Here is a 57,380-nt window from a genome sequence, read left to right on the forward strand (position 1 = left end):
CACCGCCCCGTCCACAGTCAGGCGACCTTCTTTGATCCAGGCGGAAAGGCGCGAGCGTGAGTGCTCAGCGAAGAGTTGGGCGGCGACTTGATCGAGGCGTTGGCCGCCCAATTCGGACGGCACCTCTGCGCGAAGTTCAATTTTATCGGACATGCTCGGACTGGGCGTCGGCACAGCCTTTGGTTTCGGCTGCGCGCTTGTGGTTAAATACGGCGTCTTTTGCCCCGAGGCTTTTCAACGGGGCGCTCATCATAACAGGACGGCCCCGCCCAAGACAGCGGCCGTCATAGGGACGCAAGCCGCCATGCAAGTGAAACACCTGCTGCTGATCGCCATCCTCGCATTGACCGCTGCTTGCTCATCGAAGGAAGTCGTAGACGAAAACCTCAGCGAAGCCGAGCTGTATCAGCAGGCTCAGACTGATCTGGACAACAACAGCTACACCAGCGCCACAGCCAAGCTGAAGGCTCTGGAGTCGCGTTATCCGTTCGGTCGCTACGCCGATCAGGCTCAGCTGGAGTTGATCTACGCCAACTACAAGAACGCCGAGCCGGAAGCTGCAAAGTCCGCCGCCGAGCGTTTCATTCGTTTGCATCCGCAGCATCCGAACGTGGATTACGCGTACTACCTCAAGGGTCTGACCTCGTTCGACCAGGACGTCGGCCTGCTGGCGCGCTTCCTGCCGCTGGACATGACCAAGCGTGACCCTGGCGCCGCCCGTGACTCGTACAACGAGTTCGCGCAGCTGACCAGCCGCTACCCGAACAGCCGCTACGCGCCGGACGCCAAGCAGCGCATGATCTATCTGCGCAACCTGCTGGCGGCCTACGAAATCCACGTTGCTGACTACTACCTGACCCGTCAGGCTTACGTAGCCGCTGCCAACCGTGGCAAGTATGTCGTGGAAAACTTCCAGGAAACCCCATCGGTCGGCGACGGCCTGGCGGTGATGACCGAGGCTTACCAGCGTCTGCATCTCGACGATCTGGCCGCCACCAGCCTGGAAACCCTGAAGCTCAACTACCCGGATCACCCGAGCCTGCAGGATGGCCAGTTCGTGCCACGCGTAGCCGAGGCCGACAACCGTTCGTTCCTGAGCAAGGCGACTCTGGGCCTGATCGAATCGCGTCCACCGCTGCCGCCGGGCGAAACCCGCGCCAACCAGGACGTGCAGAAGCAGTTCCAGGACGCGAAAGATGCGATTCCGAACGAGCTCAAGCCTAAAGACGAAAACGGCGACGTGATCGAAGAGCCAGAGCCGGAATCCAGCGACACCGATCGCTCGTGGTTCAGCTACATGACCTTCGGCGTGTTCGACTGAGCACACCGGCTGTACGAAAAAAGGGAGATCTGCGGATCTCCCTTTTTTATTGCCGCGCTTTAATAGGCTGTGCGCTGATCGGGTCCTTGGCTAAACTGCCGGATCATCAGTCGAAAAGCCGCTCATCATGCTTCGTTTATTGTTCTGGATTGTCCTGATCTTCGCCGCCATCTGGCTCTGGCGCAAATTCAAGGCCCCCGCCTCGTCCACCCGATCGCCGCGCGAACAGGATGCGCCGCCGATGGTGCGCTGCGCCCACTGCGGCGTGCACCTGCCGCGCGACCGCGCGCTGGGCAACCAGCAACTGTGGTATTGCAGCCAGGCTCATCTCGAGCAAGGCCCGGGCGCCAGTGGTCGCTGAGACCGACCAAAAACAGGCTCAGCGTCTGCTGCGCCTTTATCACCTGTACCGGTTAAGTGTCGGCATCACCCTGGTGCTGCTGATCTCCAGCAACATGGACAACAGCCTGCTGACGTCGGCCAACGACGATCTGCTGCGCGGCGGCAGCTGGCTGTACCTGATCATCAACATGCTGCTGGTGGTGTTCCTCGAAAACACCCGGCGCCCGGCGCAGTTGTTCTCCCTGGCGCTTGTCGATGTGCTGCTGTTGTGCGGCCTGTTCTACGCGGCCGGCGGCGTGGCCAGTGCGCTGGGCAATTTGCTGGTGGTCTCGGTGGCGATCAGCAACACCCTGCTGCGCCGACGCATCGGCCTGCTGATTGCCGCCATTGCGGCGATCGGCATTGTCGGCCTGAGCTTTCTGCTGGGGCTCAGCCGCCCTTTGAGCGCCAATGCCTACTTGCAAGCCGGCACCCTCGGCGCGCTGTGCTTTGCCGCCTCGCTGCTGGTACAAGGGTTGATTCGTCGCCTCGAAGTCAGCGAGACCCTGGCCGAACAGCGCGCCAGCGAGGTGGTCAGCCTGGAGGCGCTGAACGCGTTGATCCTGCAACGCATGCGCACGGGGATTCTGGTGCTCGACGAACTACGCCGGGTGCAACTGGCCAATCACAGTGCGCAGAGTCTGCTCGGCCATAGTCACCTGCAAGGTCATTTGATCGACGAATATTCGCCAGCACTGGTCGAGCGTCTGCAACTGTGGCGCAACAACCCGACCTTGCGCCCGCAGAGCCTGAAAATCCCCGGCAATGGCCTTGAGCTGCAACCCAGCTTCATCGCCCTTGAGCAGAGTCCGAACCAGCAGACGCTGGTGTTTCTCGAAGACCTGGCGCAAATCACCCAACAGGCGCAGCAACTCAAGCTCGCTGCGCTCGGGCGTTTGACCGCCGGCATCTCCCATGAAATTCGCAATCCACTGGGCGCGATCAGTCATGCCGCACAGCTGTTGGCCGAGTCCGAGGAACTCGATAGCGCAGATCGGCGTCTGACGCAGATTATTCAAGACCACTCCCAGCGCATGAACCGAGTCATCGAAAACGTCCTGCAACTGTCCCGCCGCCAGCAAAGCGCGCCGCAACGGCTGGACCTCAAGCCGTGGCTGGAAGACTTCGTCGGCGAAACCCGCGAGCAGGCCAACGAGCGCCAGCACATTCATCTGCGAATCAATTCCGGCGATTTCACCACGCTGATGGATCCCAACCAGCTGCGGCAGATTCTCGACAATCTGATACGCAACGCCTGGCGTCACAGTGCGCAACTGCACGAGCAGGCCGACGTCTGGCTGGCACTGTTTGTCGACCCCGAAAGCCAATTGGCAGTGCTCGAAGTGCAGGACAACGGCCCCGGCGTGTCGGCCGATGAACAGGCGCATCTGTTTGAGCCGTTCTTCACTACCAGCAGCCAGGGCACCGGCCTTGGCCTTTATCTGTCCCGTGAGCTGTGCGAAAGCAATCAGGCACGCCTAGACTTCAAATCACGCCAAGGCGGCGGCTGCTTTCGCATCACTTTTGCTCACGGACGGAAACAAAGTTGAATACAAGCCCACGGCAAAAAATTCTAATCGTCGACGACGAACCGGATATCCGCGAGCTCCTGGAAATCACCCTGGGACGGATGAAACTCGAGACCTTCAGCGCACGCAATCTGGGCGAAGCTCAGGCGCTGTTGCAGCGCGAGCACTTTGACCTGTGCCTGACCGACATGCGCCTGCCCGACGGCACCGGGCTGGAGCTGGTGCAACACATTCAGCAACGCGCTCCACACCTGCCGGTGGCGATGATCACGGCGTACGGAAGCCTGGAAACTGCGATCAATGCGCTGAAGGCCGGGGCGTTCGACTTCCTCACCAAACCGGTGGAACTGCCGCGCTTGCGCGAACTGGTCAGCTCGGCGCTGCGCCTGCCGACAGCGGGCGGCTTGAGCACGGCAATCGAGCGACGCTTGCTGGGCGACTCGCCGCCGATGGCCAATCTGCGCAGGCAGATCGACAAGCTCGCACGCAGTCAGGCGCCGGTGTACATCAGCGGTGAATCCGGCAGCGGCAAAGAACTGGTCGCACGCCTGATCCACGAACAAGGTCCGCGCGCCAGCCAGCCGTTTGTGCCGGTGAACTGCGGGGCGATTCCGTCAGAGCTGATGGAAAGCGAATTTTTCGGCCACCGCAAAGGCAGTTTCACTGGAGCCGTCGAAGACAAGCCGGGGCTGTTTCAAGCGGCCCATGGCGGCACCCTGTTTCTCGATGAAGTCGCCGACCTGCCACTGTCGATGCAGGTGAAGCTGCTGCGGGCGATTCAGGAAAAAGCCGTGCGCAGCGTCGGCGGCCAGCAGGAAACGGTGGTGGATGTGCGCATCCTTTGCGCCACCCACAAAGACCTTGAAGCCGAAGTTTCAGCCGAGCGTTTCCGCCAGGATCTGTATTACCGGCTCAACGTCATCGAACTGCGCGTACCGTCCCTGCGCGAACGCCGCGACGACATCGAGGCGCTTGCCATGCACGTGTTCAAGCGCCTGGCCAAAGACACCGGACAACCCGAAGCACGCCTGCATTCGCAAGCGCTGGAGGCGCTAAAGAACTATCGCTTCCCCGGCAATGTGCGCGAACTGGAGAACGTTCTCGAACGCGCGCACACCCTGTGTGAAAACCGCACGATCGAGGCGCAGGATCTGCGCTTGAGCGAAGGCAATTGCACGGCGGACGGGGCGATGGCCGATCTGACACAGATCGACAACCTCGAGGATTATCTGGAGAGCGTCGAGCGCAAACTGATTTTGCAGGCATTGGAGGAAACCCGCTGGAACCGCACGGCGGCGGCGCAGCGGTTGAGTCTTTCGTTCAGGTCGATGCGCTATCGACTGAAGAAGTTGGGCCTGGATTAAAGGCCCCTTCGCGAGCAGGCTCGCTCCCACATTTGGAATGAGTATTCCTGTGGGAGCGAGCCTGCTCGCGAAGGCGGTCTACCAGCCTCTGACTAAATACGGCCCTCAGGGGCATACGGCGCCGGATCAATAATCGGCGCCCGCCCCAGCATCACGTCGGCAAACAACTGACACGACGCCGGCGCCAGCACCAGCCCGTTGCGGTAATGCCCGCAGTTCAGCCACAACCCCTCGAACCCGGGCACCCGGCCAATAAACGGAATGCCTTCCGGCGACCCCGGCCGCAGCCCCGCCCAGTGTCCGACCACTTCGGCATCCGCCAGCGCCGGCAACAATTCGATCGCCGAGGCCTTGAGGCTTTGCAGCGCTATGTCGGTCGGGGTCTTGTCGTAACCTTCGTGCTCCAGCGTGCTGCCGATCAGAATGTGACCGTCGCGACGCGGGATCGCATAACGCCCTTTGGCCAGCACCATGCTCGGCAGGAAATCAGCCGCGCATTTGTAGAGAATCATCTGGCCTTTGACCGGCTCGACCGGCAGCGACAGGTTCAGCGTCTTGAGCAGATCACCGCTCCACGCCCCCGCTGTCAGCACAATCTGGTCGCCGTTGATCACGCCCGTCGGAGTCTGCACGCCGACCACGCGCTCGCCCTCGCGGACGAAGCCACTGACTTCGCATTGTTCATGAATCGTCACGTTCGGCAGCGCCAGCAGCGCGGCTTTCAGCGATTTGACCAGCCGTGGATTGCGCACGTTGGCGACATCGGCCATGTAGATCGCCCGGCTGAAACCGCTGCCGAGCACCGGCACCGCGTCATGCGCCGCCGAGATATCCACAGCCCGCAGCGGCCGGTTTTCCCGCTCGGCCCAGGCCAGCGCTTCGGCCTCATCGTCCAGATCGAGCCAATAAAGACCTGTGGTGTGTACCTCAGGATCAACCCCCGTGTCGGCAAACAAGCGCTCGCCGAGCTGTGGATAAAAATCCTGCGACCAATGCGCCAGCGCGGTGACTGCCGGACTGTAGCGCCACGGGTACAACGGCGAAACGATGCCGCCGCCAGCCCAGGATGACTCCCGGCCGACATTCGAGCGATCCAGCAGCACTACGCTGCGCACTTCGGAGGCAAGATTGTAGGCAGTGAGCAGGCCAATCACCCCGCCACCGACAATCACCACTTGCTGTTGCCTGGTCATGTTTGATCCAACCGTAAAAAAGACAGTGGGCGCAAAAGGCGCCCGAAAAAGAATGCGTCAGCGGCCCCAGCAATCCTTGGCGGTCACTCCGGTGGTCGCGTTGTTCATGCTTCGCACGCCAGTGTTGGTCAGGGTGAAATCCCCGCACTTGTCGGTCGCCATGGCCGAGCCGGTTTTACGCACCGCAGTCAGCACAAAGGTCTGGTCGGTCAGCGTCGGGGTGATGGTGTAGAAATCATTGCCCGTGCTCAGCCCGGTGACGCCGGTGTAGACATTGTTGCGGGTATAGAAGCGTTCGAGGGTCTGTGCCTGCTCCGAGAGCAGCGAGACTACTTCGGCGCGACGGCCCTTCTTCACGTATTCGTTGTAGCTGGGAATGCTGATGGTGAGGATGATCCCGATAATCGCGATGACGATCATGATCTCGATCAGGGTAAAGCCTCGGCTGGATCTGCGCATGCCTCAAATTCTCGCTTACTGGATTTGTCGCCACATGATACGACGGCTGCCGCCGCCACCCTTTTCCACAATGACCGTGACCGCGCCGCTGGTGTCAGTCGTGCCCTTGCGCTCGCCGTTAGCGGAGATGAAGTTCAGGGTCGGAATGCCGCCGGTAAAAATCACGCCGCTGGATATCGTATCGTTGCTGTCGACCAAACGGTCGCCGGTGGTGTCGATCACGGCGTAGTTGAGCATCTTACCGTTGAACGCATCGAGTTCGACCAGTCGGCCCGTACCAAAGCTCGAACACGGGTCGGTGGTATCGACGCTTGCGGTGGTAAAAACGACTCGCCCCAGCACGATGCTGGCCTGGTTGATCACTCGCTCGCCGGTCAGCACGTTGTTATACACCAGCGGCAGATACCAGCCTTTCTCTGCCGGATACGTCGTTTCATTCTGGCTGGTGGTCAGGAACTGCCCGGAACTTCCGGAGAACGAGCCGGTAATCGCCTGCGCTTGCAAACTGCTAACGGTGATTTGGCCGGCCCCACCCTCTGCATCCCAGATCGAATAGAACGCCTGCAGATCCTTGTTGCTCTTGTCGGCAGTCTCGTTGAACTTGCCGGTGCCAAAGAACACTTGCTTGCCGCCCTGCGGATTATCCGCCAGCAGCGGTTGCGCAGTAATCGGCTGCGTTGCCCCACCCGGGGCTGTAAACAAAGGCTTGCCGGCAAACGCCACGCCCCAGCTTTCTGCCCCGGGTGCGCTCAAGTCGAATTTCCACATACGCCCCTTCAGGTCACCAGCGTAGGCAGCCTGCACCACGTTCGAGGAATTGACCCTGAGTTTTACCGAAGACAGACCGTTGCTGGTTTCCGTGCTGTCGATGACGATTTTCCTGATCAGCGAACCATCCATTGCATCCAGTACATACAAAGCCGCAACCCCCGAATTGCTGCCGTAGCCGTTGGCGATGAATGTCGCCCAGCGACCATTGGCCAAGCGTGCCACTTCCGGACGGGCGTAGGCGTAACCCAGATCATTGAAAGCATTCGACGCATTGGCCGTGGCCGGCGCACTGACTTCCCACAGTGCCTTGATCACGTTACCTGCCGAGGCATCGAACAGCTGCAACCCATAGAAGGTTTTGCCACCCGCCCCCGTTCCGCCAATGGCCAGGGTTTTCCAGGTAGTGCCGGCCTGCGCATCGAACACGCCGACCTGACCGTCCACGAGAAACTTGTGGCTGACGCCGTTGACGTAGTTGGTATCCGCAATCAGCCGCAACGAAGGCAGCACGCTGGAGGGCATGTAGGCATAACGGCGAGTGCCGTTCGCCGAATTGATCACGTTGACGAAACCGTCGTTGGCGTTCACCACCAGGCTGGTATTCATGTTCGCAGCCTTGGTGGTCAGGTAGTTGGTGTAACTGCTGTCACCCGTCAGATCGGATGCGGTCTTGTCCGAAGGCGACGCGAGTACCAGCGGCGAATTGATGATGTCGCCGAGCAGCGCAGTGCGCACTTTGAGCCCGGCCTTGTTGGTCCCCTTGCTCCACTCCACCAGATCATTGCCGTTGATTCCGGTAGGCAATCCCTGATTCAGCGTAGTCTGCTGTGTCGGGGAAAAGTTGAGGAGTGCCAGGGCAATTGGCGTATTGCTCGCGGTGTTCCATGACTGAAAAGTCGGCGCGGTGGCAGAGGGCACGATAGTGGTGTCGGTCGACCATTGCGCCGCCGAGGTATTCACCGTGCCTGTCGAGGTAAAGCCGAACGACCTGATCGTGCCGCGCCAATCCTTGGGATCGTAAGTGGTCTGGTAAAAACTGCTGCCACTGGTCAAGGTGCTGCTGCTGGCGACGCCGGCTCCACCGGAGCCGGCCTTGGAAGTGATATCGCTCAGTGCTGACGATAACGCCGCATTGAGCCCGGAGCTGTCAGTCGCCTGGTAATACCTGCCCTGCCCGTAACTGGCGGCGTCGGACAACATGTCATTATCCGCAGCGAAGCCAACCGTATAGGTGTTCATGTACTGCCTGGGAAAATCCACTGCGTTCCAGCTTTTGCCGGCGGCGTCGGTGCCGGTCGAGCGCATGTCGATGTCGAAGGCGAATTTGGCAATGTCATCCAGATACAGCGTGTCACCTTCGCCGTCACCGTTGAGGTTGTCGCCATCGTTATTCACGCCATCCCAGTTCGGTAAGCGACTGCCTCCCAGCGGATCGTTGGTCGGGAAGGTACGGTCATAGGTCGGCAAGCCATCGGTAATCACCACGCCGTAGTTTTTCTGGCAGCGATATTGAATCGGGCTGCTATAGGTCGCCGGCGTGCCGTTGTAGTAAGGCGCCAGACCACGCATGTAGCGGGTGACTTCGTAATAGCTCTCGGCCAATGGCGTGTTGGCCACGGCGTTCAAGCCGTTGATCGATGAGATCAGCGCGTTGTAGTTGGTGTCTGCCTGGGCTTGGGTGACGTTGCCCGCGACGGGTGACAAATCGGTGATTGAGCGAGCGATGAAACCGCCGTTGCCCGGGTTGCTGCTGGTCGCCGGATTGAATGTCGACAGGCCCATGCGCAAGGTGCGGTTGCTGCTCACCAGTGCGGTGGAAACGTTGCGCGCCACGTTCATCCGGTAATCGTTGGGAATCGCCCCCGTGGTGAAGTCGCGGGTGCCGGTGCTGTTGGCGAGGCTGACTATGTAGGAAATGTAATCGGCGGAATACCGAGTGTTCTCGTTGCCTACCGGGTCTGGGAGCTTGAGGCACAACGGCGCCACGCTGTTGTTGTAGAACGCATAGGCGCCTCCCGAGCACCCGGAAGTCGGCAGGCTCGATAGAAACACCGTGTCGCCGGTAATCTGCGGCGCATTGAGTGCAGAGCACAAGCCGAGGAAGGCATTGCACTGCCGGGCGGGAGTGCGGTTGACGTTCGGGTCGAATCCGGCGGCGTAGATGATGCTGTTCATACTCCCCGAGTCGTCGATCAGCAGCATCACGTTCGGCGCCACCGCAGCCGCGCTCAGCAATGGCGAATCGGAAGGCGTGAAAGCCCAGGCCGGTGCCGCCAGGTAACAACTCAGCAGCATGCCGATCAGCAGCGACACGCCGCGCTCAATACTTCGCATAGACACTCTCCACCACGCTACGCGAATTGCCGGCGATGCCGACCGCAGTGACTCGATACAACGTCGCCGAAGTGTTACTCGGCACGTTCACCGCCGTCAGGGTCGTGCCGATGTTCTGCACGCCATAAAAGCCATTACCGGCGGCGATCCAGGTCACCCCGGAGGTCGAATTGAAACCTGCCGAGCTGACCACTGACGACTCCGCTGGCGGCAGGCATTGACTCGTGCCGCTGCACACCGCCAATGAGTAGCTGTCCAGTTGTACTGCACTTTCGCCGACACGCAATGCCGCTTCGGCCGCCTGAAACGATTGATTGCGCAAGCTGACGCTGCCGGCCATTTTCTCTTGCAGGTTGGCGCTCTGCATCGAGGACAAACCGATCAATGTGAGCAACAGCAGAAACACCAGACTGACCAACAAGACCATGCCGCGCTGGGCCTGACGTTGTTGCAAGGAAATCCTCATCGCCGCCCCCTCATGGCAAGCGGTTGCGCAATGCCGCAACCACGTTGAAGGTTTGATTGCGCACCCGATTGTTCGGGTCGGTGAGGGTCAGGCTCAGGCGCACGCTGCGGATGCGCGCGGGATCGCCAGGGTTGCTGCTGTAGGTCGAGGCTGCGACGTCGGTCGCCGAACTGGCCAGACCGAATGTGACGTTGAAGGCGCTGACATTGTTGACCAGCACTTGCTGCACCGGATTGCCGCTGCCAGTGCCCATGAGGATCTGGTTATTGCTGAAGCTGTAGATCAGGCGCCGGATCGGGAACGCAATCTGCCCCGTGGTCGGGCTGCGCAATCCGCTGTAGGCGACCGCGCTGTTGCGACAATCGGAAATCACCGTCCAGGTCGGCGTTCCCCCGCCGCTGCCGACATCGGCGGTGACCATGGTCAGCTTGAGACTGGCGTTATCCCAGCTGATCGGGATGAGTTGCGCAGTGTTGAAATCCCCTGCAGAACTGGAGTCGACGATGGTGCCGAGACAACCGAACATGCCGACCATGCGGATTTCCTGAATCATTTTGCTGAGGACGAAGCGCGCATCTTCCTGCATCGCTGCGGCGCTGTTCTGGCTGACGTAGGTGTTTTTCGCGGCGATGAAAATCTGCACCACACCGAGTACAACGATCAAACCCAAAGCCAGAGCAATCAGCAACTCGATCAGACCGAAACCACGGTTGGAACGCGTCATGGTGTGGCCACCGGATCGACCGCCGCCCGGCTGGTCAGGACGAAACTGCGCTGGGCACTTGCAGCGTTCGCCGCGCGCGCGTCGCTCCAGGTAATGGTGATTGTGTAGACCCGTTGATTGAGGGTGATGCTGCCTGTCGCGGTCGGGCCGCCGAAGTTGGCGATGTTGGTGGTGAAGTCGTAGAGGTCCTGGTCCCGCGCATTACTGAGATTGCCCGAGGTCGGTGGCGTGACGGTGTAGTTGGCGCCGGAATTGGCGCGGATGCGATCCATCATGTCATAGGCGATGAAGCTGGCCTGACTGGTCATCCGCGAACTGTCGGTGTACTTCAGCGCATTGAGCTGCACCGCCGCTGCGCCCAACAGCCCGACGGTCAGAATCAGCAGCGCGACCAGCACTTCGATCAGCGTCATGCCCTCCTGTGCGTTTTTGCTCCCTGCCCTCATCCGCAATTTCCACCCAGTTGAATGCGTCCGTTCAAACACACGTTCAGCGTCCTGCTTTGCGTGCCCAGCGTGTAACCGATGACCACCGCCGTCGACGGTGCCGCCAGACCGCCGAGGTTGTTGAAATCCAGTGCGGTCACTCCTGAGGGTAGTGTCAGAATCGCGCCGCTGCTCATCGCTGGAACAACCCGCAACACATTGGCCGGATTGCCAGTGCTGTCGTAGACCGCCAGCTCACCGGTCCAGACACTGCCGCCAGCGGTCGGACGCAATCGCGTGGTCACGCCGCGATTGATCGCTTCGAGGCGAGCGAAATTGATCGCGCGCTGCAAGTCGCCGACTTCGGTATCCGCCTTGCTGCTCTGGATCGTACGGGTAAAGGCCGGCACCGCCAGCGTGATCAGTATCAGGAACACCGCAATGGCGACCAGCAACTCGACCAGCGTGAAACCTTTTGTACGAAGATCCATCGGTGCCCTCCGTTGCCGTCGGCTATACCTGCTTCTACACGCTAGAACATTCGCTCGGCACCCGCCGACTGATTTGCTCTGTGCGGCGCACGGATTGCGCTGCTCATACCATTCCACGGAGGGATTTTTCATGCCGCAACACGGTTTCAGCCTGATTGAACTGCTTATGGGACTGGCGATTGGCGCAATTGTTCTGCTGCTGGTCAGCCCGGCGTTCGCCACGCTCAAGCAAGCGACTCAACGCGATCACGCCGCGCAGTCGCTGCTCGAAGGCATCCGCCACGCTCGCACACTGGCGATCACGCACAATCAGAGCGTGGTGATCCATGGCATCGACGGCGACTGGAGTCAGGGTTGGCGGATCATTCTGGATCGAAGCGGCAAGGGGCCGGAGGACAGCAGCAATCCGCTGCTGGTTGAACGCGCCAGTGAGGCGAAGGTGCCGATTGTCGGCAACTGGTGGGTGAGCCGCTATGTGCGGTTCAGTCATTTGGGGCAGCCGCTGATGCCGGGGCGGCGATTTCAGGCGGGGACGATACACGTCTGCTCGCCGCGCGAACCGGTCAGCCAGCGGCAGATCGTGCTGGCGGCGACCGGTCGCGTGCGCCTGAACAGTCAGGAAACCGAGCAGGCGCTGTGCGACAAAAGCAGAAGCGTCAGATCGAACGGACGCGCAGCTCTTTCGGCATCGAGAACGTGATGTTCTCCTCACGGCCAGCCAGCTCGTCGGCACCAGTCGCGCCCCAGGCCTGCAATTGCTGAATCACGCCCCGGACCAGCACTTCCGGCGCCGAGGCGCCAGCGGTAATGCCGATGCGCTCGACGCCGTCGAACCAGCTCTGTTGCAGGTCCTCGGCACCGTCGATCAGGTACGCCGGGGTCGCCATGCGCTCAGCCAGTTCACGCAGACGGTTGGAGTTGGAGCTGTTCGGGCTGCCCACCACCAGTACCACGTCGCACTCGTCGGCCAGCTGCTTGACGGCGTCCTGGCGGTTTTGGGTGGCGTAGCAGATGTCGTCCTTGCGCGGACCACCAATGGCCGGGAAGCGCGTGCGCAGGGCATCGATAACGCGGCTGGTGTCGTCCATCGACAACGTGGTCTGGGTGACGAAGGCGAGTCTTTCCGGATCGCGCACCTGCAATTCGGCCACGTCCTTCTCGTCTTCGACAAGGTAGATAGCGCCGCCATTGCTCGCATCGTACTGGCCCATGGTGCCTTCGACTTCCGGGTGACCGGCGTGGCCGATCAGGATGCACTCGCGACCGTCGCGGCTGTATTTGGCGACTTCGATGTGCACCTTGGTGACCAGCGGGCAGGTTGCATCGAAAACCTTCAGGCCACGACCGGCGGCTTCGTTGCGTACGGCTTGCGAAACACCGTGGGCGCTGAAGATGACGATCACGTCATCGGGTACCTGATCGAGCTCTTCGACGAAAATCGCGCCACGGCTGCGCAGGTCTTCGACGACAAACTTGTTGTGCACCACTTCGTGACGCACATAGATCGGCGGCCCGAAGACTTCCAGGGCGCGGTTGACGATTTCGATCGCCCGGTCCACACCGGCGCAGAAGCCACGGGGGTTGGCGAGTTTGATTTGCATGCTGTGCCTCGTGTCTTGCGCGCGAAAACAATGGAAAACAGACTGTGGGAGCGAGCCTGCTCGCGAAGGGGCCATCACCTGCAACATTTCTGTTGGTTGACACACCGCTTTCGCGAGCAGGCTCGCTCCCACATTTGACCTTATACAGTCAGTTATAGCGCTTTGACGGAAATGATTTCCACATCAAAGGTCAGCGTCTTGCCGGCCAGCGGGTGGTTGAAGTCGACGGTCACTTGTGTGTCATCGAATTCCTTCACCACACCTGGCAATTCAGTATTGGCCGCATCGTTGAAGATCACCAGCAGACCCGGCGACAACTCCATGTCGGTGAACTGCGAACGCGGGATGGTCTGCACGTTCTGCGGGTTCGGCTGACCGAAAGCGTTTTCCGGCTCGACGGTCAGGGTGCGCTTGTCGCCGGCCTTGAAGCCGAACAGTGCGGCTTCGAAACCCGGCAGCAAGTTGCCGTCGCCGACCTTGAAGGTCGCCGGCGCCTTGTCGAAGGTACTGTCGACGGTGTCACCGTTTTCCAGGCGCAAGGCAAAGTGCAGCGTAACTTCGGTGTTCTGGCCGATGCGTTGCTCAGTCGATAGCGGTTCAGTCATGAGCAGCCTCTTCGGTTTTCTTCGATTTGAACATGTCCAGTGCCAGCATGATCGCGCCAACGGTAATCGCGCTGTCGGCAATGTTGAACGCGGGGAAATACCAGCGGTTCTGCCAGTGCACCAGGATGAAGTCGATCACATGGCCCAGGGCAACGCGGTCATACAGGTTGCCCAGCGCGCCACCCAGCACCAGCGCCAGGGCGACGGCCAGCCAGGTGTCGTTGCGACCCAAACGCTTGAGCCAGACCACCAGCACCGCACTGACCACAATCGCGATCAGCGCAAACAGCCAGCGCTGCCAGCCGGAGCTGTCGGCGAGGAAGCTGAAGGCAGCGCCGGTGTTGTAGGCCAGCGTCCAGCTGAACAGATCGGGAATGATCACGATCTGCTGGAACATTTCGAGCTTGCTTTCGAAGTAGTACTTGCTGGCCTGGTCAATGACCAGAACCAGCAAGCTCAACCACAGCCAGCTCAGCCGTCCGAAACGGCCAATGGCATCAGGCATAGTGACGAACCTCGCCAGCGCCGCTGATGTTGTCGACGCAACGCCCGCAGATTTCCGGATGTTCCGGGTTCACGCCGACGTCTTCACGGCAATGCCAGCAACGTGCGCATTTCGGGAACGCCGACTTGACGATCTTCAGTTTCAGACCGCTGACTTCGGTAGCCACTGCATCGGCCGGAGCCTGCACGAATGGTGCGACGCTGGCAGTCGAGGTGATCAGGACAAAGCGCAATTCGTTGCTCAGCTTGGCCAGATCGGCGCTCAGCGCCTCTTCGGCAAACAGCGTCACTTCGGCCTGCAGGTTGCCACCGACGGCTTTCGCCGCGCGCTGGATTTCCATCTCTTTGTTGACCGCAACCTTCACTTCCATGATGCGATCCCAGTAGGCGCGACCCAGCTCGAAGCCTTCCGGCAGCTCGGTCAGGCCTTCGTACCAGGTGTTGAGCATGACCGACTCGTTACGCTCGCCCGGCAGGTATTGCCACAGTTCGTCAGCAGTGAAGGCGAGGATCGGCGCGATCCAGCGCACCAGCGCTTCGGAGATGTGGAACAGCGCGGTCTGGCACGAGCGACGGGCCTTGCTGTCGGCGCCGGTGGTGTACTGGCGGTCCTTGATGATGTCGAGGTAGAAACCACCCAGCTCCTGCACGCAGAAGTTGTGGATCTTCGAGTACACATTCCAGAAACGGTATTCGCCGTAGTGCTCTTGCAACTCGCGTTGCAGCAGCAGCGTGCGATCCACCGCCCAGCGATCCAGCGCCAGCATGTCTTCAGCCGGCAGCAGGTCGGTGGCCGGGTTGAAACCGGTCAGGTTGGAAAGCAGGAAGCGCGCGGTGTTACGGATACGACGGTAGGCATCGGCGCTGCGCTGCAGGATCTGCTCGGACACCGCCATTTCGCCGGAGTAGTCGGTCGAAGCGACCCACAGACGCATGATGTCGGCGCCCAGGGTGTCGTTGACCTTCTGCGGCGCGATCACGTTGCCCAGCGACTTGGACATCTTGCGCCCGGACTCGTCGACGGTGAAACCGTGAGTCAGCAGTTCGCGATATGGCGCGTGGTTGTCGATGGCGCAACCGGTCAGCAACGAGGAGTGGAACCAGCCACGGTGCTGGTCGGAACCTTCCAGGTACAGGTCGGCGCGCGGGCCGCTCTCGTGGCCCATCGGGTGCGAACCGCGCAGAACGTGCCAGTGCGTGGTGCCCGAGTCGAACCAGACGTCGAGGGTGTCGCTGATCTTGTCGTACTGCGGCGCTTCATCACCGAGCAGTTCGGCAGCGTCGAGTTTGAACCAGGCTTCGATACCTTCGACTTCAACGCGTTTGGCGACTTCCTCCATCAGCTCGACGGTACGCGGGTGCAGCTCGCCGCTTTCCTTGTTGAGGAAGAACGGGATCGGCACGCCCCAGTTGCGCTGACGCGAGATGCACCAGTCCGGACGATTGGCGATCATCGAGTGCAGACGCGCCTGGCCCCAGGCCGGAACGAACTTGGTGTCCTCGATGGCTTTGAGCGAGCGCACGCGCAGGGTGTCGCCGCTGGTTGGCTCCTTGTCCATGCCGATGAACCACTGCGCGGTGGCGCGGTAGATCAGCGGGGTCTTGTGGCGCCAGCAGTGCATGTAGCTGTGTTCGATGACGGTGGTGTGCATCAGCGCACCGACTTCGGTCAGTTTTTCCACGATGGCCGGGTTGGCCTTCCAGATGAACTGGCCGCCGAAGAATTCCAGCGACGGCACGTACACGCCGTTGCTCTGCACCGGGTTGAGGATGTCGTCATTGACCATGCCGTATTTCTTGCAGGTCACGAAGTCGTCCACACCGTAGGCCGGGGCGGAGTGAACCACGCCGGTGCCAGCGCCCAGTTCGACGTAGTCAGCCAGGTACACCGGCGACAGACGATCATAGAACGGGTGACGGAAGTTGATCAGCTCAAGTTCTTTACCGGTGGTGGTGGCGATGACCGAACCTTCCACGCCGTAGCGCGCCAGGCAGGCTTCGACCAGCTCTTCAGCCAGCACCAGCAGCTTGTCGCCGATATCGACCAGGGCATAGTTGAATTCCGGGTGCACGTTCAGCGCCTGGTTGGCCGGGATGGTCCACGGGGTGGTGGTCCAGATCACGATCGCAGCAGGTTTGCTCAGCGAGGCCAGACCGAACGCGGCAGCCAGTTTGGCTTCATCAGCGATCGGGAACGCAACGTCGATGGTCGAGGACTTCTTGTTCTCGTACTCGACTTCCGCTTCAGCCAGAGCCGAACCGCAATCGAAGCACCAGTTCACCGGCTTGAGGCCCTTGAAGACAAAGCCACCCTTGACGATTTCGGCGAGGGCGCGGATTTCACCGGCCTCGTTCGTAAAGTTCATGGTCTTGTACGGGTTGGCGAAGTCGCCCAGCACGCCGAGACGGATGAACTCGGACTTCTGCCCTTCGATCTGCTCGGTGGCGTAGGCACGGCACAGCTCGCGGGTCTTATCCGCGCCGAGGTTCTTGCCGTGGGTCACTTCAACCTTGTGCTCGATCGGCAGGCCATGGCAATCCCAGCCCGGGACATACGGCGCGTCGAAACCCGACAGGGTTTTCGAGCGGATGATCATGTCCTTGAGAATCTTGTTCAGTGCGTGACCGATGTGGATCGTGCCGTTGGCGTACGGAGGGCCGTCGTGCAGGACGAACTTCGGACGATCCTTGCCAATCTCGCGCAACTTTCCGTACAGGCCAATACTGTCCCAGCGCTGCAGGATCTGCGGTTCGCGCTGTGGCAGGCCGGCCTTCATTGGGAAGGCGGTGTCCGGAAGGTTTAGCGTGGCTTTATAGTCGGTCATTTAAGGCTCTTCATTAGCGATGGGCGCTAGGTGCGGCTAGTGCACGGGCGGTGGCGACATCCGCATTGATCGCCGTTTTCAATGCCTCCAGAGAGGCGAAGCGCTGCTCTTCACGCAGCTTTTGGTGGAAAACCACCGTCAAACGCCGGTCATACAGATCGCCGGCAAAATCTAACAGATGGACCTCGAGGTGGGCTTTGCCATCTCCTTGCACCGTGGGGCGCACGCCGATATTGGCGACGCCGGGCCAGGTCTTGCCGTCGATGTCGACATTCACCAGATACACCCCGGTAAACGGCACGCGACGACGCTTGAGTTGAATGTTGGCAGTGGGCGTGCCCAGTTGCCGGGCCAGTTTCTGACCATGCAGCACGCGACCGGCGATGCGGTACGGACGGCCGAGCAAGCGTTCGGCCAAGGCAAAATCGGCCGCAGCCAAGGCGTTGCGCACCTGCGTGCTGCTGACGCGAATGCCGTCCAGCTCGACGGTTTGCGCCGCTTCGACGGTGAAACCGTGAACCTGCCCGGCCTGCATCAGAAAATCGAAATCGCCGAGGCGGTCGCAACCGAAACGGAAATCATCACCGACCTCCAGATGCTGCACGCCAAGGCCATCGACCAGAATGGTATCGACGAACTCACTGGCGCTGAGCTTGCTCAGCCGCTGGTTGAACGCCAGGCACAGCACCCGGTCGACGCCTTCAGCGGCCAGTAACTGCAGTTTGTCGCGCAACCGCGCCAGACGTGCCGGTGCGGTGTCGGGAGCAAAGAACTCCCGTGGCTGCGGCTCGAAAATCACCACGCAGCTGGGTACGCCCAACTCGAGCGCACGCTCACGCAGCCGGGCCAGGATAGCCTGGTGACCACGGTGAACACCGTCAAAGTTGCCAATAGTGGCGACGCAGCCCCGATGCTGGGGGCGCAAGTTGTGGAGGCCTCGAACCAGCTGCATAACGCGCTTCTTGCTCATAAAGTGGTCGATTATAACCACACCCGACGGCCGACGACAGGCAACACCGTAACGCAAAGTGAACGAGCCGACAAAACCGCCGGCCCATGCCTGCTCATGAAGGCTGAAACCTCAGCTCAAGGCCTTGCGATTGAAGTCGCGCAGACGGAAACCCAGCAGCAGCAACATACCGAAATACGCCACCACACCGGCCACCACCAGCGCGCCCAGGCGCAGGAAGCGCTCGAGCATATGCCCCTCATCCCACGCGGGCATGAAATGCATGCCGGCCAGCAACACCGCCGACATCACGGTCACTGCAACGACCAGCTTGAAGCCGAATTTGCCCCAGCCGGGCTGCGGTTGATACATCTTCTGCTTGCGCAGTTGATAGAACAGCAGCCCGGCGTTCAGGCAAGCACCGGCACTGATCGCTAAGGCAAGGCCGGCGTGGGCCAGTGGGCCGATCAACGCCAGGTTGAACAACTGCGTGCAGACCAGCGTAAAAATTGCAATTTTCACCGGGGTGCGAATGTTCTGTTGCGCATAAAAGCCCGGCGCCAGCACTTTGATCACGATAATCCCGAGCAGGCCGACCGAATAGGCAATCAGCGCACGCTGGGTCATCTCGGCATCGAAGCCGCTGAACTGGCCATACTGGAACAACGAAACGGTCAGCGGTTCGGCAAGAATCCCCAATGCGAGCGCACACGGCAGCACCAGCACAAAGCACAGGCGCAGGCCCCAGTCGAGGATCCGTGAGTATTCGTGGCGATCCTTGCTGGCGTAGGTCTTGGCCAGTGTCGGCAGCAGAATCGTGCCGAGCGCCACACCCAGCACACCCGACGGCAATTCCATCAAACGGTCGGCGTAATACATCCACGACACCGAACCTGCGACCAGAAACGAGGCGAAAATGGTGTTGATGATCAATGAAATCTGACTCACCGAAACACCGAGAATCGCCGGCAGCATCTGCTTCATCACCCGCCACACGCCGCTGTCGCGCAGGTTCAGGCGTGGCAGCACGAGCATGCCGATCTTTTTCAGGTGCGGCAGCTGATACAGCAATTGCGCCAGACCGCCGACCAGCACCGCCCAGCCAAGGGCCATGACCGGTGGATCGAAGTACGGCGTGAGGAACAGCGAAAACACGATCATGCTGACGTTGAGCAGAGTCGGCACGAAGGCCGGCACCGAGAAGCGGTTCCAGGTGTTGAGGATCGCGCCGGCCAGCGACGACAGTGAGATCAGCAATATATAAGGAAAGGTCACCCGCAACAGATCGGAGGTGAGCTGGAATTTCTCCGGGGTATCGGTAAAACCGGGGGCCGTGGCCCAGATCACCCAAGGCGCGGCGATCATGCCCAGCGCCGTTACAACCGCCAACACCAGCGTCAGCAGGCCCGACACATAGGCGATAAAGGTGCGCGTCGCCTCTTCGCCCTGCTGGCTTTTATATTCGGCAAGGATCGGCACGAACGCCTGGGAAAACGCCCCCTCGGCGAAAATGCGCCGCAGCAGGTTGGGCAGTTTGAACGCAATAAAGAAGGCATCCGTGGCCATCCCGGCGCCGAATGTCCGCGCGATCAGCGTGTCACGAACAAAACCCAGAATCCGGGAAAGCATCGTGATAGAGCTGACGGCGGCCAACGATTTGAGCAGATTCATTGAGAGAGTTTGTGCCTGTCGATAAACAGCAGGCGAACAATGCGCCTACTTGTGCGATACTCCGCGCCGCAACAGCACAGAGCCAAAGCTCGCGAGTTTACAGGTCAAGCGCCGGAAATAAATATCCCGCCTCTTTATACCTACCACTTAGCGGAACGATTCAAGTGCCCTTGACAAGACAAGTCTTCATCGGCATGATTCGCGGCCTATTTTGTTTGCTATTTCCTAAAAAGTCTTTCGAGGAGCTCGACGGTGGCCAACTCACCTTCCGCCAAAAAACGTGCAAAACAGGCTGAGAAGCGTCGCAGCCACAACGCCAGCCTGCGTTCCATGGTTCGTACCTACATCAAGAATGTAGTTAAGGCCATCGACGCAAAAGACGCTGAAAAAGCTCAAGCTGCATACGTTCTGGCTGTGCCAGTTATCGACCGTATGGCCGATAAAGGCATCATCCACAAGAACAAGGCTGCTCGTCATAAGAGCCGTCTGAATGGCCACGTCAAAGCGCTGAAAGAAGCCGCTTAATCGACGTAGTCATTAAAAAACCGACCTCAGGGTCGGTTTTTTATTGCCTGTGATTTAACAAGCAACAGGCAAAAAAATGTGGGAGCGAGCCTGCTCGCGAATGCGATCTGTCAGTTGATATTTCTATCGACCGACATGACCTCTTCGCGAGCAGGCTCGCCCCCACAGTTCGGATTGGTGACGCTTATTGCTGGACCGGCACCCACGGCAGGATCGGGATGGCAGTCACGGCATTCTGCGGGCTACCCTCGATCAAGCGATCGCTGTAGACGAGGTACACCAGCGTGTTGCGTTTCTTGTCGAGGAAACGCACCACCTGCATGGTCTTGAACACCAGCGAGGTGCGCTCCTTGAACACCTCGTCGCCGTCCTTCAGCTCGCCCTTGAACTTGATCGGTCCGACCTGGCGACAAGCGATCGAGGCTTCGGCGCGATCCTCGGCCAGACCGAGACCACCCTTCACCCCACCGGTCTTGGCGCGTGACAGGTAGCAGGTCACGCCTTCGACTTTCGGATCGTCGAACGCCTCGACCACGATCCGGTCATTCGGCCCGACAAACTTGAACACGGTCGACACCTGACCGATCTCTTCGGCCGAAACCAGCAATGGCATCGCCATCAGCAGGCCCAACAATCCTTTCGCTACACGCATCGAATTTTCCTTAGACCAGAATCAGGTTGTCACGGTGAACCAGTTCCGGCTCCGCCATGTAACCGAGCAAACCGACAATCGCATCCGACGACTGACCGATGATTTTTTGCGCTTCCAGGGCGCTGTAATTGGCCAGACCACGAGCAATCTCGCGACCATCCGGCGCCACACAGACGACCATCTCACCGCGACGGAAACTGCCCTGAACCAGTTTCACCCCCACCGGCAGCAGACTTTTGTTGCCCTTGGACAACGCCGACACCGCCCCCTCATCCAGCACCAGGGTGCCACGGGTTTGCAAATGACCGGCCAGCCACTGCTTGCGCGCCGCGAGCATGCCGCGCTCAGGCGACAGCAGCGTGCCAATGCGCTCGCCCACCTTCAGGCGATCGAGCACGCGCTCAAGCCGCCCACCGACAATGATGGTGTGCGCACCGGAACGCGCTGCCAGTCGCGCCGCGCGCAGCTTGGTCTGCATGCCGCCACGCCCCAACGCACCGCCGGTACCGCCGGCGACCGCATCCAGCGTCGGATCATCGGCGCGCGCTTCATAAATCAGCTGCGCTTCGGGATTGTTGCGCGGATCGGCGTCGAACATGCCGTCGCGATCGGTAAGGATCACCAGCAGATCGGCCTCGACCAGATTGGCCACCAGCGCCGCCAGCGTGTCGTTGTCGCCGAAACGGATTTCGTCAGTGACCACAGTGTCGTTTTCGTTGATCACCGGAATGACTTTCAGCTCGACCAGCGCACGCAAGGTACTGCGGGCGTTCAGGTAGCGCTTGCGGTCGGAGAGGTCGTCGTGGGTCAGGAGAATCTGCGCAGTGTGCCGGCCATGCTCGGCGAAGCTCGACTCCCACGCCTGCACCAGCCCCATCTGACCGATTGCAGCGGCCGCCTGCAGCTCGTGCATGGCACTGGGTCGCGCAGTCCAGCCCAAGCGGCTCATGCCGGCCGCTACCGCCCCGGAGGACACCAGCACCAGCTCGACGCCCGCTTCATGCAGCGCCACCATCTGCTCGACCCAGACACTCATTGCCGCGCGATCCAGCCCCTTGCCGTCAGCTGTCAGCAAAGCGCTGCCGATCTTCACGACCCAACGCTGCGCACCTGTCACCTTGCTCCGCATCATCTTCAACCTTAGCTTGAGGGCAGCGCGACCTGGCACTGCCCGTGACGTTAATCGTGGCGATTGCTGACCAACGATCGATTTCCGGATACTAAAACGCCGCTCGATTGAGCGGCGTTCAAGTTTATCGCAACGGATCAGTCACGCACGTAAATGATTTCCGGACCGTCTTCGTCATCCACATCTTCTTCATCCCAGTCATCGTCGCCGATGTCATGGACCGACTTCACGCCGCTGCGACGCAGGGCACGCTTGTCGTCCAGCGCCTGCAACTGCGCACGGGCTTCGTCTTCGATACGCTGGTCGAGATCGGCCAGTTCTTCCTTGTACGCAGGATCTGCGGCGAGGCGATCGGCACGGTCTTCCATGTAACGCATGATGTCGTGGCACAGACGCTCAGTACCGATCTTGGCGATGGCCGAGATCACGTACACCGGACCAGTCCATTCCAGGCGATCGACGATTTCCTTGACCCGAGCATCGTGCTCTTCTTCAAGGATCTGGTCGCACTTGTTCAGCACCAGCCAGCGATCACGCTCGGCCAGCGACGGGCTGAATTTGATCAGCTCGTTGACGATCACTTCAGCCGCGTCCGGAGCACTGGAATCATCCAGTGGCGCCATGTCGACGAGGTGCAGCAGCAGACGCGTACGCGCCAGGTGCTTGAGGAAGCGAATGCCCAGGCCAGCACCATCGGAAGCGCCTTCGATCAGCCCCGGAATGTCGGCAATGACGAAGCTCTTCCAGCGATCAACGCTGACCACACCCAGGTTCGGCACCAGCGTGGTGAACGGGTAGTCGGCGACTTTCGGCTTGGCGGCCGAGACCGAACGGATAAAGGTACTTTTACCGGCGTTCGGCAAGCCCAGCAGACCGACGTCGGCCAGCACTTTCATTTCCAGCTTGAGGTCGCGCTGCTCGCCCGGCTTGCCTGGCGTGGTCTGACGCGGTGCACGGTTGGTACTGGATTTGAAACGGGTGTTGCCCAGACCGTGCCAGCCGCCCTGCACTACCATCAGTTTCTGACCGGCCTTGGTCAGGTCGCCGATGACTTCCTGAGTGGCAGAGTCGATCACGGTGGTGCCGACCGGCACGCGCAGGATCAGGTCTTCGCCCTTCTTTCCGGTGCAGTCGGTGCTGCCACCGTTGGAGCCACGCTCGGCATCGAAATGACGGGTGTAACGGTAGTCGACCAGGGTGTTGAGGTTTTCGTCGGCCATCATGTAGATGGAACCGCCGTCACCGCCATCACCGCCGTTCGGGCCGCCGTTTTCAATGAATTTTTCCCGGCGGAAACTCATGGCACCGTTGCCACCGTCACCGGCCTTTACGCGAATCGATACTTCATCAACAAACTTCATAACCAACGCCTCTCGCCGTACGGACGAGCCGAAAAACAATCAAGACATAAGACTCTTGCAAAAATGAGCGCAGCGACCCCAAGACACGACCTGCATCGCACGCCGACAGCCCATACAAACAGCTTTGCAAGAGACTCACCCCACAAACGAAAAAGCCCCGTCGCAAGACAGGGCTTCTCCAGCGATCTCGCGATTAAGCCGCGATTACGCTCACGTAACGACGACCGAAGGCGCCCTTTACTTCGAACTTGATCACGCCTTCGATTTTAGCGAAGAGAGTGTGATCCTTGCCCATGCCAACGCCGTAGCCAGCGTGGAATTGGGTGCCGCGCTGACGCACGATGATGTTGCCGGCCTTGATGACCTGGCCGCCATACATCTTCACGCCAAGGCGTTTGGCTTCTGAGTCGCGACCGTTACGGGTACTACCACCAGCTTTTTTGTGTGCCATGAGTTCAATTCTCCTAGTGAGGAATTAGGCTGTAATTAAGCCTGAATACCGGTGATTTTGATCTCGGTGAACCACTGGCGGTGGCCCATACGCTTCATGTGGTGCTTACGGCGACGGAACTTGATGATGCGGACTTTATCGTGACGACCTTGGGAGATCACTTCAGCCTTGACGGTTGCGCCAGCAACAACTGGTGCGCCGATGTTCACGTCGTCGCCGTTGGCGACCAGCAGAACGCGATCAAAAGTCACGGATTCGCCAGTAGCGATTTCCAGTTTTTCGATCTTCAGGTATTCACCTTCAGCGACCTTGTATTGCTTACCGCCGGTAACGATTACTGCGTACATGGTATTTCTCCGATAATCCTGCTCACCCAGCTCTTTATAAGAAGAGGTATTGGCTGGCATGGCTGCATGGGGCTGGAACGGCCCAAGTGCAATTGCGTAAGGCAGGTGCTGCCCAGGAAGTTCAGGGTGCGCGATTGTACGCAAGCAATCTGCCTCGCGCAAGTGGCCGTCCATCGCGCCTTGACAGGTCTGGACGGGGGTCCTAGCATGCCGCGCAACCCTTCTGGAGCGACTCTCGCTGATGCAACCCCAAGCTTTCTACCGCGCGGTGGCGGACGATTTTAGCGCCGTCGACGGCATCATCAAGAAGCAGCTGACGTCTCGAGTGCCGCTGGTATCGAAAATCGGCGATTACATCACGTCGGCCGGCGGCAAACGCCTGCGTCCTTTATTAGTGTTGCTGTGTGGCAAGGCCCTGGGTCGCGAAGGCGACGACATGCGCCTGCTGGCCGCCACCATTGAATTCCTGCACACCGCGACCTTGCTGCATGACGACGTCGTCGACATGTCCGGCATGCGCCGTGGCCGCTCGACCGCCAACGCCATGTGGGGCAATGCCCCGAGCGTGCTGGTCGGCGACTTCCTGTATTCGCGCTCGTTCGAAATGATGGTCGAACTCGGCTCGATGCCGGTGATGAAGATTCTCTCGCAGGCCACACGCATCATCGCTGAAGGCGAAGTGTTGCAACTGTCCAAGGTGCGTGACGCCAGCACCAGCGAAGAAACCTACATGGAAGTCATCCGCGGCAAGACCGCGATGCTCTTCGAAGCCTCGACCCACAGCGCCGCCGCCCTGGCCGGCGCGACCGCCGAGCAGAGCGAAGCCCTGCGCACGTTTGGCGATCACCTGGGTGTGGCGTTCCAGCTGGTTGATGACTTGCTCGACTATAAAGGCGACGCGGAAACCCTGGGCAAGAACGTCGGCGACGATCTGGCCGAAGGCAAACCGACCCTGCCGCTGATCTACACCATGCGCGAAGGCACGGCCGAACAGGCGGCACTGGTGCGTCAGGCGATCCAGAAAGGCGGAATCGAAGACCTCGAAAGCATCCGCATCGCCGTCGAAGCGTCCGGCTCGCTGGAGTACACCGCGCAACTGGCCCGTGATTATGTGGCCCGTGCGATCAAGTGCCTCGAGGCGCTGCCGGCCAGCGAATACCGCGATGCCTTGGTTGAATTGAGCGAGTTCGCGGTAGCCCGCACGCACTGATTCATCCCCTGTGGGAGCGAGCCTGCTCGCGAAAGCAATCTGCCAATCGACTCAATGTTGACTGACACAGCGCTTTCGCGAGCAGGCTCGCTCCCACAGTTGTTTCTGCGCTATGCCCTCCTCCGCGTAAAACCCTATACAATGTGCGCCCTTTAGTCCTCCTGATACCCAAGGAACCTTAGTGAGCACGTTGCCACCCTGCCCGAAATGCAATTCCGAATACACCTACGAAGACGGCACCCAACTGGTCTGCCCCGAGTGCGCCCACGAGTGGTCTGCCAGCGGCGAAGCCGAAGTGGCGGCCGATGATGCCGTGAAGAAAGATTCGGTCGGCAACGTCCTGCAGGACGGCGACACCATCACCGTGATCAAGGACCTCAAGGTCAAGGGCACATCGCTGGTGGTCAAGGTCGGCACCAAGGTCAAGAACATCCGCCTGTGCGATGGCGACCACGACATCGACTGCAAGATCGACGGCATCGGCCCGATGAAGCTCAAATCCGAGTTCGTCAGAAAAGTCTGAGCCTTGCGTCATCCATCCCGCGCCAGCCGTGGGATGGAGCTTTGCCCTCCCCGCTTCGGCTCAATGAATCCGCGCATGGCCATCAGCCAGCCATTTTGACCTGACACAACCTTTACCCGGAAAACTCCACGATCCGCCAATAGGCACTTGCTATTTGATGAATAAGAATTATTCTCATTGAAACCTTTCAAGGAGATGAGACCCATGACTTATTTGATCGACGCCTGGCTGGATCGCCCACACCCGTACCTCAGAATCCTCCATCGGGAAACCGGCGAAGTCTGTGCGGTGCTTGAAGAAGAAGCCTTGCATGAGCTGCAGGATCAAGGCGATCTGGACGTCAGCAGCCTCAATTCCAGCGAGCCGCTGGTGCTCAAGGAGCTGGTGCGCAATCTGTTCCTGTTCTGCTATGCCCGGGCGTTGCGCCCGACCAATGAGCTGCACAACAAGATCGAAATATGAGCGGTAGTACAAAACCTGTGGGAGCGAGCCTGCTCGTGAAGACGGATTTGCAGTCGACGATTGAGTTGACTGACACACCGCCTTCGCGAACAGACTCGCTCCCACAGGGTTAGCCCGCCATCAAGGCAGGCTCGGTATTACAGAACGTCCAGCAGCTCGACGTCGAACACCAGAACGCTGTGCGGCGGGATGCTGCCGACGCCTTGGGCGCCGTAAGCCAGTTCGCTCGGCACGTACAGGCGCCATTTGCTGCCGGCATTCATCAGTTGCAGCGCTTCGGTCCAGCCAGCGATCACGCCGCCAACCGGGAATTCGGCAGGCTGGCCGCGCTCGTAGGAGCTGTCGAACACAGTGCCGTCGATCAGCGTGCCGTGGTAGTGCGTACGCACCTGGTCTTCACGGGTCGGCTTGGCGCCGTCGCCTTGAGTCAGCACTTCGAATTGCAGGCCGGAGGCCAGAGTAGTGATGCCTTCACGCTTGGCGTTTTCGGCGAGGAAGGCCAGGCCTTCGCCAGCCGCGGCTTCAGCCTTGGCCGCTGCTTCGGCTTGCATGATCTCGCGGATCACCTTGAAGCTGGCGGACATCTCTTCCTGGCCAACACGGCTTGGCTTGCCGGCGAAAGCGTCGGTCAGACCGGCCAGGATCGCGTCCAGGCTGACACCCGGTGGCGGGTTGTCGCGCAGCTGGTCGCCGAGTTGACGGCCGATACCGTAGCTGACGCGGGTTTCGTCGGTGGACAGATTTACTTCGGACATGACACTGCTCCGCTGTGCGGACGGCCACAGGACTTGCCGTGCGTGCACAGCGCGTCCCGGCGCGCCCGGAACCAAAAGGGCGAGCAGACTAGCACAGATACCCCGGACTTGGGGCCGGGGCTACAGGGCCGAGCGCCAGGCGAGCGGCACTTTCAGGCTTTCATCGAGGTCAGCGACCAGCCCGCACATTTCGTCATGGACTGAGGTGTGCACAAGGTTGAATGGCAGAACCGGGAAGGCATGCAGCAGATCCCGCGCGTGCTCCACTGAGCGCAGCGTCAGCATATTGCCCTTGAGATCGCTCAACGGATACGCCGTCCCATGCATCCTCGCTTCCAACAGGTAAATGCCTCCTTCCATCGAGATCAGGTTCAGCTCGTCGACCTTTCTGGCGATGGCAAACGCGTTCAACTCTTGCAGGTTCATGGAAGCACCTCACACCGTGGCGAATCGCACCGTTAAAGGGATAGGCCGGCGCGCTTGAAAGCACAAGCCACAAACGAAACCGCCCGTCTGTTTCGCAACAGACGGGCGGTTTTTTTGCCTTGATCGGCTGATCAGTGCTTGGTGACCTTGTCCAGGTAACCCATGGCAAACGCGGACACCACAAACGTCATGTGGATGATCACGTACCACATCAAGTGCTCAGGATCGACGTTCTTGGCATCCATGAAGATGCGCAGCAAGTGGATCGAGGAGATAGCCACGATCGACGCCGCGACTTTCATTTTCAGCGACGACGAATCCATGGTGCCCAGCCAGCTGAGCTTCTCTTTGCCTTCGTCGATGTCCAGTTGCGAGACGAAGTTCTCATAGCCGGAAATCATCACCATCACCAGCAGACCACCCACCAGCGCCATGTCGATCAGCGACAGCAGCACCAGAATCAGATCCGATTCAGCCATGGCGAAGACGTTGGGCAGGATATGGATGATTTCCTGGAAGAACTTCAATGCCAGCGCCAGCAGACCGAGGGACAGGCCGATGTAGATCGGCGCCAGCAGCCAGCGGGTGGCGTACATTGCATTTTCGATAAAGCGTTCCATTGACTCTCACACAAGGGGCTGGAAATGGCGGCGAGTATAACAGCCCGCTGTGACAGCCAGAAACCGCCGGAAAATCCGCCACCTGCGTGTGTGTGACAAAGTTTTTCTGCTAGTGTCCAAAGCATTGACAGCCCAATGACAGTGGACAGGACGCGTGGAAATGGATGTGCGATCAGCGTTGACGACTGCCGGAATCTGCCTCGCCTTGCTCATCGGCGGTTGCTCGCCCGGCGATGAAAAGCACGTCGCCAACCTCGACGAAAAGACCGCCACCTTCGAACAGTCATTGGACACGATCAGCGATCCCAAGCTCAAGGACGCCATCACCGAACTCGGCGGTTCGCTGCTGTTGCTCGAACGCGCCCGGCTCAAGCTCGACGACATCACCCCGCACACCGAATACGGCGCAGACGCCCTCGCCGTGCTCAAGCACTACCCTACCCCGCAAGCGCTGGTCGATACCTTCATCAACGGCCTGTTCGTGCTGCACAAGGACGCCAGCTCGGATTACCTCACCGATCTGCAGCCGGTATTCCCGTTCAACCTGAACATTCCCGGCGGTTTCCTGTTCCCGCACGGCATCGAGTGGCACTCGGTGACGCTAAGCAACAAACGCGTGATCGCCTGGCAGCCGGAGTGGTCGGAGACCGACCCAGGCATTCAACTCAGCCCGTCCAGCTCCAACGTGACCAATCCCGATGACCTGACGGTGACCTACCCGTTCATCGATGGCCTCAACGTCGACAAGAAAAGCCTGCCACAACCGGTCAGCCTGCAAGGCCAGGTCGAGGTCATCGCGCCGCGTCGCCTGTACAGCTTTGACCTGACGCAGAAAGACGTCGGCCAGACCCGCACAAACGACAACCTCAGCGTCAAACTGCTCAAGCTGGAAAAGAACTATGCCGAGGTCGAAGTCAGCAACAGCCTGCCGCTGGCAGCGGAAGTCGCCGAAACCCGGATCAATCCGCTGATCGTCCAGGCCCGCGACGCCAGCGGCCAATACCTGGTGCGCGCCGGTTCGATCAACGAAAGCCCGGAGCAGGTCGCGTTCTACCAGAAACAACTGACGCAGTTACAGAAGCAGAAGAGCTGGAGCGACACCCTGGAAAAACAGCTCAGCGACGACCAGCAAGCCTTCGAGAAAGACCACCCGCGTCGCTACAACAAGGTGTATTTCCACGGTCCGATCGAGACACTGGAAGTCAGCGTGCTCGACTTCTCCTCGGCGACGGTGACGCGCAAATCCCTGGACCTGCCGGTGCGCACCTTCAATCCGCACACCACGGCTAAAGCCGTGCAGCCGCTGGACCTGCCAGTTGTGGTGTATGACGACCTCGCCGCCAACTGGCTCAAAGGCGCGGACCTGACCGAAGAACAATTGAAGGCCGGCGTGCGCATTCACCAATCGGTGGAAGAGCCGAGCGCGGCGCGTATAGAGTTTTCCCACCGCCGCACCTTCAACGACGAATTGCTTGGCGACGAACTCAACCCCGGCGTCAGCCCGGTGACCTTCTTCACGGAAAAGCGCGGCGGCAAACTCGACGAGCCGATCGAACTGCCGCCCGAGGCGTACCAGGTCGATCCGCTGCAAGCGACGATTACTTATGATCTGAATCTGTTTCCGGAAACCCCGGCGATTGCCGTGGGCTCGATGCCGTTATTTCTGGCCACGGTGGCCAAGCAATCCTACGACGCGCAGTCATTGCCCAAAGGCCTGGCGATCAAGGACAACACGCTGGTGGTCGACCTGAAAACCTTCCCGGCCAACGAATGGCGTTTCTTCGTCAAGGACGACAGTGGCCACTACCTCAAGCAGATTCTTTCGGTCAGCCACGACGCCAGCACCGAAGGCCCGGCGCTACTCGGCGTGCACTATTTTTACGGTCGCCCGACTCGCGTGGAAACCTATCAGCGCACCGACCTCGCCACCGTGCAATACGGCTTTGAGGTCAAGCTCGACAAGGCGCCGGTGGACCAGGCGCCTTAACCGTTGAGGCTGCGCCCACGACCGCCGTTGATCTGCCGTAGCTGGGCTTGCAAGTGCAAGCTCCAGATCTGCGGATCATTGGCCAGTTCGTAACCATGCAAGGTCAGGCTTTCAACGATGGTGTCGAGAATCGACTCGGCCGCGACCGGGCCGTGGAACGGTCCTTGGGCTTTTATCGCGGAAGGTTGTTCGCCGGCCATGCCGGCCGCGAAGAGCAGCGTCCACATGCCGTTGTCGCCGGCCAGCGGCTTGACGGCGCATTCGATCCGGGTCACCAGACCCAGGCATTGACGGGTGAGACAGAGGTTGCGCGACATGGCGGCGACCCTCGGTAAAGCCGGTATTCAGCCCCCACGGGAGGACTGGCTCGATCCAGTGATACTGTCGATATCCTTGACCTGAGAATAGAAGAAAAGTGTCCCGCGCAAGCCAAATGGAACCAGAAGGCGCCGAATGGTCATTGTGTGAATATTGGCGTCAGAGTAGTGGCACATTCCCCGAAGATCCCCGCAGAGATCAATCTGGAAAAGCACTGTGGGAGCGAGCCTGCTCGCGAAGACGATGGATCAGCCAACTCATTCGTCGACTGATACAGCGCTTTCGCGAGCAGGCTCGCTCCCACAGGGTTTATTGCAAGCCTGTCAGGCCGGTTTGGCCTCGGCGAGAGCCTCCTGCGCCAGTTCCTTCTCGGCCTCTTTCAAGTCCTCTTCGCTGATCATCTCGGCGATATCGCGCAGGCGCTCGACCACTCGCGCATTGATGCTGCCTTCGGGGAATTCGCCATCGGCGTTCGGCTCCCCGGCCGGCTCACCCACCAGCAGGCTCAACGCCTCATCGGCCTGACGCACTGCATACACGTGGAACTGCCCGGCGCGCACGGCGGCGAGGACTTTTTCATCGAGCATCAAAGTGGCGACGTTGGCCTGGGGAATGATTGCGCCCTGTTCGCCGGTCAGACCGCGTGCTTCGCAGAGGCGGAAGAAGCCTTCGATCTTCTCGTTGACCCCGCCGACTGCCTGCACTTCGCCGAACTGGTTGATCGAACCGGTGATGGCAAAACATTGCTTGAGCGGCGTTTTCGACAGCGCCGAAATCAGCGTGCACGCCTCGCCCAGCGACGCACTGTCGCCATCGACGTAGCCGTAAGACTGCTCGAGCGCAATGCTCGCCGAGATCGCCAGCGGGAATTCCTGAGCGTAACGGCTGCCCAGATAACCGGTGAGGATCATCACGCCTTTGGAGTGAATCGGCTGGCCGAGGTTGACCTCACGTTCGATGTCGACGATGCCGCTGCCACCCGGATAGACCGTGGCGGAAATCCGCGCCGGCACGCCGAACGCCGAATCGCCGACCTCCAGCACTGTCAGCCCGTTGCACTTGCCGACTGCCGCGCCATCGGTGTCGATGAGGATGATCCCGGCGAGCATGTCGTCGAGAATCCGCGCCGAGACCCGCCCGGTGCGGGTGGCCTTGGCTTTCAGAGCGCGTTCGATATGGCCGGCGTCGGTCATTTCATCGCCGGCCAGATGGCGAATGAAATCCGCCTCGCTGACCAGTTGGAACAGATCGCCAATGCGCGCCGACAAGCGCCCCTGATGCTCGGCCAGCCGTGCGCTGTAGGTCGCCAGTCGTGCCACCGCATCGGCGGTCAGCGGCGCCATGCCTTCTTCCGAAGTACGGGTTTTCAGGAGCTGGGCGAACTGCTCGAGGCTTTCGTCGACCATCGGGATGTCTTCGTCGAAGTCGACCAGAACGCGGAACATCTCCTGGAAGTCCGGATCGAGATCCTGCAGCGTGTAATACAGCTGCCGCGCACCAATGATGATGACTTTGACCTGCAACGGAATGTGCTGCGGATTCAGGGTCATGGTGGCGAAGCGGCCCATCTCGCCCAGCGGCGATTCCATTTTCAGTTTGCGCGATTGCAGGGCGCGTTTGAGCGCATCCCACACGAACGGCTCGCTGAGCATTTTTTCCGCTTCAAGAATCAGGAAGCCGCCATTGGCGCGGTGCAGCGCACCCGGACGCAACTGCCGGTAAGTGGTGTAGAGCGCGCCCTGATCGGTGGTGTACTCGATGCGGCCGAACAGGTTTTCGTAGGTCGGATGCGGCTCGAAGACCACCGGCGCACCGCCGCTGGCCGGATGCCCGACCACCAGGCTTGGTGCGTATTGTTCTTCCAGCAACTTGCGCGCGACGGCGTCGGTCTTGCTGTCGTCGACCAGTTGCTCGACCACGGTTTTCAGCAGGTAGACCTGCATCGCTTGCAGGTAACCGCAGACCCCGGCGTTCTCTGCGTACTTCTCCGACAGCGGCGCCAGCAAAGGCTGCAAGGCCAGGGTGATGGTTTCTTCGTTGAGCGAACGCAGTTGATTGTTCGACTCGCGCTTCCACTGCGGCAGGCTGGCGAGTTCTTCATTCAGGCGCTCTTCGAGGCCGGAAATGTCATCGTGAAAACGCTCGCGCTCGGCTTCCGGCAACTGCGCGAATTCGGCTTCGTCCAGGGCCTTGCCGTCGAGCATCGGAGTGAAGGCGATATTGCTGCTGTCGCGGTAGAGGGCGACGTCTTTTTCCAGGGCCAGGCGTTCGATGATGTCCAACGCTTTGTCGTAGCGCTGATTGAAGGCGCGGTCGATGGCGCTTTTTTTCTGCTGGTAGGACGGGTGTTCGAAAACTGCCGGAAAAGTCGCCAGCAGGTTGTCGATCAGGCCGTTGATGTCGCCGATGAACGAGGCCGCCGTGCCCGATGGCAGCTCCAGTGCACGCGGTTCGCGCGGCTCATCGAAGTTGTTGACGTAGACCCAGTCCGCCGGGGTCTGCAGGCGCTTGCCTTCGGCTTTCAGGTAGCGTTTGACGAACGAGAAACGGCCGGTGCCGGGCTCGCCCATGACGAATACGTTGTAACCGGGGCGTGGCATCGCCACACCGAACTGCAAGGCTTCGACCGCGCGTTCCTGGCCGAGCACACCGCGAAAGGGCTCCAGATCATTGGTGCTAGTGAAGCTGAACTGTTCAGCGGAAAACGGACGAGTCAGCGCTTCGGGCGCAAGACGCAGGCTGGCAGCAACAGGATCAGGCATCGGGCTTCCTTAACAATCAGGCGGGGCAGGTAGCGGCATTCTGGCGCTGCCCGTGCCCCACTGGCAAGGCGCGCCACATGACAAAGCATAGACAAGCGCGCGGCCGGCCGACGGGTCCCGATAAATCAGAGGTTTATTCCAAATATTTTGCAAAAAGTCACGGAACCGCTGGAACGTGCCTAAACTCCAAACTGCGCGGCTGGAACTAATACCGGCCCACTGACACTTTCGGCTTTGTCCTTGGGCAGAGCACGAAGGGCCAGAACCCTGTCCATTGGTATGCACATAAAGAGAACAAAGCTATGAAACGGATTCTTCTCGGTACTCTCTTCACCGCTGTATCCATCAACGCAATGGCGCAAGCCCCGGGCGGCCCGGATTGCGGTTGGGGCAACATGCTGTTCGAAGGTCAGCGTGGCACCCCGGCGCACTTCCTTGCTTCCACCACCAACGGCACTTCCGGTAACGCTACCTTCGGTATGACCTCCGGCACCAACGGCTGCTCGACCAACGCGTCCCTGACTTATGGCGGCAAATCCTGGTTCGCCATGAATGGCATGATGAACGAGCTGTCCGAAGACATGGCCAAAGGCAACGGCGAAGCGCTGACCACTTATGCCGTGGTCCTGGGCGTAGCACCGGAAGATCGCGCGCACTTCGCGCAAGTCACCCACGAGCACTTCCAGCAGATCTTCAGCAAAGCTGACGTGACCGCTGAAGACGTGCATACCAACACCCTGGCAGTACTGAAATCGGACCCACGTCTGGCCAAGTACGCAACTCAGGCTTAAGCTCGACCCCGCCCGCTTCCTTCGGGAAGCGGGTTTTATTTTGAATACGGTCTGTAGCGAGGGGATTTATCCCCGTTCAGCTGCGAAGCAGTCGTAAAACTTGTGCATGCGATGTATCCGATGCATTGGTGACACAGCTTATGGGGCCGCTTCGCAGCCCAGCGGGGATAAATCCCCTCGCCACAGGGTGCAGTGATTACCCCCGATCCGGGATTTGTTTTCTTTCGACTTAAGTTGCCACCTATGCTCAAACGCCTTGCCTGGCTGGCGCTCTGTGTCTGCGCCCCGCTGTCCGCCGCGCCTCACATCGATCCTCAACGTTTGCAGCAACTGGCCAACGACCGCTTCTGGATTTCCCTCGGTCATTACGAAACCGCCAAACTCGGCGGCTGGCGCAGCTATGTCAGCGACAAGAAGTTTTTTCTCGCCGCCGATGGCAACGAGCATCCGGACCGCGAACTGGCCGCCACCGTGCAGGCGTTGTACGCCCCGGCCAGCCTCGGCGAGCAACACGCACAATGCGTATACCCCGCGCGCACGCGCTGGCTGAAAGCGCAGCTCAATCTCGCCGACCTGCCAGCGCCGCAATGCGCCGAATACAAGCAATGGTTCAAGGACGTCTCGCCGCACAGTGCGGTGATGATTTTCCCGGCGGCGTATCTCAACAGCCCGTCGTCGATGTTCGGCCACACCCTGCTGCGCATCGATCAGGCGGACGTGCAGGCCGACAAGACTTCGCTGCTCAGCTACGCGATCAACTTCGGTGCCTACATCGAAGGCTCGGACAACAGCATTCTGTATGCCTGGAAAGGCTTGATGGGCGGCTACCCAGGGCTGTTCGCGCTGGTGCCGTATCAGGAAAAACTCTCGGAATACCGCAGCCTGGAAAACCGCGATCTGTGGGAATACCGGCTCAATCTGACTCAGGAAGAAACCGCACGCATGGTCGAACATGTGTGGGAGCTCAAGCAGATCCAGTTCGACTACTTCTTCTTCGACGAAAACTGCTCCTATCGCTTGCTGGAATTGCTGCAAGTGGCGCGGCCGAACCTGCGCCTGACCGAACAATTCCCGCTGACCGCGATCCCCACCGACACCGTCAAAGCGGTGAAAGAGGCCGGGCTGGTCGAGCACATCGAATATCGCCCGTCCCGCGAACGTGAACTGCTCAGCCGCGCCGAGCCGTTGAGCGATGATGAGCAGCAATGGGTGCTAAAAGTCAGCGCCGATCAAAAGGCCTTGCAGGATCCGACGTTCAAAGCCCTGCCACGCGCACGTCAGGCGTTGATCGTCGATGCCGCCTATCGTCTGGAGCGCTACCGCGCCAACGGTCAGGAGCGCGACCCACAACGAGCGCAGCGCAGTTTCGAACTGTTGCGGGCGATCAACAAGAACCCGCCGCCGGAGCTGGAGATTCCGCAACCCGGTCTGCCCGAAGATGGCCACGAGTCCCGCACCTGGCAGGCCGGGCTCGGTACGCGAGGCGATCGCGCCTTTGGCGAATACGGCCTGCGCATGGCTTATCACGACCTCAATGACAACGCCGAAAGCTTCCCCCTCGGCGCGCAGATCGAGATCCTGCAACTGAAGCTGCGTCAATACGAAGGCAATGACTGGCAGTTGCAGCAACTGGATCTGGCGACCATTCGTTCGTTGACACCGCGCAACGAGCTGCTGCAACCGCTGTCGTGGCAAGTCACCGGTGGCCTTGAGCGCGTGCCGGGCAAGCATGACGACGAAACGCTGGTCAGCCATGTCAACGGTGGCGGCGGCGGCACGTGGCAGTTGGGCGAAGACGTTCTCGGCTTTGCGCTGGGCACGGTGCGGGTGGAACACAACAACGACTTCGCCGAGTTTGTTTCCCCGGCCGGTGGCTTCAACACCGGCGTGCTGTGGAAAAACCCGCTGGGCAATCTGAGCCTGGAAGCCAAGGGCGACTACTTCTTCAACGGCGAAGTGCGCCGCAGCCTGAGCCTGAATCAGCAGTGGGAGCTGTCGCGCAACCTCGGTCTGCGCTTGAGTGCGCAGCGTGAATTCAGCCAGCTCGCCAGCCCGGAAACAGAAGTCATGCTTGAAGTGAAGTGGTATCACTACTGATCCCGAGCCTGTGTGAATCTCCCTGTGGGAGCGAGCCTGCTCGCGAAAGCGGTGGGTCAGTCAATAGTAGTGTTGCCTGACACGACGCCTTCGCGAGCAGGCTCGCTCCCACACGGGCTTTTTGGTGTGCAATGGATTTTTCACAGGCCTTCGACAGCCGCCTCATGAATCGCCTTCTAGACTTCCCGTATCAGCCGAAAACCGGCGCGGGAGAGTGCGATGTGGCGGTACGTGGGGTTGTTGGGCGTTGTATTGGCGCTGGGCGGTTGCCAGACCACCCATGAAGACTTGATCGCCAAGGGTTATCCACCGGCCCTCGCCGACGGTTTCGATGACGGCTGCATCAGCGGCCGGCAAGCGGCGGGGTCGATCAGCGGCGAATTTCGCAAGAACGTGCCGCGCTATCTCAAGGATCAGCAATACGCCGAAGGCTGGGTCGACGGCTTCCGCCAATGTCAGGCGATGCTCGAAAACAAGGATCGCGAGCAATATCGCAACGAACATTGGGACGAACGCGAACGCGCCTGGCAGCAGCAGAAGGACCAGGACGCCGGGCGGGCTTATCGCTCACAATAGGTCGCTTGCAGACATCCATTGAAACCAAATGCCGGCAACCATGGCCCAAATCCTTTAAGAGGAGGACTTCATGAGTCGCGCATTCGTCAACGAAGACAACGCCGCCGCGCAGGCCGATCAGCCGGTCGAACGCCAGGTCAGCACGCAGCCAAATTACGTCACACCGCAGGGCCTGGCGCAGTTGCAGGCCAAGGTCGCCGAATTGCAAAGCCAGATCAATGATCAGAGCACCAAGGGTGAACTTGCAGACAAGCAGCGCCAGGCCGACCTTGAGCGGGACTGGCGGTATTTCAATCACCGCCTGCAAAGCGCTCAAGTGGTGTCTTTGTCCGCATCGGCCGACAAAGCGCGGATCGGCACATGGGTCACCTTTGCCAATGAGCATGACCAGCAGCAACGAGTGCAATTGGTAGGCGAGGACCAGGCGGATGCGACGCAGGGCCTTATCAATTGGGGCTCGCCGTTGGGGCAGGCGTTACTCGGTACCAGTATTGGAGATGAAGTGTTGTGGAGTCGACCTGCTGGTGATTGCCTGATCGAGGTGCTGGATCTGCAGAACTCCTTGCCCGTTTGAATACCTTTCCGAGCGCCCGGCAAGGCGCAAGGCAGGATGCCGGTATCTATGACGTTTCGGACGGCGGATTCTTCCCGGAGATAAACAGCGCCAGGAACACAAGAAAAAACAACCCGCCACTGAAGATCATGGCGGTAAGCGAATTGAACAGCAGAAATATCAAAGGGACAAAAACACAGGCTTGAAGTATGGCAATATCAGACATGACCGTTAGCCGAAGTATACATACGATGACAAGCGTGTATAAAAAGCACCCTGCAAATCCAAAATTCAGATAAGCATCAATAAAGTACGCTGTATTCGCCGAGCCTGTTGCCGTTTCATTTTGCCCCCACTGAAAACTGAAAACTTCTTTCTCAAGATTTATTTTTTCCTCCCCCAGGAAAGCGGCAACTACCGAAATACTACGCCCGAATGTGAACTCACCATTCATGATCTCATGCTGATATCTTAGCCATTCATGCGCTGTTATATAAGGAATGTAAAAAACCCTGTTGAGGATGTATTCAACCTGGCTATCCCCTCTGAACATATTATATTTTTCGGGAACTGTAAGAGCCGCCTGTCTCAGACTTCTGTCTTTACTGGATTGATTCCCCGAACCGATCTGTGCAGCAGCCCCGGCTGTGTACGAATCATCGGCCAAGCCCCCGCGTGCCAGAAAGGAGGTGGTGCCAATTGCTGCTATTGTCAGCAGGAGTACGAGTGCGGCCATTCTGTAATTGCGTTTTTGCGTAAAGAAATAAAAAAGCGGCAGCAGGGCCAAAACACTCAAACTTTTCTCCAGCGTGAGCATCAATGAGAACAGAAACATCAGAAGCACGGCATGTCTTAACCTGCTATTACCCTGATACAGAATGCACACAGCGAATGGCATCAGGAACGAGCGAAACATGGAATACAAGTAATTCAATACAACTTCGAACCCGACTCTTGCGCGTAAAAAAGTTTCCCTGCCTTCGGCAACGACCTGTACATCCAAGCCCCTGATTGAGTCAAAAAGGGGTATGGAAGATGCCGTGTATGAGACATACACCATTAGCACGAAATAACTGCCGGAAACCCACAATGCCAACTTGCGCATTCCGACGTATTTCTTCTTGCAGGAATAAATAAAATCAAGTACCAGCACATCAATCCTTGATATCCAGAAGAACAGATAAAGGATTGTGCATATCACCGAGAGCAAGAGAACAACGGAGGCTTTAGGATCGTCACCCTTGAGGAACGAAATCAGGGCTGGCACCGTGTAGAAAGCCGTAATACCCAGAGGCAGCACCGAAGGCAGGAACAACCTGGTTGCCAATGACTTATCCACAGGCAGGGAGTTGCCCAGAGCCAGAGGTTTTTCATTGGCGAACATTCGCGAAGCCTCGCGTGACAGGAGATAGGAACGCGAGACTTTGCACGGACGAGAAAGGGAAAGAAGTCAGGCAAATCCGAGAGTGATGTAGGAAGTGTCGCCGCGGGACCCGGCGTCTATCATCGAATCGTCGATCGACCGCAGTTGCTCATTGAGCAGGTGTTGAAATGAGTGACAACCTGTTAAAAAAGTAAGCCAGTTCAGGTTTCATGGGGCCAATTGCTGGCCGGAAGAGGTGTCATCGAAGCCGGCATGTACGCCGGCATCAATCATCGCCCGGGTCGCAACGACCCGGGCGAGACATATTTCAGACCTCGGTTTTCAGTCAACCGGTCAGGCCTGAAGGCACGTTTTCAAGCAAGCCACCCAATATCAGGCCAGTTTCTTGTGGCGTACCCGGTGCGGCTGGGCCGCTGCTTCGCCGAGGCGTTTCTTGCGGTCGGCTTCGTACTCGGTGTAGTTGCCTTCGAAGAACACCGCTTGCGAGTCGTCTTCGTACGCCAGGATGTGCGTGGCGACACGGTCAAGGAACCACCGATCGTGGGAGATCACAATCGCCGCGCCAGGGAAGTCCAGCAGCGCTTCTTCCAGCGAACGCAGGGTTTCCACGTCGAGGTCGTTGGATGGTTCGTCGAGCAGCAGGACGTTGCCGCCCTCCTTCAGGGTCAGCGCCAGGTGCAGACGACCGCGCTCACCGCCGGAGAGGTCCTTGACGAACTTCTGCTGGTCGCCGCCCTTGAAGTTGAAGCGACCGACGTAGGTGCGCGACGGGATCTCGTAGTTGCCGATGCGGATCTGGTCGGAACCGTCGGAAATCTGCTGGAACACGGTCTTGCTGCCGTCGAGGTCTTCGCGGCTCTGGTCGACGCACGCCAGTTGCACGGTTTCGCCGACTTCGATGGTGCCCGAATCCGGTGTTTCCTTGCCCATCAGCATGCGGAACAGGGTCGATTTACCGGCACCGTTACCGCCGATCACGCCGACGATGGCGCCCTTGGGCATGGAGAACGACAGGTTGTCGATCAGCACGCGATCGCCGTAGCCCTTGGTGACGTTCTTGAATTCGATGACCTTGTCGCCCAGGCGTGGACCGGCCGGGATGTAGATCTCGTTGGTCTCGCTGCGCTTCTGGAATTCCTGCGATTGCATTTCTTCGAAGCGTTGCAGACGTGCCTTGGATTTCGACTGGCGGGCCTTGGCGCCTTTACGCACCCACTCCAGTTCTTCCTTCATGGCTTTTTCATGAGCCGACTGCTGCTTGGATTCGGCCGCCAGACGATCGGACTTGGCTTCGAGCCAGCCCGAATAGTTGCCCTCGTAAGGAATGCCCGCGCCGCGGTCGAGCTCCAGAATCCAGCCGGCGACGTTGTCGAGGAAGTAACGGTCGTGCGTGATCGCGACCACGGTGCCCGGGAAGTCGTGGAGGAAATGCTCCAGCCACGCCACCGAATCGGCATCCAGGTGGTTGGTCGGTTCGTCGAGCAGCAGCATGTCCGGCGCGGACAGCAGCAGACGGCACAGGGCGACACGACGCTTTTCACCACCGGACAGGTGTTCGACTTTCGCGTCCCAGGCCGGCAGACGCAGCGCATCGGCGGCGACTTCCAGCTGACGCTCGAGGTTGTGGCCGTCGCTGGCCTGCAGGATCGCTTCGAGCTTGGCCTGTTCAGCAGCAAGCTTGTCGAAGTCGGCATCCGGGTCGGCGTAGGCCGCGTAGACTTCGTCCAGGCGCGCTTGCGCATCCTTGATCACGCTGACCGCTTCCTCGACCACTTCACGCACGGTCTTGGTCGGATCAAGTTGCGGCTCTTGCGGCAGGTAACCGATGTTCAGGTCCGGCATCGGACGGGCTTCGCCTTCGAACTCGGTGTCGACGCCGGCCATGATTTTCAGCAGCGTGGATTTGCCCGAACCGTTGAGGCCGAGCACGCCGATCTTGGCGCCGGGGAAGAAGGACAGCGAAATGTTCTTGAGGATTTCCCGCTTCGGCGGAACAACTTTGCCCAGCCGATGCATGGTGAAGACGTATTGAGCCATGGAGAACCTTGGGTCAGTGACAGATGAATGATTGGAGCGCAGGCGATGCCTGGCCAGACCGGTGCGCGTCGTTCACTTGAGGGTCATCAATGCGTGCGCGCGGAAAAAAGTCTGATTCTAGGAGCTGGAACGCCCCCGCGTAACCGGCAAAGCTACCTTAATGACCGATGGCAGTCCAGCCGAGAGGGGCTGGCACTTCGCCACGAGTCAAGGCATGCTAGCCGCCCTTCGGGCGTCCGGCTTATAGTGCACGTCGCGCCAGTCCAGCCAAATCGCAGGATCACAGCTTGACCAATGTCACTCCGCCAGCCTCTGTGAGCAGCACCCCACCGGCGCCCGGCTCGCCCCTGCGCGGGACATTGAAGGGGGCGCTGGCCACCCTCGTGCTGTTATTGCTCGCGTTGCTGTTCTGGCAACTGCTCGATCAACTGCGTGAAACCCAGAAAAACCAGCGCCAGTACACCATCGATTACACCGCCGACCTCGCCGCTCAGGTCAGCCTGAACATGGCGCTGAATGCGCAAATCGCCCTCAATCTGCTACCGATCGTCGAACAACCGCAAACTGCCGACGAACAGCAGATGCTCCTGCGCAAACTGCAACGCTCGCTGCCCGACCTGCGCAGCATGGCCCTGCTCTCGCCCTCCGGCCGGATCATCAGCGACAGCGCCGCCGACAGCTCCGACGCCGATTACCTGACTGAACTGGTGCGCCGCAGCCGCGCCCAGGCGCATTACTTCAGCAATGCCGATGACGGCTCGGTAGTGCATCTGCTGCTGCATCAGGCCAGCGGCAGCAGTCGCGGTTACTGGGCCTTGCGCCTGACGCCAACCTTCTTCGACGCGCTGACCAAACAGGACGCCACCACCCTGCGCCCGTTGTGGCTGGTGGAAAACCGCCTCAATCACCAGATCATAAGCCGCGACGCTGCGCTGACGTCAGCCAAGGCCGGCGTGCTGACCCCGGACGATGTGGCGAACACCGTGCTGACCGTGCCGCTGAGCAGCAGCGACTGGCAACTGCGCGGGCTGTTCGACCGCCAGCGCGTACTGGAAGAATTGCTGCCGGCGTTCATCGGCAAATGCCTGCTCGGCCTGGCGTTCTCGATGCTGCCGGTGATCGCCCTGCTGAACATGCGTCGGCGTCAGCGCCAGGTGCATGAAGGCCGGCGGCGTTATCAGGATATTTTCGAAGGCACCGGCGTGGCCTTGTGCGTGCTTGACCTGTCCGGGCTAAAGCAGATGTTCGACAAGGCGCAGATCCAGACCAGCGACCAGCTCGAGGCCTGGCTCGACCAACCGCAGCAGCGCCAGCAACTGCTCGGGGAAATGCGCGTCACCGAGGTCAATCAGGTCGCCCTGCAACTGCTCGATGTGCACTCCTGCGACGATGCCTGGCAGTTGCTGATCGACGGCCAGCGCCACCCGCAGTGCGCGATCGGTCAGCAGATCCTCGACGCCGTCCTGCAACAGCAGAAACAGCTGGAACTGGAAATCAAACTGCCCAACAGCAACGGTCGCGATCAGCACCTGTGGATGGTCCTGCGCCTGCCGAGCGAGCAGCACGACTATAAAGCGGTGATTCTCAGCATCAACGACATCACCAGTCGCAAGCTGATCGAGTTGTCGTTGCTGGAGCGCGAAGGTTTCTGGTCGGACGTGGTGCGCACCGTACCGGATCATCTGTATGTGCAGGACGTGATCAGCCAGCGGATGATTTTCAGCAACCACCACCTCGGCCAGACCCTGGGCTACAACCGTACTGAACTGCATCAGATGGGCGAGTACTTCTGGGAAATCCTTCTGCACCCGGAAGACGCCGACTATTACCATCGTTCGCGACAGTTGCAGCGTCACGCCGGTTACAGCCAATTGTTGCAATGCCAATTGCGCTTCCGCCATCGCGATGGCAAGTGGCGGCGCTTCGACATCCGTGAACAGGCGCTGGCGCGGGACAAGCACGATCAAGTCACGCGCATCATCGGCGTGGCCAAGGACATCACCGAACAGATCGAGGCGAGCGAATCGCTGCGTGACAGCGAGCAGCGCTACCGCATGCTCGCCGAGAGCATCAGCGACGTGATTTTCTCCACCGACAGCAAGCTCTCGCTGAACTATGTCAGCCCCTCGGTGCAGGCCGTGCTCGGTTACAACGCCGAATGGATTTTCCAGAACGGCTGGCAATCGATCATCGCCAATCCCGGGCAACTGAACGGCATTCATGTGCTGATGGACCGCGTCAGCAAGGCGCTGGACAAGCCCGAGCAACTGGCATTGCTGCGCAGTCAGGTGCAAACGCAGCTGTTCCTCTTCGATTGCCTGCGCGCCGACGGCCGCAAGATTCCGATCGAACTGCGCCTGGTGCTGGTGTGGGACGAACACGGCGCGTTCGAAGGCGTGCTCGGCGTTGGCCGCGATATCAGTCAACAGCGCCGTGCCGAAAAAGATCTGCGCATGGCCGCCACGGTATTCGAGCATTCGACCTCGGCGATCCTGATCACCGACCCCGCTGGGTACATCGTCCAGGCCAACGAAGCGTTCAGTCGGGTCAGTGGCTACAGCGTCGGCGAAGTCCTCGATCAATTGCCGAACATGCTCACCGTCGACGAGCAGCAGGACGCGCACTTGCGCTACGTGCTCAAGCAGTTGCACGAGCACAGCACCTGGGAAGGCGAAGTGTGGATGAAGCGCCGTAACGGCGAGCATTACCCCGCTTGGGTCGGCATTACTGCCGTGCTCGACGACGAGGGCGATCTGGCCAGTTACGTGTGTTTCTTCAGCGACATCAGCGAGCGCAAGGCCAGCGAGCAGCGCATTCACCGCCTCGCCTATTACGACGCCCTCACCCACCTGCCGAACCGCACGCTGTTCCAGGATCGTCTGCACACCGCGCTGCAAGCGGCCGAACGGCAGAAGTCGTGGGTGGTGCTGATGTTCCTCGACCTCGACCGTTTCAAACCGATCAACGACTCCCTCGGCCACGCCGCCGGCGACCGCATGCTCAAGGACATGGCCACGCGCCTGCTGGCCTGCGTCGATGACGACGACACTGTGGCGCGCATGGGCGGCGACGAATTCACCCTGCTGCTGCAGCATCGCTCCAACCGCGAACTGGCGCTGAACCGGGCGATTCACGTGGCCGAGCAGATTCTCGCCAGCCTGGTGCGGCCGTTCGTGCTCGAGGGCCGCGAGTTTTTCGTCACCGCCAGTATCGGCATCGCCCTGAGTCCGCAGGACGGCAATGAACTCAGCCAGTTGATGAAAAACGCCGACACGGCGATGTACCACGCCAAGGAACGCGGCAAGAACAACTTCCAGTTCTATCAGGCCGACATGAACGCCAGTGCGCTGGAGCGTCTGGAACTGGAAAGCGATCTGCGCCATGCGCTGGAGCAGAACGAATTCGTCCTGTATTACCAGCCGCAGTTCAGCGGCGACGGCAAGCGCCTGACCGGCGCTGAAGCGCTGCTGCGCTGGCGCCATCCGCGTCGTGGGCTGGTGCCGCCGGGGGATTTCATTCCGGTGCTGGAAGAGCTTGGGCTGGTGGTGGATGTTGGCGACTGGGTCATCAGCGAGGCCTGTCGACAGCTGAAAACCTGGCACCAGCAACGCGTACGGGTGCCGAAGGTCTCGGTGAATATCTCCGCACGGCAATTCTCCGACGGCCAGTTGGGCACGCGAATCGCGACGATCCTGCGCGAAACCGGTCTGCCCCCGGCGTGTCTGGAGCTGGAACTGACCGAAAGCATCCTGATGCGCGAAGTCAGCGAGGCGATGCAGATTCTTGCCGGGCTGAAAAACCTCGGCCTGAGCATCGCAGTCGATGACTTCGGCACCGGTTATTCATCGCTGAACTACCTCAAGCAATTCCCGATCGACGTGCTGAAGATCGACCGTACTTTCGTCGACGGCCTGCCGTCCGGCGAACAGGACGCGCAGATCGCCCGGGCGATCATCGCCATGGCCCACAGCTTGAACCTGGCGGTGATCGCCGAGGGCGTGGAAACCCATGAGCAACTGGACTTCCTGCGTGAGCATGGCTGCGATGAAGTGCAGGGATATCTGTTCGGCCGGCCGATGCCGGCGGGGCGGTTTGAAGCGCAGTTCAGCAATGACGCGCTGTTCATGTTCGACTGAAGATTTGCGGCGCGGCCTTCGCGAGCAGGCTCGCTCCCACAGGGGAATGCATTTCACATGTGGGAGCGAGCCTGCTCGCGAAGGGGCCGGGAAAAGCACCGCACATCTGTCATGAACGCCACTTGTCTGCGACATGACGTCGTTTCATATGTCATCCAAAAGCGGTTGGGTTAGAATGCCCCCCTTTTCTGCCCCCCCGATCCTTGAGGACCGCCATGTTCAGCCGTGATTTGACTATTGCCAAGTACGACGCCGACCTTTTTGCCGCCATGGAGCAAGAAGCTCAGCGTCAGGAAGAACACATTGAGCTGATCGCTTCGGAAAACTACACCAGCCCAGCGGTGATGGAAGCTCAAGGCTCGGTCCTGACCAACAAGTACGCCGAAGGCTATCCGGGCAAGCGTTACTACGGTGGTTGCGAATACGTGGACGTGGTTGAACAACTGGCCATCGACCGCGCCAAGGAACTGTTCGGCGCCGATTACGCCAACGTTCAGCCGCACGCCGGTTCGCAAGCCAACGCCGCTGTTTACCTGGCTCTGCTGCAAGGTGGCGACACCATTCTGGGCATGAGCCTGGCCCACGGCGGTCACCTGACCCACGGCGCCAGCGTTTCCTCCTCGGGCAAGCTGTACAACGCCGTTCAATACGGTATCGATGCCAACGGCCTGATCGACTACGACGAAGTCGAGCGCCTGGCAGTCGAGCACAAGCCGAAGATGATCGTTGCCGGTTTCTCTGCCTACTCGCAGATCCTCGACTTCCCGCGCTTCCGCGAAATCGCTGACAAGGTTGGCGCCTACCTGTTCGTCGACATGGCTCACGTCGCCGGTCTGGTTGCCGCCGGTGTGTACCCGAACCCGGTGCCGTTCGCCGACGTCGTGACCACCACCACCCACAAGACCCTGCGCGGTCCACGTGGCGGTCTGATCCTGGCTCGCGCCAACGCCGAGATCGAGAAGAAGCTCAACTCCGCAGTATTCCCGGGCGCCCAGGGTGGTCCGCTGGAGCACGTGATCGCCGCCAAGGCAATCTGCTTCAAGGAAGCGCTGCAGCCAGAGTTCAAGGCTTACCAGGAACAAGTGGTGAAGAACGCTCAGGCCATGGCCGAAGTGTTCATCGCGCGCGGTTTCGACGTAGTGTCCGGCGGTACCAAGAACCACCTGTTCCTGCTGTCGCTGATCAAGCAGGACATCTCCGGTAAAGACGCCGACGCCGCACTGGGCAAAGCGTTCATCACCGTGAACAAGAACTCGGTGCCTAACGATCCACGCTCGCCGTTCGTCACCTCCGGCCTGCGCTTCGGTACTCCGGCTGTGACCACTCGCGGTTTCAAAGAGGCTGAGTGCAAAGAGCTGGCCGGCTGGATCTGCGACATCCTGGCTGACCTGAACAACGAAGCGGTGATCGACACCGTTCGTGAAAAAGTCAAAGCCATCTGCAAGAAACTGCCGGTGTACGGCGCTTGATGCGACGATAAACCCGCAGCATGAAAAACCGGCCAAGTGATTGGCCGGTTTTTTTTCGTCTGAATGAAAGATCAAAAGATCGCAGCCTTCGGCAGCTCCTACAGGGAGATCGCATTTCAGATGTGAGAGCTGTCGGAGGCTGCGACATTTGCTGCTGGACCACCGGTCAGACCGGTCATGCCAATTTCATGATTCCCACTTGTAATCAGGAAAAACCCAAGCCTAGACTGCGCCTGCACTGGACATACCGGTAAGACCACAATAATTAAGTCCTGAATCCGCTGCGCCACGCGTACGGCAGCCAGGACACCGACCCAGGATTCCTCCCATGCTCAGATGGTGCTCGCGCTCAATCTTCCTTCAAGTGGTTCTCGGACTGATGCTCGGCATCGTCTGCGGGCTGACCCTTCCTGAATACTCCGCCCAGCTGAAACCGCTCGGCGATGGCTTCATCAAATTGATCAAGATGCTCATTGGCCTGATCGTGTTCTGCGTGGTGGTCAGCGGCATCAGCGGCGCGGGCGATCTGAAGAAGGTCGGGCGCATCGGCCTCAAGTCGGTGATCTATTTCGAAGTGCTGACCACCATCGCTCTGGTGATCGGTCTGGTGTTCGCCTTCAGCACCGGCATCGGCAGCGGCGCGAATATTCATCTGGAGCAACTCTCCAGCGCCGATATGGGCGACCTCGCCGAGCGCGGCCAGCACATGCATACCACCACGCAATTTCTGATGGACCTGATCCCGACTTCGGTGATCGGTGCCTTCGCTGACAACAATATTCTGCAAGTGCTGCTGTTTTCGGTGCTGTTCGGCAGTGCGCTGAATCTTGTTGGCGAGGCCGCTTCCGGGATTTCGCGGCTGATCAACGAACTCAGCCATGTGATCTTCCGCATCATGGGCATGATCGTGCGTCTGGCGCCGATCGGCGTGTTCGGCGCCATCGCCTTCACCACCAGCAAATATGGCCTGGATTCGCTGCAGCACCTGGGCAGTCTGGTCGGTCTGTTCTACCTGACCTGCGTCGCCTTCGTCGCGCTGATCCTCGGTCTGGTGATGCGCGTCTCCGGCCTGCGCATGTGGCCGCTGCTCAAGTACCTGCGTGAAGAACTGCTGATCGTCATGGGCACTGCCTCTTCCGACGCCGTGCTGCCGCAGATCATGCGCAAGCTCGAACACCTCGGTATCGGCAGCTCTACTGTCGGTCTGGTGATCCCGACCGGGTACTCGTTCAACCTCGACGGTTTCTCGATCTACCTGACCCTGGCCATCGTGTTCATCGCCAACGCTACCGGCACGCCACTGGCGATGACCGACTTGCTGACCATCCTGCTGGTGTCGCTGATTACCTCCAAAGGCGCTCACGGCATTCCCGGTTCGGCGCTGGTGATTCTCGCCGCGACGCTGACGGCGATCCCGGCGATTCCCGTAGTCGGTCTGGTGCTGGTGTTGGCCGTGGACTGGTTCATGGGCATCGGCCGCGCGCTGACCAATCTGATCGGCAACTGCGTCGCCACCGTGGCCATCGCCCGCTGGGAAAAGGACATCGACGTGCAGCGCGCCAACAAAGTACTCAACGGCGAACAGGGCTATAACTTTCAACCGCGAAAAACCGTCGCTCAGGCGGCGGCCAAAGAATTTTGAATGAGTGCCGTGCCTGCCAATGCGCAGGCACGGCGCCGGGAGCCAATACGTGATTACAACGTCAACCGTCGTCAACTCAGTGGTGGAAAAACTCCGTGCCGCGTTGGCCCGTGGCCAGTGGCGCACAGGCGACATGCTGCCGGGCCAGCGCGAACTGGCCGAACAACTGGGCATCAGCCGGCCTAGTCTGCGCGAGGCGGTGATCGTCCTCGAAACCCTCGGCCTGGTGCGCTCGATGCCGGGCAAAGGCGTGATCGTCCTCGATGCGCAACTCAGCGACAGCCAGAGCCACGACAGCGCGGTGGCCGGGGCCAGTCTCGAAGACGTGCTGCAACTGCGCTACACCCTTGAGCCGTTCATCGTCGGTCTGGTTGCACAATCGATCAGCAGCAAGGAAGTCGGCCAGTTGCGCCTGACCCTGATGGACATGCGCGAAGCCCTCGAGGCCGGTGACAGCGAAGCCGGGGTCAGCGCCTACATCGCCTTCCACGAAGAACTGTTCACGCTGACCTCAAACCCGATTTTCCAGAGCGTGGTGCAACAGACCAGCAATGCCCTCAAGCAGAGCGCCGAAGTGTTGCGCAATTCCCCGGAACATCTGGCCGAACGCCTCGAAGAAAACGAAGCCGTAGTCCGCGCGATCCGCAGCAAGAACAGCGCCCAGGCCAGCGCCGAAATGCGTCGGCACATTCTGCGCGAAGGCCAGCGCATGGGCGTTGAGCTGAACATCCCGGACGACAACCTGCCCACCTGATTTGCCAGGAGAACGGCCATGAACAGTTTCGCTTCAGCGTCCCACGCGCAATCGACCGCCCTGCCCGTCTCTCGCCTGGGCACGCCGACGGAAGATCTGTATCCGCGACTGTTCGATGCGATCCTCGAGCAGCGTATCGATGAAGACAGCCGGTTCACCGAGGACAGTCTGAAGGCGATGTTCAATTCCAGCCGTGCCGATGTGCGGCGAGTGCTGACGCAGTTGTGTCATGAACAGATCGTGGTATTGCGCGCCAATCATCGGCCGCGAGTGGCGGCGCCGGATCGGGAATTGATTCGGCAGACTTTGCACGCGCGGCGGCTGGCTGAGAACACCTTGGTGCGGTTGGCCTGTCAGCGTCCGCGTGAAGATCAACTGACTGGCCTGCGCACGTTGATCGAACGTGAGAAGCGCGCCGTCGAGCAGGATCGGCGCGGAGCGGCGATTCGATTGTCGGGGGAGTTTCATCTGCAGTTGGCGCGGATGGCGGGGAATGTGCCCTTGGCGCATTTTCTGCGCAGTCTGGTGCCGCTGACGTCGCTGGCCATTGCGCGGAGTCAGAGCCCGACGCGCAGTTGTTGCGCATGGCAGGAGCATTTGGCGTTGGTTGAGGTTGTGGAGCGAGGTGATGTTTCCAAGGCCGGCATGTTGATGAATCGGCATCTGGATCATCTTGAGCAGACGCTGCTGGGTTCAGACCATGGGCATTGTGCTGTCGGCTAGATCGCCTTCGCGAGCAGGCTCGCTCCCACAAAAGACCGCATTCTGTCAGGAGGAATGCAATCCTCTGTAGGAGCGAGCCTGCTCGCGAAGAGGCCCTCTGAGCTGTTGAAATATCAGGCTTGTTGCGCCGCTACCCGCGCAAAACCCACCCGAATCTTCTCTTCCGGCAAATCATCGGCAATAAACACGATCACACTCTCCCGCGCCTCGCCCTCGGCCCATTCGGTGTCCCAGTCGAAACCGTAGAGTTTCAGCACACCCTGAAACACCAGGCGCCGGCCTTCGCCAGCAATGTTCAGCACGCCCTTGTAACGCAGCAATTGCTTGCCATGCTCTTCCAGCAGTTCGTTCATGAACTCGCTGAGCTGATCGATATCCAGCGCCTGATCGGTGCGCAACACCAGGCTGGAGATGCGATCGATCGACGGTGCCTTGCTCACCGGACGAAGGCTCAGACCACCGCCGAGGTCAGCATTGAGGTTGAAGCCGCGCACATCCAGCAGTTCGGCCAGATCGATGTTGCCATGCTCGACCACGCGGATCGGCGCGCGGCGGTTGATTCGCGTAAGGCGCTCGCTCAGCGCAGTGAACGTCGGTTCATCGACCAGATCGGTCTTGCTCACCAGCAGACGATCGGCGAAACCGATCTGCGCCTGGGCGATGGTCTGCGTCAGGTGCACGTCGGCGTGGGCGGCGTCGACCAGAGTGATGATGCCGTCGAGCAGATAACGCTCGCGCAGCTCTTCATCGATGAAAAAGGTCTGCGCCACCGGCGCCGGATCGGCGAGACCGGTGCACTCGATCACCAGACGATCGAAGGCGATCTCGCCGCTGTCCAGACGTTCGAGCAACAGGTACAGCGCCTTGGTCAGATCGGTGTGAATGGTGCAGCAGACGCAGCCGTTGGCCAGGGTCATGACCTGCACCGGCTCGTCACCGAGCAACTGAGTGTCGATGCCGGCGTCGCTGAATTCGTTTTCGATCACGGCGATTTTCAGGCCGTGCTCGGCTTTCAATAAATGACGCAGCAAGGTGGTCTTGCCGGCGCCGAGGAAACCGCTGAGGACCGTTACCGGAATGGGAGAAGACAAAACCCGATCTCCTGAAAAGAACACAAAAACAAATGTGGGAGCGAGCCTGCTCGCGAAAGCGGTGTGTCAGTCAAATCCTTCATCAACTGACACTCCATATTCGCGAGCAGGCTCGCTCCCACAGGGGATTACCTCAACCGCAGGCTGTCAGCTCAACAGCACTTCGGCCCACCCTTGCCACCGTAACGGGCTTCCTGACGTTCGCGAAAGAACATCTCGTAGCTCATCACCGGTTTGTCCGGGTGTTTGGTTTGCATATGCTCGACGTAGGTGTCGTAGTCGGGCATGCCGACCATCAGGCGCGCGGCCTGACCGAGGTATTTACCGAGGCGACTCAGGTCATTGAACATGCTGCAATCCTCTGGTTACGCATCCGGCAGGGCCTGGAATGGCGATTCTTTATCCGTACGCTCTTTCTTGCCCCAGGCGGCGATGCCGACCTTGAGCGCATAGAACAGGATGCTGAACACCACGAACAGGAACAGCGCGGTGAGTGTGGCGTTGGTGTAGGCGTTGAAGATCACGTGCTGCATCTGCTCGACGCTCTTCGCCGGTGCCAGCACCTGACCGTTGGCCAGCGCATCGCTGTACTTCTTGGCCAGGGACAGGAAGCCGATCGCCGGGTTGGCGTCGAACAGCTTGATGAAGCCAGCAGTTGTGGTGCAGATCAACAGCCAGGTGGCCGGCAACAGGGTGACCCAGATGTAGCGCTGGCGCTTCATTTTGATCAGGACCACGGTGCCAAGCATCAGCGCGATACCGGCGAGCATCTGGTTGGAGATGCCGAACAATGGCCACAAGGTGTTGATGCCGCCCAGAGGATCGATCACGCCCTGATACAGCAACCAGCCCCACATCGCCACACAACCGGCGGTGGCGATCAAGTTGGCGCCCCACGATTCGGTGCGTTTCAGCGCCGGTACGAAGGAGCCGAGCAGGTCCTGCAGCATGAAACGCCCGGCACGGGTGCCGGCGTCCACAGCGGTGAGGATGAACAGCGCTTCGAACAGGATCGCGAAGTGGTACCAGAACGCCATGGTGTTTTCACCCGGCAGGACACTGTGCAGGATCTGCGCAATACCGACCGCCAGGGTCGGCGCACCACCGGCGCGAGCCAGAATGGTGGTTTCGCCGATATCATGGGCAACCGCTTGCAGCGCTTCCGGTGTGATCGCAAAGCCCCAACTGGTGACAACCTGCGCCACCGAAGCGACGTCACTGCCGACGACTGCTGCGGGGCTGTTCATGGCGAAGTACACGCCCGGCTCGATCACCGAAGCGGCAACCATGGCCATGATCGCCACGAACGATTCCATCAGCATGCCGCCGTAACCGATGTAGCGGGCGTTGGTTTCGTTATCCAAAAGCTTCGGCGTGGTGCCCGACGAGATCAGTGCGTGGAAACCCGATACCGCGCCGCAGGCGATGGTGATGAACAGGAACGGGAACAGACCACCCTTCCATACCGGCCCGGTGCCGTCGACGAACTGGGTCAGCGCCGGCATTTTCAGCTCGGGCATGGTGATCAGGATGCCGATCGCCAGGGCGACGATGGTGCCGATCTTGAGGAAGGTCGACAGATAGTCACGTGGCGCCAGGATCAGCCACACCGGCAGCGACGCGGCGACAAAACCGTAACCGACCAGCATCCAGGTGATCTGCACACCGGTGAAGGTAAAGGCTTTGGCCCATACCGGATCGGCAGCGATCTGCCCGCCCAGCCAGATCGAGCCGAGCAGCAGCAACACACCGACCACGGAGATTTCGCCGATGCGGCCGGGGCGGATGTAGCGCATGTAGATGCCCATGAACATCGCGATCGGGATGGTCGCCATCACGGTGAAGATGCCCCACGGGCTCTCGGCGAGGGCCTTGACCACGATCAGCGCCAGCACCGCGAGGATGATGATCATGATCAGGAAGCAGCCGAACAGCGCGATAGTGCCGGGGATCCGGCCCATTTCTTCACGCACCATATCGCCCAGGGAACGGCCGTTGCGTCGGGTCGACATGAACAGGACCATGAAGTCCTGCACCGCGCCCGCCAGCACCACACCGGCAATCAGCCAGAGCGTGCCGGGCAGATACCCCATCTGCGCCGCCAGCACCGGACCGACCAGTGGCCCCGCGCCAGCGATGGCCGCGAAGTGGTGACCGAAAAGAATGTGTTTGTTGGTCGGCACATAGTCCAGACCATCGTTGTTGAGCACGGCGGGGGTGGCCCGACGTGGATCCAGTTGCATCACGTTGTTGGCGATGAACAGACTGTAGTAACGGTACGCAACCAGATAAATGGCCACGGCAGCGACCACAATCCACAAGGCGTTGATCGCCTCGCCGCGGCGCAATGCCACTACGCCCAGGGCGCACGCTCCTACGATTGCCAGCACGAGCCAGGGTAAGTGGCGCAGCAGGCTATTATTATTTTTCATTTTATTATTCCAGCCAGGGTGGACAAGAAAGACAGCCACCCCGAGTTTAGCGCTTACGGCGCCAAAGGCCATACCCCGACATAGGTCTAGACGCTTGAGCGATTGGCTGGCGCCCGCATTCGCGGTCTATAGTCAGCGAACCTTCATGAGGATTGCGCCATGAGCGAGCACCCCGCCAATCGACGTCGTTTCAAACGTATTGCGTTCGATGCCCGAACCGAGCTGAAACAGGGCGAGTACATTTGGCCGGTCAAACTGATCGACCTGTCGCTCAAGGGTCTGTTGATCGAACGACCGGAGCCGTGGCTCGGGGATAAAGAGCAGGACTTCTTAGTCGACATTCATTTGAGCGAAGACGTCGATATCGAGATGGACGTGCATCTGGCCCACGAGGAAAACGGCCACTTGGGGTTCATCTGCCGGCATATCAGCCTGGAGTCGATCCAGCGCCTGCGCCGATTGATCGAGTTCAACCTCGGTGATCCGCAGGAGCTTGAGCGGGAATTGGGTGCGCTGATCGAAATCTGATCAAAACCGGCCCACTGTAGGAGCTGCCGAAGGCTGCGATCTTTTGAGCCTGGTCTTTTAAAAGCAAGATCAAAAGATCGCAGCCTTCGGCAGCTCCTACACAGGTGATTGGGGTTATTCGAAGAGTGCGTCAAGTGCTTGTTCAAGGCGCGTCACGGCGATGATCTGCAAGCCCGCCGGCGCTTCCTTCGGTGCGTTGCCCTTGGGCACGATCGCGCGTTTGAAGCCATGCTTGGCCGCTTCCTTCAATCGCTCCTGCCCACTCGGCACCGGGCGCACTTCGCCGGACAGGCCGACTTCGCCGAACACCAGCAGGTCATGGGGCAGCGGCCGGTTGCGCAAACTCGACATCACCGCCGCCATCAACGCCAGATCCGAGGCGGTCTCAAGCACCTTCACCCCACCGACCACGTTAAGGAACACGTCCTGATCGTGGGTCGGAATCCCGCCATGACGGTGCAACACCGCGAGCAACATCGCCAATCGGTTCTGATCCAGACCCAACGTCACCCGACGCGGGTTGGCCAGATGGCTGTCATCGACCAACGCCTGCACCTCTACCAGCATCGGTCGGGTGCCTTCCCACGTCGCCATGACCACACTGCCCGGGACTTCTTCCTGAGCGCGGGTGAGAAAAATCGCCGAAGGGTTGGAGACTTCTTTCAGGCCCTTGTCGGTCATGCCGAACACGCCCAACTCGTTGACCGCGCCGAAACGGTTTTTCACCGCCCGCAGCAGACGCAGTCGACCATCGGATTCACCTTCGAAATACAGCACGGTGTCGACCATGTGTTCCAGAACACGCGGACCGGCCAGCGCACCTTCTTTAGTGACGTGGCCGACGAGGAAGATCGCCGTGCCGCTCTGTTTGGCGTAACGCACCAGCAACGCCGCACTTTCGCGCACCTGCGACACGCCGCCTGGGGCCGATTGCAGTTGTTCGGTGAAAATGGTCTGGATCGAGTCGATCACCATCACCTTGGGCTTTTCCTGGCGAGCGGTGGCGATGATGGTTTCGATGCAGGTTTCGGTCATCACCCGCAGCTGATCCTGCGGCAGGCCGAGGCGGCGAGCGCGCATCGCCACTTGCTGCTGGGATTCCTCACCGGTGACGTACAGCGCTGGCATGCTCTTGGCCAGGTTGCACAGGGTCTGCAGCAGGATTGTCGACTTGCCGATCCCCGGATCACCGCCGATCAGCACCACCGAGCCATCGACCAGCCCGCCGCCGAGTACGCGATCAAGCTCGCCGGACGCGGTAGAAAAACGTGGAATTTCTTCGATGCTGACTTCGGCGAGCGTCTTGATCTGTGCCTGTTGGCCAGCCCAACCGGTGCGCCCGGTGGGGGCCGTGGCGCCGCCGCTTTCGATCATGGTTTCGGTCAGGGTGTTCCAGGCACCGCACTCACCGCACTGCCCGGCCCACTTGGGAAAGGTTGCGCCGCACTCGGTGCAGCCGTACATGCGCTTGGCCTTGGCCATCAGAACCCCCGGAACAAAAGACGCGATGATAACGCAGCCACCGCCGATCAGCGCGGCGCAGCGGTACGGATTTCGCCGCTGGCCAGACGCGCGGCGCTGTTGCCCAGCGGATCCTCGGCATTGAGGTCGGCGCCCTTGGCTTTCAACGCATCAAGCAATTCCAGACGCTTGAACAGCCCGGCGTACATCGCCGCGGTCTGCCCGGCGCCGTTACGTTGGTCGGGGCTGCAATCGGTGGCCATCAGGCGCCGGGCGATCTGCAGCTCGCCTTTGAATATCGCGCCCATGAGCGCCGTGTTGCCGCGTTGATCCTGTGCGCAAGCATCTGCACCAGCGGCCAGCAGGCGCTTAACCGCCGGCGCCTGACCGTGATAAGCCGCCAGAATCAGTGCGGTGTAACCCTTGCTGTCGCGGGTATCGAGGGAATAGCCGGACTCGATAAAGGTCTCGAGCATCGGCACATCGCCGCGGCGGGCGGCATCGAAATAGTAATCCTGCAACTGCGCCTTGATCGCCTCAGGGCTTTGCTCGTCAGGTGCCGCCCAGACGGTGAACGACAGGCACGCGGCCGACCATAAAAGAAAAATACGCATCAGGCTCTCTCCTTGAACACACGCGAGGCCGCACTGGCCCTCGCGTGCGCTGCATCGCTGTCAGTCGGTCAGTTTGGCCGCAAGTGCTTTCACGCGGCTGAGGTCGCCCTTGGCCACTTCGGTCACGCCAGTGCCATATTCAGGATCGGCCTTGTACAGAAAGGACAGGATGATGTGCTTGCTTTCGTCATCGGTTGTCGCCAGCGAACCGCCGAAGCTGTCGATCAGGTCGCGACGTTCCTGCTTGCTGTACGAGCGATACAGGTCACCGGCCTGCTTGAAGTTCTGCTCACGCTGAATCTTCGCCTGTTGGGTGCTGCCCGCCAGCGCCGACTGGCTGTAACGCGCCGCTGGCGTCTCTTCACGCGGTTGCAGGCGGCTTGGCTGGTAGTTGACGCCGGACTGGCTGGCGCCAAAATTCATCGCGCCATCCTGATTGCCATTGTTCACTGCGGTTTTCGGTGCATTGATCGGCAATTGCAGAGCGTTGGCGCCGAGGCGATACATCTGCGTGTCGGCATAAGAGAACACTCGCCCCTGCAACAGACGATCTTCCGAAGGTTCGATACCCGGAACTACGTTGGCTGGTGCCATCGCAACTTGTTCGGTTTCCTGGAATACATTGGCCGGATTACGGTTCAAGACCATTTGTCCAACTTTGCGCTCCGGGATACCCGGCCAGATCTTGGTTGCATCCAGTGGATCGAAATCAAACTTGGACAAATCCTGTGGCTTGAGAACTTGCACGTACAAGTCCCACTTCGGGAAGTTGCCCTTGTTGATGTTACTTACCAAGTCATTGGTCATATGACTGTAATCCTGACCTTGAACTTCGCTGACCTGTTTTGGCGTGAGGTTCTTGATGCCTTGAAGACTCTTCCAGTGAAACTTCACATAGTGAACTTCATTCCTGGCATTGATCAGCTTATAGGCATGAACACCATTGCCATCCATCTCCCGATAACTGGCCGGAGTACCGTAGTTGGAATACAACTCGGTCAGTGTGCGGGTGGCTTCCGGTACATGGGAGAAGAAATCGAACCGGCGCGAATCGTCATCGAGGTTGGTGCGCGGATCGGGCTTGAAGGCGTGGACCATGTCCGGGAATTTGATCGCATCACGGATGAAGAATGTCGGGAAGTTGTTGCCGACCAGATCCCAATTGCCGTCAGCGGTGTAGAACTTGGTGGCGAAGCCGCGCGGGTCGCGCAGGGTTTCCGGGGAATGGTTGCCATGCACCACCGCCGAGAAGCGCACGAACACCGGCGTGCTCTGGCCCGCGGCGAATACCTTGGCCTTGCTCAGGTCGCTGAGGTCATCGGTCACGGTGAAGGTGCCATGAGCGCCGGTACCGCGTGCATGTACCACGCGCTCGGGGATGCGCTCACGGTCGAAGCGCTGCAGCTTCTGGATCAGTTGCACATCCTGCAGCAGGACCGGGCCAGTGGCGCCGGCGGTTTGCGAGTTCTGATTGTCACCAACAGCAGCGCCGTTATCGCGGGTCAGCGGAGCGGCGTTGACCGAGAAGGTCAGCAGGCTGGCGGTGAGAACGCCGAGAGTGCGGCGATGGGGAAAAGCCCCCAGTCCAAGAGCGGAAGTCATATCAGGTTCCTCTGGTTTTATTGGGCGCATCCAGGTGCGCCACAACAAGGCTAGAGGCCCGTGCCGAGGAACATAAATAGAAAGAACGTAACGCCATGATTGAAGAAATTGGCTTTCACGTCAGCGGGTTAGCGCGTATTCCGCGCGCGATTGCTGGCATTTTGCAAACTAATCGTCAATTGATGTGTCGATAAAAACGGGCATTGTAAGAAGGTGTTTCGCGCAGGAGGCGTTTCGCTGATTTACACTGCCACCACCAAACTCATCTGTAACAAGGAAATAACTATGGGCGTGCTTAGCGAGTTCAAGGCCTTCGCGGTCAAAGGCAATGTGGTCGACATGGCCGTCG

Annotated in this window: 53 protein-coding genes (2 of these 53 running past the window's edge); 21 read left to right on the forward strand and 32 right to left on the reverse strand. The window is 59.9% G+C overall.

The genetic code is table 11. The features are described 5' to 3' along the window. Positions 1-153: the start of a 23S rRNA pseudouridine(1911/1915/1917) synthase RluD gene (gene rluD, locus PS14A_RS21290; RefSeq protein ID WP_042610487.1), read on the reverse strand. The gene continues 810 nt to the left of window position 1, outside the view; the window shows 153 of its 963 coding nt (coding positions 1-153); the start codon lies at positions 151-153; the stop codon falls past the left edge of the window. A gap of 151 nt (positions 154-304) precedes the next feature. Here rluD and PS14A_RS21295 point away from each other — a divergent pair, with 151 nt between their 5' ends. The 4 genes from PS14A_RS21295 (at position 305) to PS14A_RS21310 (ending at position 4,595) form a co-directional block, all read left to right on the forward strand. Then, complete coding sequence (locus PS14A_RS21295; protein WP_016773139.1) at positions 305-1,321, forward strand: outer membrane protein assembly factor BamD; 1,017 nt, start codon at positions 305-307, stop codon at positions 1,319-1,321. Between the two features lie 127 nt (positions 1,322-1,448). After that, positions 1,449-1,682: a PP0621 family protein gene (locus PS14A_RS21300; protein ID WP_212617163.1), complete on the forward strand. Its 234-nt coding sequence runs from the start codon at positions 1,449-1,451 to the stop codon at positions 1,680-1,682. Further along, the gene (locus PS14A_RS21305; protein WP_212617164.1) at positions 1,672-3,252 is read left to right on the forward strand and encodes an ATP-binding protein; all 1,581 of its coding nucleotides are present in this window, start codon (positions 1,672-1,674) and stop codon (positions 3,250-3,252) included. The genes PS14A_RS21300 and PS14A_RS21305 overlap by 11 nt, the downstream gene beginning before the upstream one ends. Continuing rightward, positions 3,249-4,595 (forward strand): sigma-54 dependent transcriptional regulator, encoded by a 1,347-nt coding sequence (locus PS14A_RS21310; protein WP_212617165.1) that lies wholly within the window; start codon positions 3,249-3,251, stop codon positions 4,593-4,595. The genes PS14A_RS21305 and PS14A_RS21310 overlap by 4 nt, the downstream gene beginning before the upstream one ends. A gap of 92 nt (positions 4,596-4,687) precedes the next feature. Here the strand turns inward: PS14A_RS21310 and thiO are convergent, their stop codons facing one another. Genes thiO through PS14A_RS21345 form a run of 7 tightly spaced genes read right to left on the reverse strand, consistent with a single transcriptional unit; the run spans position 4,688 to position 11,458 of the window. Next, positions 4,688-5,788 (reverse strand): glycine oxidase ThiO, encoded by a 1,101-nt coding sequence (thiO, locus tag PS14A_RS21315; RefSeq protein WP_212617166.1) that lies wholly within the window; start codon positions 5,786-5,788, stop codon positions 4,688-4,690. Between the two features lie 57 nt (positions 5,789-5,845). Beyond that, positions 5,846-6,247 carry a type IV pilin protein gene (locus PS14A_RS21320; protein ID WP_122706060.1) on the reverse strand — a complete coding sequence of 134 codons (402 nt, stop codon included), beginning with the start codon at positions 6,245-6,247 and terminating at the stop codon, positions 5,846-5,848. Between the two features lie 15 nt (positions 6,248-6,262). Beyond that, positions 6,263-9,352: a PilC/PilY family type IV pilus protein gene (locus PS14A_RS21325; protein WP_212617167.1), complete on the reverse strand. Its 3,090-nt coding sequence runs from the start codon at positions 9,350-9,352 to the stop codon at positions 6,263-6,265. After that, positions 9,339-9,818: a PilX N-terminal domain-containing pilus assembly protein gene (locus PS14A_RS21330; protein WP_039761677.1), complete on the reverse strand. Its 480-nt coding sequence runs from the start codon at positions 9,816-9,818 to the stop codon at positions 9,339-9,341. The genes PS14A_RS21325 and PS14A_RS21330 overlap by 14 nt, the downstream gene beginning before the upstream one ends. A gap of 10 nt (positions 9,819-9,828) precedes the next feature. Next, positions 9,829-10,542 carry a prepilin-type N-terminal cleavage/methylation domain-containing protein gene (locus PS14A_RS21335; protein ID WP_212617168.1) on the reverse strand — a complete coding sequence of 238 codons (714 nt, stop codon included), beginning with the start codon at positions 10,540-10,542 and terminating at the stop codon, positions 9,829-9,831. Beyond that, complete coding sequence (gene pilV, locus PS14A_RS21340; RefSeq protein WP_016773132.1) at positions 10,539-10,988, reverse strand: type IV pilus modification protein PilV; 450 nt, start codon at positions 10,986-10,988, stop codon at positions 10,539-10,541. Before pilV ends, PS14A_RS21335 begins: the two co-directional genes overlap by 4 nt. Beyond that, positions 10,985-11,458, reverse strand: coding sequence for a GspH/FimT family pseudopilin (locus tag PS14A_RS21345; protein ID WP_130910966.1), 474 nt, complete (start codon positions 11,456-11,458; stop codon positions 10,985-10,987). Before PS14A_RS21345 ends, pilV begins: the two co-directional genes overlap by 4 nt. Positions 11,459-11,588: 130 nt before the next feature. Between PS14A_RS21345 and PS14A_RS21350 the strand changes: the two genes are divergently transcribed. Further along, entirely contained in the window at positions 11,589-12,158 is a 570-nt protein-coding gene (locus PS14A_RS21350) for a GspH/FimT family protein (RefSeq protein WP_212617169.1), read from the forward strand. Here the strand turns inward: PS14A_RS21350 and ispH are convergent. The 6 genes from ispH to murJ all read right to left on the reverse strand — a co-directional run bounded on the left by ispH (position 12,115) and on the right by murJ (position 19,613). Next, positions 12,115-13,059, reverse strand: a complete 945-nt coding sequence (gene ispH / locus PS14A_RS21355; RefSeq protein ID WP_137215615.1) for a 4-hydroxy-3-methylbut-2-enyl diphosphate reductase — start codon at positions 13,057-13,059, stop codon at positions 12,115-12,117. The genes PS14A_RS21350 and ispH overlap by 44 nt on opposite strands. A gap of 152 nt (positions 13,060-13,211) precedes the next feature. Continuing rightward, positions 13,212-13,664 carry an FKBP-type peptidyl-prolyl cis-trans isomerase gene (fkpB, locus tag PS14A_RS21360; protein ID WP_064364108.1) on the reverse strand — a complete coding sequence of 151 codons (453 nt, stop codon included), beginning with the start codon at positions 13,662-13,664 and terminating at the stop codon, positions 13,212-13,214. After that, positions 13,657-14,169 carry a signal peptidase II gene (gene lspA, locus PS14A_RS21365; protein WP_130910968.1) on the reverse strand — a complete coding sequence of 171 codons (513 nt, stop codon included), beginning with the start codon at positions 14,167-14,169 and terminating at the stop codon, positions 13,657-13,659. The genes fkpB and lspA overlap by 8 nt, the downstream gene beginning before the upstream one ends. Next, positions 14,162-16,993: an isoleucine--tRNA ligase gene (gene ileS / locus PS14A_RS21370; protein WP_130910969.1), complete on the reverse strand. Its 2,832-nt coding sequence runs from the start codon at positions 16,991-16,993 to the stop codon at positions 14,162-14,164. Before ileS ends, lspA begins: the two co-directional genes overlap by 8 nt. 13 nt (positions 16,994-17,006) lie before the next feature. Then, on the reverse strand, positions 17,007-17,945 hold the full coding sequence (gene ribF / locus PS14A_RS21375; RefSeq protein ID WP_016773125.1) for a bifunctional riboflavin kinase/FAD synthetase: 939 nt from the start codon (positions 17,943-17,945) through the stop codon (positions 17,007-17,009). A 129-nt stretch (positions 17,946-18,074) separates the two neighbouring features. Further along, a complete protein-coding gene (gene murJ, locus PS14A_RS21380) occupies positions 18,075-19,613 on the reverse strand; it encodes a murein biosynthesis integral membrane protein MurJ (RefSeq protein ID WP_016773124.1) in 1,539 nt (512 codons plus the stop codon). Between the two features lie 252 nt (positions 19,614-19,865). Between murJ and rpsT the strand changes: the two genes are divergently transcribed. Further along, complete coding sequence (gene rpsT, locus PS14A_RS21385) at positions 19,866-20,138, forward strand: 30S ribosomal protein S20 (RefSeq protein ID WP_003228351.1); 273 nt, start codon at positions 19,866-19,868, stop codon at positions 20,136-20,138. Positions 20,139-20,322: 184 nt separating this feature from the next. Here the strand turns inward: rpsT and PS14A_RS21390 are convergent, their stop codons facing one another. From PS14A_RS21390 to rplU, 5 genes are all read right to left on the reverse strand, one after another. Next, the gene (locus PS14A_RS21390) at positions 20,323-20,790 is read right to left on the reverse strand and encodes a CreA family protein (RefSeq protein ID WP_041477794.1); all 468 of its coding nucleotides are present in this window, start codon (positions 20,788-20,790) and stop codon (positions 20,323-20,325) included. A gap of 10 nt (positions 20,791-20,800) precedes the next feature. Continuing rightward, a complete protein-coding gene (gene proB, locus PS14A_RS21395; RefSeq protein ID WP_212617170.1) occupies positions 20,801-21,919 on the reverse strand; it encodes a glutamate 5-kinase in 1,119 nt (372 codons plus the stop codon). A 137-nt stretch (positions 21,920-22,056) separates the two neighbouring features. After that, on the reverse strand, positions 22,057-23,280 hold the full coding sequence (gene cgtA, locus PS14A_RS21400) for an Obg family GTPase CgtA (protein WP_016773122.1): 1,224 nt from the start codon (positions 23,278-23,280) through the stop codon (positions 22,057-22,059). A gap of 193 nt (positions 23,281-23,473) precedes the next feature. Then, complete coding sequence (rpmA, locus tag PS14A_RS21405) at positions 23,474-23,731, reverse strand: 50S ribosomal protein L27 (RefSeq protein ID WP_016773121.1); 258 nt, start codon at positions 23,729-23,731, stop codon at positions 23,474-23,476. 35 nt (positions 23,732-23,766) lie between these two features. Continuing rightward, positions 23,767-24,078 (reverse strand): 50S ribosomal protein L21, encoded by a 312-nt coding sequence (gene rplU / locus PS14A_RS21410; RefSeq protein ID WP_007924746.1) that lies wholly within the window; start codon positions 24,076-24,078, stop codon positions 23,767-23,769. A 241-nt stretch (positions 24,079-24,319) separates the two neighbouring features. Between rplU and PS14A_RS21415 the strand changes: the two genes are divergently transcribed. From PS14A_RS21415 to PS14A_RS21425, 3 genes are all read left to right on the forward strand, one after another. Next, positions 24,320-25,288: a polyprenyl synthetase family protein gene (locus tag PS14A_RS21415; protein WP_016773120.1), complete on the forward strand. Its 969-nt coding sequence runs from the start codon at positions 24,320-24,322 to the stop codon at positions 25,286-25,288. A gap of 181 nt (positions 25,289-25,469) precedes the next feature. Next, the gene (locus tag PS14A_RS21420) at positions 25,470-25,811 is read left to right on the forward strand and encodes a zinc ribbon domain-containing protein YjdM (RefSeq protein WP_016773119.1); all 342 of its coding nucleotides are present in this window, start codon (positions 25,470-25,472) and stop codon (positions 25,809-25,811) included. Positions 25,812-26,015: 204 nt separating this feature from the next. After that, positions 26,016-26,273, forward strand: coding sequence for a hypothetical protein (locus tag PS14A_RS21425; RefSeq protein WP_016773118.1), 258 nt, complete (start codon positions 26,016-26,018; stop codon positions 26,271-26,273). Between the two features lie 137 nt (positions 26,274-26,410). On the opposite strand, the gene PS14A_RS21430 is transcribed toward PS14A_RS21425, so the two are convergent. From PS14A_RS21430 to PS14A_RS21440, 3 genes are all read right to left on the reverse strand, one after another. Then, positions 26,411-27,028 carry an FKBP-type peptidyl-prolyl cis-trans isomerase gene (locus tag PS14A_RS21430; protein ID WP_137215619.1) on the reverse strand — a complete coding sequence of 206 codons (618 nt, stop codon included), beginning with the start codon at positions 27,026-27,028 and terminating at the stop codon, positions 26,411-26,413. Positions 27,029-27,148: 120 nt separating this feature from the next. Next, positions 27,149-27,454, reverse strand: coding sequence for a DUF6482 family protein (locus PS14A_RS21435; protein WP_122506670.1), 306 nt, complete (start codon positions 27,452-27,454; stop codon positions 27,149-27,151). A 131-nt stretch (positions 27,455-27,585) separates the two neighbouring features. Further along, entirely contained in the window at positions 27,586-28,074 is a 489-nt protein-coding gene (locus tag PS14A_RS21440; RefSeq protein WP_016773116.1) for a TIGR00645 family protein, read from the reverse strand. 160 nt (positions 28,075-28,234) lie between these two features. Here PS14A_RS21440 and PS14A_RS21445 point away from each other — a divergent pair, with 160 nt between their 5' ends. Beyond that, on the forward strand, positions 28,235-30,061 hold the full coding sequence (locus tag PS14A_RS21445; protein WP_212617171.1) for a hypothetical protein: 1,827 nt from the start codon (positions 28,235-28,237) through the stop codon (positions 30,059-30,061). Here PS14A_RS21445 and PS14A_RS21450 read toward each other — a convergent pair. Together PS14A_RS21450 and PS14A_RS21455 are read right to left on the reverse strand one after the other, a co-directional pair. After that, positions 30,058-30,378: a hypothetical protein gene (locus PS14A_RS21450; protein ID WP_137215621.1), complete on the reverse strand. Its 321-nt coding sequence runs from the start codon at positions 30,376-30,378 to the stop codon at positions 30,058-30,060. The two genes, PS14A_RS21445 and PS14A_RS21450, sit on opposite strands and share 4 nt — an antisense overlap. A 324-nt stretch (positions 30,379-30,702) precedes the next feature. Next, positions 30,703-33,141 carry an ATP-binding protein gene (locus tag PS14A_RS21455; RefSeq protein ID WP_024014367.1) on the reverse strand — a complete coding sequence of 813 codons (2,439 nt, stop codon included), beginning with the start codon at positions 33,139-33,141 and terminating at the stop codon, positions 30,703-30,705. Between the two features lie 302 nt (positions 33,142-33,443). On the opposite strand from PS14A_RS21455, the gene PS14A_RS21460 reads away from it, so the two are divergent. From PS14A_RS21460 to PS14A_RS21475, 4 genes are all read left to right on the forward strand, one after another. Then, on the forward strand, positions 33,444-33,932 hold the full coding sequence (locus PS14A_RS21460; protein WP_016773112.1) for a DUF3015 domain-containing protein: 489 nt from the start codon (positions 33,444-33,446) through the stop codon (positions 33,930-33,932). A gap of 243 nt (positions 33,933-34,175) precedes the next feature. Then, positions 34,176-36,029, forward strand: a complete 1,854-nt coding sequence (locus PS14A_RS21465) for a DUF4105 domain-containing protein (RefSeq protein ID WP_212617172.1) — start codon at positions 34,176-34,178, stop codon at positions 36,027-36,029. A 219-nt stretch (positions 36,030-36,248) separates the two neighbouring features. After that, positions 36,249-36,605 carry a hypothetical protein gene (locus tag PS14A_RS21470; RefSeq protein ID WP_212617173.1) on the forward strand — a complete coding sequence of 119 codons (357 nt, stop codon included), beginning with the start codon at positions 36,249-36,251 and terminating at the stop codon, positions 36,603-36,605. 70 nt (positions 36,606-36,675) lie between these two features. Then, positions 36,676-37,179, forward strand: a complete 504-nt coding sequence (locus PS14A_RS21475; protein WP_130912495.1) for a GreA/GreB family elongation factor — start codon at positions 36,676-36,678, stop codon at positions 37,177-37,179. Between the two features lie 46 nt (positions 37,180-37,225). Here the strand turns inward: PS14A_RS21475 and PS14A_RS21480 are convergent, their stop codons facing one another. Then, entirely contained in the window at positions 37,226-38,542 is a 1,317-nt protein-coding gene (locus PS14A_RS21480; RefSeq protein WP_212617174.1) for a hypothetical protein, read from the reverse strand. A 372-nt stretch (positions 38,543-38,914) separates the two neighbouring features. Continuing rightward, the gene (gene ettA / locus PS14A_RS21485) at positions 38,915-40,579 is read right to left on the reverse strand and encodes an energy-dependent translational throttle protein EttA (protein WP_003228391.1); all 1,665 of its coding nucleotides are present in this window, start codon (positions 40,577-40,579) and stop codon (positions 38,915-38,917) included. Positions 40,580-40,866: 287 nt separating this feature from the next. Between ettA and morA the strand changes: the two genes are divergently transcribed. The 5 genes from morA to PS14A_RS21510 all read left to right on the forward strand — a co-directional run bounded on the left by morA (position 40,867) and on the right by PS14A_RS21510 (position 49,303). Continuing rightward, on the forward strand, positions 40,867-44,715 hold the full coding sequence (gene morA / locus PS14A_RS21490; RefSeq protein WP_212617175.1) for a cyclic di-GMP receptor MorA: 3,849 nt from the start codon (positions 40,867-40,869) through the stop codon (positions 44,713-44,715). A gap of 215 nt (positions 44,716-44,930) precedes the next feature. Continuing rightward, a complete protein-coding gene (glyA, locus tag PS14A_RS21495; protein ID WP_130912498.1) occupies positions 44,931-46,184 on the forward strand; it encodes a serine hydroxymethyltransferase in 1,254 nt (417 codons plus the stop codon). A gap of 328 nt (positions 46,185-46,512) precedes the next feature. Further along, positions 46,513-47,826, forward strand: coding sequence for a C4-dicarboxylate transporter DctA (locus tag PS14A_RS21500; RefSeq protein WP_110603140.1), 1,314 nt, complete (start codon positions 46,513-46,515; stop codon positions 47,824-47,826). 49 nt (positions 47,827-47,875) lie between these two features. Continuing rightward, positions 47,876-48,580, forward strand: coding sequence for a FadR/GntR family transcriptional regulator (locus PS14A_RS21505; RefSeq protein ID WP_130912630.1), 705 nt, complete (start codon positions 47,876-47,878; stop codon positions 48,578-48,580). Between the two features lie 18 nt (positions 48,581-48,598). Then, entirely contained in the window at positions 48,599-49,303 is a 705-nt protein-coding gene (locus tag PS14A_RS21510; protein ID WP_212617176.1) for a GntR family transcriptional regulator, read from the forward strand. A 113-nt stretch (positions 49,304-49,416) separates the two neighbouring features. On the opposite strand, the gene yjiA is transcribed toward PS14A_RS21510, so the two are convergent. The 3 genes from yjiA to PS14A_RS21525 all read right to left on the reverse strand — a co-directional run bounded on the left by yjiA (position 49,417) and on the right by PS14A_RS21525 (position 52,826). After that, the gene (gene yjiA, locus PS14A_RS21515; RefSeq protein WP_137215628.1) at positions 49,417-50,394 is read right to left on the reverse strand and encodes a GTPase; all 978 of its coding nucleotides are present in this window, start codon (positions 50,392-50,394) and stop codon (positions 49,417-49,419) included. Between the two features lie 152 nt (positions 50,395-50,546). Beyond that, complete coding sequence (locus PS14A_RS21520) at positions 50,547-50,744, reverse strand: YbdD/YjiX family protein (RefSeq protein WP_003228401.1); 198 nt, start codon at positions 50,742-50,744, stop codon at positions 50,547-50,549. 15 nt (positions 50,745-50,759) lie between these two features. Continuing rightward, complete coding sequence (locus PS14A_RS21525; protein ID WP_016773099.1) at positions 50,760-52,826, reverse strand: carbon starvation CstA family protein; 2,067 nt, start codon at positions 52,824-52,826, stop codon at positions 50,760-50,762. 159 nt (positions 52,827-52,985) lie between these two features. On the opposite strand from PS14A_RS21525, the gene PS14A_RS21530 reads away from it, so the two are divergent. Continuing rightward, the gene (locus tag PS14A_RS21530) at positions 52,986-53,354 is read left to right on the forward strand and encodes a PilZ domain-containing protein (RefSeq protein ID WP_130912633.1); all 369 of its coding nucleotides are present in this window, start codon (positions 52,986-52,988) and stop codon (positions 53,352-53,354) included. A gap of 114 nt (positions 53,355-53,468) precedes the next feature. On the opposite strand, the gene radA is transcribed toward PS14A_RS21530, so the two are convergent. The 3 genes from radA to katB are packed head-to-tail and all read right to left on the reverse strand — an operon-like array spanning position 53,469 to position 57,031. Continuing rightward, the gene (gene radA / locus PS14A_RS21535; RefSeq protein ID WP_003228407.1) at positions 53,469-54,836 is read right to left on the reverse strand and encodes a DNA repair protein RadA; all 1,368 of its coding nucleotides are present in this window, start codon (positions 54,834-54,836) and stop codon (positions 53,469-53,471) included. Positions 54,837-54,883: 47 nt separating this feature from the next. Further along, positions 54,884-55,429 carry an ankyrin repeat domain-containing protein gene (locus PS14A_RS21540; RefSeq protein WP_212617177.1) on the reverse strand — a complete coding sequence of 182 codons (546 nt, stop codon included), beginning with the start codon at positions 55,427-55,429 and terminating at the stop codon, positions 54,884-54,886. Positions 55,430-55,489: 60 nt separating this feature from the next. Further along, positions 55,490-57,031, reverse strand: coding sequence for a catalase KatB (katB, locus tag PS14A_RS21545; RefSeq protein ID WP_212617178.1), 1,542 nt, complete (start codon positions 57,029-57,031; stop codon positions 55,490-55,492). A gap of 285 nt (positions 57,032-57,316) precedes the next feature. Between katB and mscL the strand changes: the two genes are divergently transcribed. Next, positions 57,317-57,380 carry the 5' end (the start) of a large-conductance mechanosensitive channel protein MscL gene (mscL, locus tag PS14A_RS21550; RefSeq protein WP_024014404.1) on the forward strand. The gene runs 350 nt beyond the window's last position, so 64 of the gene's 414 nt are visible here — the first part of the coding sequence; its start codon is at positions 57,317-57,319; the stop codon falls past the right edge of the window.

It is taken from the genome of Pseudomonas sp. 14A (assembly GCF_018132745.1).
GTDB classification, from domain to species: domain Bacteria; phylum Pseudomonadota; class Gammaproteobacteria; order Pseudomonadales; family Pseudomonadaceae; genus Aquipseudomonas; species Aquipseudomonas mercuritolerans.

Excerpts from the sequence above, each read along its gene's own strand:
- PS14A_RS21295 (WP_016773139.1), top strand. The coding sequence starts at position 305 with ATGCAAGTGAAACACCTGCTGCTGATCGCCATCCTCGCATTGACCGCT.
- PS14A_RS21300 (WP_212617163.1), top strand. The coding sequence starts at position 1,449 with ATGCTTCGTTTATTGTTCTGGATTGTCCTGATCTTCGCCGCCATCTGG.
- thiO (WP_212617166.1), bottom strand. The coding sequence starts at position 5,788 with ATGACCAGGCAACAGCAAGTGGTGATTGTCGGTGGCGGGGTGATTGGC.
- PS14A_RS21320 (WP_122706060.1), bottom strand. The coding sequence starts at position 6,247 with ATGCGCAGATCCAGCCGAGGCTTTACCCTGATCGAGATCATGATCGTC.
- PS14A_RS21325 (WP_212617167.1), bottom strand. The coding sequence starts at position 9,352 with ATGCGAAGTATTGAGCGCGGCGTGTCGCTGCTGATCGGCATGCTGCTG.
- PS14A_RS21330 (WP_039761677.1), bottom strand. The coding sequence starts at position 9,818 with ATGAGGATTTCCTTGCAACAACGTCAGGCCCAGCGCGGCATGGTCTTG.
- PS14A_RS21335 (WP_212617168.1), bottom strand. The coding sequence starts at position 10,542 with ATGACGCGTTCCAACCGTGGTTTCGGTCTGATCGAGTTGCTGATTGCT.
- pilV (WP_016773132.1), bottom strand. The coding sequence starts at position 10,988 with ATGAGGGCAGGGAGCAAAAACGCACAGGAGGGCATGACGCTGATCGAA.
- PS14A_RS21345 (WP_130910966.1), bottom strand. The coding sequence starts at position 11,458 with ATGGATCTTCGTACAAAAGGTTTCACGCTGGTCGAGTTGCTGGTCGCC.
- PS14A_RS21350 (WP_212617169.1), top strand. The coding sequence starts at position 11,589 with ATGCCGCAACACGGTTTCAGCCTGATTGAACTGCTTATGGGACTGGCG.
- ispH (WP_137215615.1), bottom strand. The coding sequence starts at position 13,059 with ATGCAAATCAAACTCGCCAACCCCCGTGGCTTCTGCGCCGGTGTGGAC.
- fkpB (WP_064364108.1), bottom strand. The coding sequence starts at position 13,664 with ATGACTGAACCGCTATCGACTGAGCAACGCATCGGCCAGAACACCGAA.
- lspA (WP_130910968.1), bottom strand. The coding sequence starts at position 14,169 with ATGCCTGATGCCATTGGCCGTTTCGGACGGCTGAGCTGGCTGTGGTTG.
- ileS (WP_130910969.1), bottom strand. The coding sequence starts at position 16,993 with ATGACCGACTATAAAGCCACGCTAAACCTTCCGGACACCGCCTTCCCA.
- ribF (WP_016773125.1), bottom strand. The coding sequence starts at position 17,945 with ATGCAGCTGGTTCGAGGCCTCCACAACTTGCGCCCCCAGCATCGGGGC.
- murJ (WP_016773124.1), bottom strand. The coding sequence starts at position 19,613 with ATGAATCTGCTCAAATCGTTGGCCGCCGTCAGCTCTATCACGATGCTT.
- PS14A_RS21390 (WP_041477794.1), bottom strand. The coding sequence starts at position 20,790 with ATGCGTGTAGCGAAAGGATTGTTGGGCCTGCTGATGGCGATGCCATTG.
- proB (WP_212617170.1), bottom strand. The coding sequence starts at position 21,919 with ATGCGGAGCAAGGTGACAGGTGCGCAGCGTTGGGTCGTGAAGATCGGC.
- cgtA (WP_016773122.1), bottom strand. The coding sequence starts at position 23,280 with ATGAAGTTTGTTGATGAAGTATCGATTCGCGTAAAGGCCGGTGACGGT.
- rpmA (WP_016773121.1), bottom strand. The coding sequence starts at position 23,731 with ATGGCACACAAAAAAGCTGGTGGTAGTACCCGTAACGGTCGCGACTCA.
- rplU (WP_007924746.1), bottom strand. The coding sequence starts at position 24,078 with ATGTACGCAGTAATCGTTACCGGCGGTAAGCAATACAAGGTCGCTGAA.
- PS14A_RS21415 (WP_016773120.1), top strand. The coding sequence starts at position 24,320 with ATGCAACCCCAAGCTTTCTACCGCGCGGTGGCGGACGATTTTAGCGCC.
- PS14A_RS21425 (WP_016773118.1), top strand. The coding sequence starts at position 26,016 with ATGACTTATTTGATCGACGCCTGGCTGGATCGCCCACACCCGTACCTC.
- PS14A_RS21430 (WP_137215619.1), bottom strand. The coding sequence starts at position 27,028 with ATGTCCGAAGTAAATCTGTCCACCGACGAAACCCGCGTCAGCTACGGT.
- PS14A_RS21435 (WP_122506670.1), bottom strand. The coding sequence starts at position 27,454 with ATGAACCTGCAAGAGTTGAACGCGTTTGCCATCGCCAGAAAGGTCGAC.
- PS14A_RS21440 (WP_016773116.1), bottom strand. The coding sequence starts at position 28,074 with ATGGAACGCTTTATCGAAAATGCAATGTACGCCACCCGCTGGCTGCTG.
- PS14A_RS21445 (WP_212617171.1), top strand. The coding sequence starts at position 28,235 with ATGGATGTGCGATCAGCGTTGACGACTGCCGGAATCTGCCTCGCCTTG.
- PS14A_RS21450 (WP_137215621.1), bottom strand. The coding sequence starts at position 30,378 with ATGTCGCGCAACCTCTGTCTCACCCGTCAATGCCTGGGTCTGGTGACC.
- PS14A_RS21455 (WP_024014367.1), bottom strand. The coding sequence starts at position 33,141 with ATGCCTGATCCTGTTGCTGCCAGCCTGCGTCTTGCGCCCGAAGCGCTG.
- PS14A_RS21460 (WP_016773112.1), top strand. The coding sequence starts at position 33,444 with ATGAAACGGATTCTTCTCGGTACTCTCTTCACCGCTGTATCCATCAAC.
- PS14A_RS21465 (WP_212617172.1), top strand. The coding sequence starts at position 34,176 with ATGCTCAAACGCCTTGCCTGGCTGGCGCTCTGTGTCTGCGCCCCGCTG.
- PS14A_RS21470 (WP_212617173.1), top strand. The coding sequence starts at position 36,249 with ATGTGGCGGTACGTGGGGTTGTTGGGCGTTGTATTGGCGCTGGGCGGT.
- PS14A_RS21475 (WP_130912495.1), top strand. The coding sequence starts at position 36,676 with ATGAGTCGCGCATTCGTCAACGAAGACAACGCCGCCGCGCAGGCCGAT.
- PS14A_RS21480 (WP_212617174.1), bottom strand. The coding sequence starts at position 38,542 with ATGTTCGCCAATGAAAAACCTCTGGCTCTGGGCAACTCCCTGCCTGTG.
- ettA (WP_003228391.1), bottom strand. The coding sequence starts at position 40,579 with ATGGCTCAATACGTCTTCACCATGCATCGGCTGGGCAAAGTTGTTCCG.
- glyA (WP_130912498.1), top strand. The coding sequence starts at position 44,931 with ATGTTCAGCCGTGATTTGACTATTGCCAAGTACGACGCCGACCTTTTT.
- PS14A_RS21500 (WP_110603140.1), top strand. The coding sequence starts at position 46,513 with ATGCTCAGATGGTGCTCGCGCTCAATCTTCCTTCAAGTGGTTCTCGGA.
- PS14A_RS21510 (WP_212617176.1), top strand. The coding sequence starts at position 48,599 with ATGAACAGTTTCGCTTCAGCGTCCCACGCGCAATCGACCGCCCTGCCC.
- PS14A_RS21520 (WP_003228401.1), bottom strand. The coding sequence starts at position 50,744 with ATGTTCAATGACCTGAGTCGCCTCGGTAAATACCTCGGTCAGGCCGCG.
- PS14A_RS21525 (WP_016773099.1), bottom strand. The coding sequence starts at position 52,826 with ATGAAAAATAATAATAGCCTGCTGCGCCACTTACCCTGGCTCGTGCTG.
- PS14A_RS21530 (WP_130912633.1), top strand. The coding sequence starts at position 52,986 with ATGAGCGAGCACCCCGCCAATCGACGTCGTTTCAAACGTATTGCGTTC.
- radA (WP_003228407.1), bottom strand. The coding sequence starts at position 54,836 with ATGGCCAAGGCCAAGCGCATGTACGGCTGCACCGAGTGCGGCGCAACC.
- PS14A_RS21540 (WP_212617177.1), bottom strand. The coding sequence starts at position 55,429 with ATGCGTATTTTTCTTTTATGGTCGGCCGCGTGCCTGTCGTTCACCGTC.
- katB (WP_212617178.1), bottom strand. The coding sequence starts at position 57,031 with ATGACTTCCGCTCTTGGACTGGGGGCTTTTCCCCATCGCCGCACTCTC.